The organism is Aliivibrio kagoshimensis, assembly GCF_050337105.1.
GTDB lineage: Bacteria > Pseudomonadota > Gammaproteobacteria > Enterobacterales > Vibrionaceae > Aliivibrio_A > Aliivibrio_A kagoshimensis.
On record NZ_JAKJSQ010000028.1, the window covers coordinates 1 to 50,692 of the forward strand.

A 50,692-nucleotide genomic window follows, 5' to 3' on the forward strand; every position below is an offset into this window, starting at 1 on the left:
GAGTTGGTTCCAGAGTTGGTTCCATTATAATGACAGCTTGGACTCACCTCTTTATCAAAAAATATAATAAATGCATCACCATTAGTAGTCATAATTTTTGTTATTTGCATTGGCTCACTTGTAACATCAGCTGAGAATGATGGAGCCGAAAACATAGATAACACTAAGAATAGTATTGATAACAACTTCATGCTTAATCCTTCGATTTATTTCACTAAACGGATGTAGTCGCCTGCGTTTCCGTGGAATATAGCGCCAGATGTAACTCCGCATTTATTATGAACAGCATGCCACGCTTCAGTTGCCCTTATCTCAACCATCAGATTTTGTGAATAAGCCATCATCAGAACAGAGGAAGATATACTGTTGTCAAGATCGGAATTACTAGTTCCGTAATTATCAGCCCAAGTAGAAAACCACTTTCCATCTATTTTAAACTGTAAAGTACGAATCCATTGATTTCCACTTTGAGAACCTGTACCACATATTTGCATCTCTTCAATGGTTCCTTTTGCATCAACTGCTGAAGAAAGTGGTGAAAAGAATACGGTGAATAGAAAGGAGGTTGTTATTAATAGTTTTTTCATTTTAAGTCCTTTTAAGTAAACGAAATATAAATGCGTTTTTTATTCCCTAGATAGCTGGATGTAGTCGCCACCTCGGCCGTGAAAAGTAATTCCATTAGCTTGACCACATTTAGTAAAATATTTATCCCAACCCCCGTTCGCGTTTATTTCAACAACTTTAGCTTGAGAAAAAGCCATGAAGAGCATTGAGGTAGTTTGGTTATTATCATAACTAGTACCACCAGCACCATAGTGATGATCAGCATAAGTTCCAAACCATTTACCATTTATCTGAAACTGTACAGTTCTAATCCAGCCACTTTCACCTGTACCACACATTCTGATCTTGTCAATTGTGCCTTTCTGGTACTCAGCATTAACGGTAGTGGAAAATAACATTAATAGTAAAAAACCGAACTTTTTCATTTTTATTTCCTTTGAAGTAAAACTGTTTTGAATATAAAAAATTAATTTTTTCATTCTAATAATTTCCAACGTGTGTTATTTAAATTTAGTAACTATTCCATCTGTACGAATCTCACAGCACCATAACCATTCGAATCCAAACAGTAATCAACAGTGACCTTTTTATTCGACGTTTTAGCTGCAAGTAGCATTGAATACGTACGATTTAAACTTTCAGTATTACCTTGGCGTGTACAGCCGGCACTAACATTTGTAGTAGACACAGCAAAAAACCATTTTGTGACGCCTGAAGGCATTGAATCCAATTTAAAGTAAATTGAACCTGTTTCGTAACTAGGAGATCTAAGAATAGAAATCGTTCCTTTGGTGATAACTGCCGAAGAAGAAAAAGAAGTAATCAACAATATAATTAAAAGTGACAGCTTATTCATGATATATACCTTGGTTATTTGTTACCGGGAAATATTAAAGGGATAAATATTAAAGGAATATTAAAGGGACATACACTCTAAGCACTGCTCTCGCACTTTTAACTTCACTGGTTTCATCTATTTCAAATTCAACACTGACTCACTCGCAGGGTCTTTCATTCCTGTATCTCTACATGAGAAAACCTGCTTACACTGTCATCATGTTCAATTTGTAGTGAGATATATTTCCAGTGACCGTACCAAGAAGTCAGCTTATCTGCTCAGAGGCGACGCCCTATTATCACATTGTCTCTCGATGTGTGAGACGCAGTTATTTGTGTGGTGTAGATAGTGTTACTCAGCAGAGCTTTGAGCACCGTCGCGGTTGGATTGAAGATAAACTCAAAGAGCTCAGCGCCATGTTTTGTATTGATATCTGTGCCTATGCCATCATGAATAATCACTACCATTTGGTGCTCAGTATTGATTGTGATGGCGTTAAAAAACTGTCTGAGCAAGAAGTAGTAGACCGTTGGTGTTCATTGCATGAAATGCCAGTATTGATTCACCGCTATTTAACGAAACAAGACACTCATAGCTCAACCAAAGCCGTGTGCCAACAAATCATCTCCGAGTGGCGCGAACGGTTATCAAGCATCAGTTGGTTCATGAAAATCATCAATCAAACCATTGCAAGGCTGGCGAACAAAGAGGATGACTGCACTGGACACTTCTGGGAAGGCCGTTTTAAAAGCCAGGCGCTGCTGGATGAGAAAGCGCTGCTAACCGCGATGGCTTATGTCGATTTAAATCCGATTCGAGCCAGCATGGCAGACTCACTTGAAACCTCTGATTTCACCTCAGTAAAAGAGCGGCTCGCAGCCCTTAAATCGAAGAAGTTAACTCCCCCTTGCCTGCATCCCTTCATTGGTAACCCAACCAACGAGATGATTAAAGGCATTCCGTTTAGATTGGATGACTACCTAGAGCTTGTTGATTGGAGCGGTAAACAGATAAAGCCGAATAAACGCGGTGCGATTGATGCCTCTACCCCTCCCGTTTTACAACAGTTGAACGTTGAACAGAAAGAGTGGCTAAAACTCTGCACCACTCTTGAACAAAACCGCGCCAGTATTGTGGGAGAAGTGAAATCATACTCCCACGCTATCCATAAATTGAACCGGAAACGAACCACCGGACTTAAAATCACCACTGCCGCGTAAAACCCCTTCCCCAACACACACTCAACACGTCCGAAGTTCGATAACTAATGGCTTTTATCGTTGAATTCACTCTATTTCGATGATTTTAGCCACCAACCTTCACTGAGAACACAAAAAATGAAGATGCCGTTGTTGGTGGGATTTGTGTTTGGTTAGGGCGTGTGTCCTTGTTATTTATGTATTTATGTGCTTGTTATTTAGAAAATCGATAACTAATGGCTTTTATCGTTGAACTCACTCTATTTCGATGATTTTAGACACCAACCTTCACTGAGAACACAAAACATAAAGATGCCGTTATCGGTTGGGTTTAGGTTTCGTTAGGGCGTGTGTCCCTGTTATTTTCTATCGTTAAATCCACTCTATTTCGATGATTTTAGACACCAACCTTCACTGAGAACACAAAAAATGAAGATGCCGTTACCGGTTGAGTTTAGGTTTCGTTAGGGCGTGTGTCCTTGTTATTTTTTGTCCTTGTTATTTTTTTGTTGAACTCACTCTATTTCAATGATTTTAGTCACCAACCTTCACTGAGAACACAAACCATGAAGATGCCGTTATCGGTTGGGTTTAGGTTTCGTTAGGGCGTGTGTCCTTGTTATTTCCCAAGGTGATTTTTTAGTTATTCTTCACTTGTTGGTTTTCAAAATCTTTAAATTGCTTTAACAGCATAAAATATGAAAAAACACCTCCAATTAATGGAAATATTAATGACATTAAAATAATAATAACCTTCCCATCAATCCATTTATTTAAAATGACAATTAATGTTGGGATAACTAGCAACAAAACGCTACTAACAAGCATTACAGATAAAAATAAATAACCAAAAAAATCCTCATTCCAAAAGCTATCTGGAAACATTGATCTAATAATACCTATGCAAAAAACAATAAAAACACTCAATATTGAAAAGTGCAAAAATTTCATTAAAAACATACATCTAATCATTTTATTATCACCACTTAATTTCAATGTCAACCATTATACCATGCCCAATTGAAAGACCAAGTGATTCACCATCAGTAGATAGTCCTTCACCGTTCCCAAACAGCGTATTTTCAAATTTTGCAACTTGGTTTGTTTGTGTATTGTTATTTGGGTTTGATGGATGATAATGATCAATTGTCTTACCTAGTGTTCCTTTTATACCCTTTCCATTAAGACTAACCTCTAAGCTTGGTCCTTGTACTTCAACATCAATACCTTGCTTGCTAAGGTCATCAGATAATACTGACTTAATACTTATATTTGCTCCAAATTCAGCATTAAACCCAGAAACTCTATATTTTAATTTAACCCCAGAACCTATTCCAACTTTAACTGTTACATGTTTCTTTACTAAACGCCCACCTGAAATATATACTTTACGAATGTAATTGTCATAAATACCCTCTACATCCGTATTTTCGTATAATCCACAGTTCCCCCCATAACATTCATACATAACTCTCCCTGCAATGGTCTCAATACGCTGAAACTCCTCAATGACTCCTTCAGCAGTACCGTTTACCCATTCACCCTCATTATTCTCATACAACTTTTCAGATGAGATATTATGTTTTGAACCATTATCATCCTTCTTATTACCTTCTGTCCAATCATAGCGGTCGTCGTTATAGTTATTCTCTAAACCGAATGGATTTCCACCAATATTATCAATTTCTTCTTGAGATAGTTCAAACCCAGTCGGATCCACATACTTCAACGGGTTATTCCACACATACGAATAACGGTTAAAACTATTGGTCACAAACGGCGCTTGGATAATAGGATCGGCGCTGATGAATCGGCCTAGCTCTTGGTCATACACTCGCCCATTCATGTGCACCAAGCCGACCTCTTCGATCTGCTCGTGTCCGGTGTAACCTCGGTTGGTGATGGCTGCTAAGGCCAAAGAGGTTGGGCTGCTCTCTTGCCACACCACTTTTCGGGTTTTACCCCACACATCGTAGCTGCGTTTTTCCACGATATTGCCGTAACCATCGGTGATCATATCCACGGAGTTCAGGGCATCGTAGTGCAGGTAGCGCACCTGTTTGTCTTTCAGTGCTTTATTCGCTTCCTGGGTCTGAGTGTTCAGCGCAATCAACTTACCTTCGGCGTAGATGAAGTGTTTATGCTGCACTTCTCCGGTGGCATTGTCGGTGGTGCGTTCATATTTGTTGCTAACGTAGATGGTCTCTTTGCCATCACTGCTGGTTTTTAGGTAACGGCTGTGGTTGGCATCATACTTAAACTCAACGCGATTGTTATTGCGCTCAATCGAGACGGGTTTGTTGTAGTAGTTCCAACCAATGGTGCGCTCGACTGCGCCAGCTTCACCCGTGGCGTGCGTTAAGTTGCCCACCTTATCGTAGTTAAAATCAAGGCCGTTAGCTTGGGTGACCGCATGTGGCCCTGCGTTCACTTTGTTGTAGCTGTAACTGCCAATGCCGGTTTTCGACTTAATGTTGCCTAGGGTGTCGTAACTAAAAGTAAATGGTCCGTTTAAGTCAGGGTTGCCAACGGTATGGCGCGTGGCCGAATCAAGCTCAATGCTGTTTTTGATCACGCGATCTAAGCCGTCGTACTCATAACGGTCTTTGATGCCTAGCTCAAGATCGTATCGCATGGTCACGTTGTTGTGATCATCGTAGCGGTACTCAATCAAGCGTATATTTCGCCCTGAATTGGTCGCCGATTTCAGCTGGCTATTAAACACTTGGCTGCTTTTGTGAGTAGTGATGTACTCTGGGCGACCCGTGTTTTGGTTATGCACATAGGTGTTCACCAAACCATTACCTAAGGTTTCGGCTAAGGTGTGGTCATACGCATCGGTATCACGGCGCTGCCAGTAGTAGATGTATTGTTGCTCACCAGCTTTTGCGTCTTCAGAGTTTTTATGGATCTGCTCTAAGTGGTCGGTTTGACTAACCCCGTCACTTTTCCCACAACCCGCTTTACCCGCAAAATCAACATTGGCGGTGCTGCCCCCTGCCAATTGATTGGCGCTCTCACAGTAGAGACCACTTAAATCAGCAACTTTTTCTACCAGCGATAACAGCTGATCGGCCAACTCAATATAGTATTGGTAACGAGAGGCTGAAATCTCCGACGCTTTCACCAAATCATCTGCGGTGTAGAGCAGCTGCTGTTGAGTTGTGCTGTCCGCTTTGGCGACATAGATATCTTCACTGCTGACCAGATCCAATCCACCATCTTTGTGGTAATCCGTCAGTAGGAAGTCGTGTGCTTTGGTTAGCGGTTGCCCCAAGAACCCTGATTCATTGATTGGATGCAGTACCGTGGTATACGTTCGCTCACCAGGAACGCTGCTAGCAATCTGGCTTTCAATTCGGAAAATCGTACCATCTAAAGTGACATCTAATGGAATAGTCACCTCATCGTGCAACATCACCCAAGTGGCGGGACGCAGGTAACACTCACCTTGTGCATTACACCACTGCTTATAGCGATTCGCCCCCTGTAACAGTGCTGCTGAAGAGGCTTCTAGTTGGTGGACATTGACGGTTTTCGCTTGGTATTCTGCTGCTTTATCGGCATAGAACGTCTTCTGAGTAGCGTATTCTTCTGCTTTGGCTAAATACTGTTTCGCCTGCTCGGTCGCCTCTTTTATTAGAAGTGTTATCTCTTCTCTGAAGCTAGCGCTGGTGAAAACCTCATCAGCATAGGTTTTTGGGCTGCCCACTTTTTCAAGATAACCGAGATCGTTGTAGAAGTAGTCGACGGCCAAACGGTCTTGAGTCAACTTATTAAAATCAAGGTTAATGGCATTGCTAAGATTGGTTTGATCCACCCCATTTGGCCGCACTTCGCGTTCAAGCCGTTCAATCTCATCGTATCTATACAGGGTGCTGAACTTCTCACCGTTGACCACCATGGCCGACTCTTCTAACAGACCTGACTGGTTGTAGTAGTAATCAGTACGGCTACCATTGCCTTCAAAGCTGGATAGCGTGCCTATTGCACCTCGCTCATCGTATCGCCATGTAGAAACTTGACTGCCAGAGGTCTCTGACACTTTACGTCCCAACAGGTCGTAAGTTAAGGTGGTTTTCACCCCGTTGGCGTCTTGTTTGGTGACCAGCTCCCCTAAAATATTGTAGTTATAACGCCACTTACCCATATCGGGATCATCAAGATGGGTACGGTGACCTAGGTTATCGTAGCGAATCGAGGTGACATTACCTTGCGAGTCGGTGGTGGTTTTCAGTTTGCCATCTGGGTAGTAGGTGTAATCTTGATAGGCACCGTGTGGCTCCACTTTTTTGCTAATGTGGCCAAGCACGTTCTGATGCGTTGAGTGTAAAAATCCTCGCGCATCTTCCAGAGTGGTCTCAAGCCCAGAATACCGAGTGGTAAATACCGCATCCCCACCCTCTGCAGCTGGTTCGGTTTTGGTACGTACTCGGCTCAATGCATCGTAGGTGAAGGTGACTGTAGCTTGGGTGCTTTTCAGTTTCTTTAAAAAGCTAGGGCGGGTGGAGGCCACTTTACGACCACTGCGATCCCAACTGGTATCGCGTACCACCCACTCACCGTTAAACGCTTGGTGCAAATTGCGGATCTCTCGTCCTGCGTAGTCATAATGCACTACGGTTTGGCCACGCTGTGTTGCTGATGTGATCGAACAGTAGGCGGTTTGTGTGGTGGCATTGGCACAGTGCTGCCCCAGTTTATAACTCACACTGGTTATATTGTTGATGCCCGGTGCGGTTTGCTGCGCTAGTCGGCCAAACTCATCGTAGTTCCAACTGGTTTTTCTCCCTTTGGTGGCACTGATGGATTCAGCTATCTGCCCGGTTTTACCGTCATGGGTAAACTGCGTTTTGTGCCCCAGTGCATTGGTTTCACTGATTGGAAACAGTCCGTTGCTAAGATCATATTGAGTGGTCGATTGACGCTCTGCTAGATCAGTGCCACTGACTGCGGTTGAGATAACATTGCCATACTGATCGTAGCGATACCGATTGATGACGCTTTTGTCGACGCGACCATAAGCGCTGTCACCCGCTTCATACTGACTGCTCTGGGTATCGCTTTGTGTTAACTGCCCTTTGGTATCATAACTAAAGGTATTACTCACAGAACGGATAAGGTTGTTACTCAGATCGGTGATGGTTTCGGTGCTGAATTTGGGTGCCGATATTTTCCAGAAATTATCGCCTGTTTCGGTGGCTAACTCTGATTGTGTGCTTGGCGCTGAGCTGAACTCTACTTTGCCATCACCATCAAAATCAGAAATTGAGTAGCTTCCACACTCTTTGGTTTCAATGTTGTTAAAGACACTCTCTGTCACGCTTCTCAGCGTACCTCTGTATGAAATAAGTCCATCAAACCCTTCAGTGTAACTCGCCTTATTATATTTGTAGTAGTCGTTGTAACGTTCCGCAATGATGGGCACATCCACTTCACCATGAATCAACACAATCAAATCGGCCGGTTTAAAGTAGATACTCCCGTCGGCGGCACAGTGGCCGATCAGTTTCGTTTTGTAGCTGGCTAAACGTTGTTCAATATCGACAATATTCACCACTGAGTTTAAATGCAAGACTTCATAGTTTTTGTTTAACCAAGAGGCAATATACTCACTAGTTTGTTCAACCTTAAATGCCCCTGCCCCTGCAAAATCACTGCTGATGTTTTTGACGGTTTTAGTGGTATTGCCAAAGCGATCTTTGATGACATCAACCACCTCCTGTTTTTCGACTTTTGCCAGACTATCAGGGTTGATATCAAAAGTTTTACTGGTGATTTTATTGGCATAGACTTGATGATACTTAGCGCCTTGGCCTTGAAACTCCAAATGTTTATAATCGAACTGCTTTTCACTGACCTTGAGACTGTTTTTCGTTACGATGACTGACTTTCTTTTTCCTGCCAGTTCAATGTTTGTCTCACCTTGCAGAAACTCCGTCACGGTTTTGGTTTCTACTTCGGATTTTTGTATCGAGGTGATGGTTTTATACCCTAAAAATCCATGCCCTTTGCGGTGCGATTTCGCCCCTTCATAATGGTAGGTGGTTTCTGTCGGTTGGTAACCTAATGGGGACTTGGTGGTTTTTTCAACCAAATAACGACGCGGGGTACTGCTTACTATCGGCCACGCGTAATGAGGTTGTTGAGTATGTACACCGCTATCTACTGCCGCGGTATAATCAATGCTATACTCAACGCCAAACTCTCTGAATTTGATGATCTTATCTTGAACCGCTGCGGTAGAGCGGCGCAGTTTTGAAGTACCTATACTTCCAGTAGAGCGTCGATTATTAACAGTAAAATCACTCCAGCCATCACCATTAAGATCCCTAAATGAAATACTATTCCAAGTGGTTGCAGAGTCATACGAGAGAAGAACCTCATCAGTAACGGTACCAAAGTTATTTCGGTAGAACTTACCCGCTCGAAACAACTCTGGATAGCCGTCATTGTTCATGTCCACAAACTGGCTATTTCCCGTTACGCCTCCAAAGCGTTGTTGCCTCGCAGTGAAATGATTACCATCGAATAGATAGATATTCCCTGCACCAGAACCATCGTAAAATCTACGATTGACACCGTTTTGCATTAACGTCCCAAACGAACGTGTAAAGATATCTAAATTTCCGTCGTTATTAACATCCGCCAACTGAAATTGATTAGTGTTTCCTTTGGTATTAAAGGCATGCAACGTTTTAAAACTTGAGTGGATACCTGATAGTTTAAATTTAATGTAACGATTATCAGAAGGATAGATATAGATAATGTCATCTAACCCATCACCATTTAGGTCAGTAACTTGGGTACTTTGTTGATTATTTTTTGAAATTAATGTCTCTTTGCCATCACCATTAAAGTCACCAGCGGCTTTATTACCACAATAAGCAACCAGGTTATCCTTGCCTGCAGGCTTGTAACTACCATCCATACATACACTATCAGGCGTTGTATCCCATCTATAATCTCTATCATTCCTATCGTCACTATTTCTAGTTCTGTGCCTTATTATTTTCCATGTTGTAGTCTGGATTCTAGGGTTAGATTCCGAGCCTACTAATGTATATTTTCCTTTACTATCAACAACTGTAGAGCCATCAGGATTACGCAGTGTATATACTTGCTTCGTATCTGACATACGATGATCTTCTTTCTGATATTGATTTAGAATGCCATAAACCTCGGATGTCCCATCACGGTTTCGATCCATAAACCTAGGACTATAAAAAGTGATATTTTGGTTGGCATACTCTGAAGCCGCTCTTGAACTCCAATCAAACTCACTCTTAGTGGTACAGTTCTTATCAACACAGTACTCAATAGACTGAAGCAGCGTGCGCTGAGTGGCTGATGACTGAGCATAACTGAAGTTGTATTGGCCAGTATCGGTGGTGCCATCTGCGGCAAAGGTTGAAATAGCACTGATGCGTTGGCTTCGTTTTAATAAAGCCCCTGAACGGTATTGCGAAGTTTTATCCGGACGATCGGCGTAGTTGAACACCACTTTTCCGCCTACATAGTTAATCTCATTGATGCGATGCGAGCTAGTCGCCAGATCTTCATGATAGGTGAAATCGATGCTGTTTTGATTGGCTTTGGTGGCGATTTTATTAACCGCCCACCTTAATACACTCTCACTCCCAGGCAGCTCGGCACGTGAATCGACAGTGTTACCGTACTCATACAGTGAGCCATCTTTGCGCCACACTTTGAAATATTCAGGGCCACTGCCCGAGGTGCCAAAGGAGACGATTTTTGAGTAACCATTATCTTTTAATCGGTACTCCGTTAAGTTGTCACCATCTTTGCCTGATACTGCAATCAAACGCTGACCATCAAGACAGAAGCGGTCGTTTTCGTTAAAGTTTACGCCTCCCCAAGCGCCATCGGTGGCAATGTTTTTTCCACATCGCCCTATGGAAGATAGACCGCCAATGCTCCATCCCATGCCCATCACACCATTGGGTGAATCACTTCGGTACTCAATACTCAGTTGTGGTTGATGTCCGCCACGACCCGGCGCAACAGAAATAGGCAGCGTATAACCGGCTTGACCACCGGAGACAAAGAAATCCCCAGATAACATAGCCGTTTGGCTAGGTCCGGTAGGTGTTGTTGCAAATGAAGGTAATGAAAACAGGGATAGGGTTAATCCATAACTTAATGCTGCGATCTGACGTTTAATCAGACGACGATTAATGCTAAAAAATCCATTTTGCATATCGGCCTACTTTTATTGGGTATTATGGGGGAGTAAAGGGTGTGGGTGACAATCGGTCTACTGGTTGTTATTAATAACAACCTCAATATTTTCCAGTCTTGATTTCAACTCTACATATTTATTAGGCAGTTCTTTTTTACCGTCTTTACTAGCAACTACTTTTGGTAGCTTATTTGATAATAAAAATTCGTTTTCTTGCTGTTCATGTAACATTGAATGAGTCATCGCTTGCTGCAGTTGCTGGATGGGCGCTGGGTAGTCCGCTTGTTCACTAAGCTCTACGGAAGGAGCAGGTGACACCAAACCAACCATGGAGGTTAACTCACTATTTTTTATGTTCTTTTTTGCATTATCCTGGTTGGATTTATGATTAGAATAAGATAAGGCAATCGCGACAACAGCTACTATTAACAGTAATAAAATTGAGGTATTACGTTTAGTCATAATAATAAACCCCATATTGATAAAGTGAAATTCAACGCTACCGCCCTCTGGTTGTTAGCCCAGATAGTCATATACACAATTAAAATGTTAATCTCGATAAATATGCATGGCTATTATATAACTTGCAATATTAACCATAATTAAAACAATTATTAGTTTCATATTTAAAATGTAAATCTACTAATTACTGTAAACACGGGTGTAATCGATAGTTTTAATTACAATTAGAAATATCAAATAGGCTGTTATATATACACTGTTGTTATTAATTTGTTTCACCCACAAAAAAGCCAGAGCATTTCCTATGCTCTGGCTTAATTGTTTATCACGCGATTTATTAAGAGATCATCGCTATATCTACCACGGAATTATCCCTACTTTAACGCCCAATATATCCTGAGCATCTCCCCAGTGATTACAGCTATTGCTCACCAGTAGATCCACATGTTTCTCTTTTGCGGCGTAAGCTGTCATCACAAGAGTGACCATATCTTGGTAATTAGCAGCGGTACTGCTGATTGCAAAGCGTTCCGTGGTGGCGCACGGGGCCATCTCTCTTATGTCACCATCCACATTAACAAATAGAACGCTAAATTCACCGCTGGAGTATATCCCCGTCCCCACTATCGTTCTGTCTATAAAGTATTCGGCTGACACAATATTGAATGACACAAAAGCCAATAAAAACAGTATTCCTTTACCTTTCATAACTCACCTTAAAATCACTATTAAGAAGCCCCCTTAAAACAAAGATTTGTAAACCACAAAGAGCAATATGAGTTAATATGCATAGCTATAATTTAAGTTTCAACAACAAGTGGAATAAAAAGAGCAATTCATTTCATATTTAAAGTGAAAATCTATAATCAATGAAATTGCGATGTAATTGATTATTTTGTTAACAATTAATGGCACTCACAAAAAAGCCAGAGCATCTCCTATGCTCTGGCTTACTTGTTTTCTATGATGCGTTAATTAACGCCTGTCACTTCCTACATAGTGTAGGTGTATGGTGCTTGGATGCCCAGTGGAATGCCTAAGCCCCAATATGCGAGTAGGAAGATGGTCCAACCGATTAACATGGCAATCGAGTATGGCATCATCATAGACGCTAAGGTTCCGATACCTGAAGACTTCACATAACGCTGGCAGTAAACCACAACCAGTGGGAAGAAGACCATCAGTGGTGAGATGATGTTAGACACAGAGTCACCCACACGGTATGCCGCTTGAGAAAGCTCTGGAGAGATCCCCACCGCCATTAGCATTGGTACTAGTATTGGACCAATCAATGCCCACTTCGCTGATGCTGACCCGACTAGCAAGTTAACAAACGCGGTAAGCAGGATCATTCCAACAATGGTCATTTGACCTGGCATGTCTAGGAACTTCAAGAACTCTGCGCCGTATAACGCCAAGATAGTACCGATGTTCGACTGACTGAATGCAGCAAGGAACTGCGCACAGAAGAACGCCATCACCATGTAGCTGCCCATGGTACCCATGGTGTCAGACATCGCTTTAATCACATCGTTGTTAGACTTAAAGGTGCCAGACACACGGCCGTATACCACGCCTGGAATGATAAACAGCACAAAAATTAACGGTACGATAGATTGCATTAATGGCGCTGAGAACGCAGTGATTTCACCTTCAGGTGAGCGTAGTGGAGAGGTTTCAGGGTAAACGGCGGCAACAAGTGCCACAATACCAGCAACCATAGCCCAACCAGCACGGTTAAAGGCTTTGGATTCAATCTCGCTGAACGATCCTAGATCGGGGGCTTTCTCTGCATCTTCATCGATTTCGATTTTAGATAGACGTGGCTCAATGATTTTCTCAGTCACCCACCAGCCGATTCCGACCACCAGCACAGACGATAAGCCAGTAAAGAAGATATTCGACAGTGGATTAACGATGTAGTTAGGATCGAGTACTTGCGCAGCAGACTGAGTGAAGCCCGCTAGCAAGGGATCAATTCCCGATGGGATAAAGTTGGCCGAGAAACCACCAGATACGCCAGCAAACGCCGCTGCGATACCCACTAATGGATGACGACCCGCTGCGTGGAAGATGATGCCGCCCAGTGGAATAACCAATACGTAACCGGCATCTGCTGCTGTGTGAGACACAATAGCCACCAAGATCAACATTGGGGTTAAGAAGCGTGCTGGCGTAAATTGCAGCATCTTTTTAAGGCCGGTTTGGATAAAACCTGAAGAGTCAGCAACGCCGACACCTAGCATGGCAACTAGTACGATACCTAGTGGCGCAAATCCGGTGAAGGTGGTGACCATTCCAGATAAAAATCCAGCCAGTGATTGACCGGTTAATTGGTTGTTCACTTCTACAGCCGTGCCAGTAATAGGGTGAACCAGTCCGAAAGTCACTTGTGATAAAAGAGCGGACAAGGCCCAAACGAGCATTAAGCCCCAAAAAAACAGCAGTGCAGGATCAGGGATTTTGTTACCAGTCCGTTCGATAAAGTTCAAGAAGCGATCCATGCGACTTGATGTTTCTAGTGGTGTACTTTTTATGGCTTGGTTACTCATACGTAACTCCAGTTAAGTGCAGTAAATCCATTGAGCAGAATATAGAGAAGCTCTTTTGGATGTAAGAAGGAGATAGTGAAATTTTAAGCAGTCCTAAAAATGATGTACATGACATATTTTATGAAACAAGATGCTAAATATTTTATTTTGTAAATGATTATTAACCTGTAACGAGCCATTAACGCAGGTAAAACAACCATTACGACATCTCACCTACAACTACGTTACCAATGCCTATTTTATGCTCTACTCACTTTTTCTAGCACGCTAAGAGACGTATGAACCTTGTTGCTTTTTTGTTATTGATTTTCCAAGTGAAATGATATTCGCTTTTTCAATATTATTCACCTAATCACTTGTTTTATCTCAATTAATAACATGGGCGTATGAAAAAAGAATTCCAGCCCCCTCTTCAAAATTTAACACTCATTGTGAATAATCCTAATTGTTTGAGGTATCATTAGCGAGCAGGTAGTGGTGAGGTCAATGGAATGAAACACGATATATTACTCAAGCTAAGTGAGCACTCTCTCGAAACACTATTAGAGATAGTGAGCGATGGCATTTGGGATTGGAATGGAAATACGGGTTATGTCTATCGAAGTCCTGGCTGGTATAGAATGCTCGGCTATGAAGTTGATGCGTTTGAAAACACCGTTTTTACGTGGGAGAGCGTGATTCATCCCGATGACTTCGATCGAGTGATGTCGCACTTTGATGCCTATATTAATCAACGCTCTGACGCCTATAAAATAAAGTATCGTTGTCGAACTCAATGCGGGGGCTATATCTGGATTGAAGACCGAGCCCGAGTTGTGGAGAGGAATGAGGATGACTCTGTCGCTAGGATGATCGGTGCCCATCGCGACATCAGCAGTGAAAAGTTACTGGAACAGCAAAACCGGTTAGAGAAAGAATCACTACAAAAAGTCATTGATGTTCGGACTAAAGAGCTTAATGAAGCCAATCAACAACTCAATTTGAAAGTAACTGAGATTCAGAGCTTAGCCAATACAGATTCACTGACTCTACTCTCTAATCGCTATCACTTTGAAAAACAGCTCGTGTCTGAAAGCGCACGTGCTAAACGATTTAATGAACCCCTCTCTTTGATCTCTTTTGATCTTGATAACTTCAAACCGGTTAACGACAGGTTTGGTCACTCTTCTGGTGATTTTATTTTAGTTGAAGTCGCTAAGATGCTAAAAGATAATATACGTTCCATCGATACCTCTGCCCGTTGGGGAGGTGATGAGTTTGTGGTATTACTGCCTAATACCTCTCTAGAAAATGCTTTAATCGTTGCCGAAACCCTCAGAGACTATATTGACCAACAGATCATCATTAATGATTTTTCGATAACGGCCAGCTTTGGTGTCTCTCAATTAGAAAAAAACGAAGACCCTTTTAAATTAATGGCTCGCGCAGATAACGCACTGTATGTTTCAAAAGAGGGAGGCAAAAACAGTGTCTCCACCATCTAACATCCCCTCTCCTTTTACCCTGCGTCCATAAAAAAGCCCCTGCTAAACAAGGGCTTTTAGTTCAAAAATTACTTACATTGATTTTAGTGAATTGAATCCAATTTATTCGTTATCGAATCTAGTACTTTTTGCATGCATTTCTCTTTAGGGTGCATCCCATCGTAGAACTCAGTTTCAATGCACCCCGATAATCTAGGATTATATGAACCTACAATACCAACTCCCATTTCCATTGCAATTTTCCTAAATGAGTCTTCGACTGAAAGAAATATATCCTTCTCTAGCCGCATTCTTTTATATAAGCCTGGATGATACGGTGACAATACAAGAAACACTTCAATATCATTTGCCTTAAGCCATTGAATTAATTCACGTAACTGAGTTTCCGCGTTAGAATCATATTCAAATGTTGCCATTGCATAATTCAACAACCCTGTGAAGTCATCTTCCATAGATGATTGTGTTTTAGAAATGTATTCTTCATTATATATGTGATAACCATCATAAGCTTTCTTCCCAACTGCCTCATGACTTCCATCACTGGCTACAACTGTGCCTGAGATATTTACCTTCCTATATAAGGTAGTTGGCCAACTTTGATCTTGAACTCTTCCCATGTCCTCAAGAAAACGTTGAGGCTCAGAATTCAATACTACAACCTTAGAAATAGCCTCAAGCCAAAACTCATATAACTCATCAATCGATTGCCACCTGTCTTGTCCATCATATTTATTTAATATCCATGGATCAGCCCCAATAAAAATACGGCTCGGATTAAGCTTGGCTACAGCCTCACCAATAAATCCGATATCATCTTCAATGGATGCACCGCTTACACCTAGATTAAGAACTTCATCCCCTAAGGAATTTGAGCCTACTTGCATAATTCGGGATGAGCCCATCACTAAAGTATTTATAGGTTTCAACGGTAAAGATAAACGAAATGCATTAAACTTTCGTTCGTCAATGTTAGTAAAATAAATATAGTCCGCACTTCCTAGTTCAAAGGCCATTTTTTGTTCAATATTACCCGTTATGCTTTTAGACAATAAACCGGCACAGGCAATAAGAGAAATCGAAGCTAAACTAAATAAACCTATTTGCTTACTTGATACCTTCTGCCTATTTCTAAATGGTAATTCGACATATTTCCAACTGATWTATGCTAATAAAAAGCACAAGGTTACTAGAGCCAAACCAGAATAAAGTGGTATATTTAACTCTCCATTTACTTTTCTAAAAAATGCAAATAACGGTTGATGTATCAAATAGGCTGAATAACTAACCAAACCAATTTTAACTATCCATTTAATACTGAGTAGACGTGCTACAAACGTTTTTCCTTCAGCAAAAAGGATCAAGAACACAGTTCCGCATACTGGTAATAATGCATAAACACTTGGAAATGGTGTTGTCTCATCATAAAAATAAATTGAAGATAAAATAGCAACTAAACCGAGTGTAGATAAACTACCATTAGCTTTAACCCCGTGTTTTTGTACGATAAAGGCAGATAGTGAACCAGCCAATAATTCCCAAGCTCTAGTTGGAGATAAATAGAAATTTGCTGCTGCTTTGTTTCTCCATCCCCACTCACTAAGTAACAAACTAACAACTGCTAATATCGTAATTGTCCAAAAAACTCGACTTCTCCCAAAACGCCATGCAAACAGAAGAAATATAGGGAAAATAACGTAGTATTGTTCTTCTACTGCTAAACTCCAAGTGTGTAGTAAAGGATTTAATTCTGCTGATTCGTCAAAGTAACCTTGCTGCCTCCAAAAAACCACATTTGAAGTGAAGGTCGCCACTCCGAGTAATGCACCTCCAAAGTTTTTAAGTTCTGTTTGGTTTAATAGAACCCACCCCATTATAGATGTTATTAATATTACTACAGTGAGTGCAGGTAAGATGCGTCGAGCACGCCGTTCGTAGAAGTTGATTATACTGAAACGATTTCTTTCGATATCTTCAATTAATATCGTTGTGATCAGATATCCACTAATGACAAAGAAGATATCCACACCAATAAAACCACCACTAAAAAATTCAAATCCAGCATGAAACAAAATTACTGGAACAACTGCGAGTGCACGTAAGCCATCTATTTCGGCACGATATTTCAAAACAAAAATCCTTACTTAAAATTTACAATAGAGACACTTACTTGATATCCATCAAATCAATGAATAAATTCGATTTAAATTAAAGGTTAACAAGACATCATTTATGCGTAGCTCCATTTTAGTGATATTGTCGCCAGTAAGTCTATCACCAATTTACTTATGAAGAACATACAGAAGCATTCTTTGTAAGGATACAAAAAAGTATATACATTTGATTATGTCTCTAAGACACTACATTTCCATCACATAGGTTGTCAATTGAGCTACTACATTCAATTTGTGGGCATCACTTTAAGTACTTCATTAATATTTGTTATGGTTCCTTGAAAGTATTCACAACGAAACAAAAAAGCCTTGACGCTAACCACAAAGTCGTGGAAGCAAATCAAGGCTTATCTTTTAGTTACAATGGGTTAGGATTAGAGTTACCCTAATTTTATTCCCACTCAATAGTTGCAGGTGGCTTACCTGAAATATCGTAAACCACTCGAGAGATACCATCGATTTCGTTAATAATACGATTCGATACTTTACCCAAGAAGTCATAAGGTAGATGCGCCCAATGCGCGGTCATGAAATCGATCGTCTCTACAGCACGCAGTGAAACGACCCAATCATATTTACGGCCATCGCCCATAACACCCACAGAGCGTACTGGCAAGAACACGGTAAATGCCTGAGACACTTTATGGTAGAGATCCGCGTTATGCAGCTCTTCAATGAAGATAGCATCCGCACGACGCAGTAGATCACAATACTCTTTTTTCACTTCGCCCAGAACACGAACACCAAGACCCGGTCCAGGGAAAGGGTGACGGTAAAGCATGTTGTAAGGCAAACCAAGCTCTAAACCAATTTTACGTACTTCATCTTTAAACAGCTCACGCAATGGTTCAACTAAACCCATCTCCATATCATCAGGCAGGCCGCCGACGTTATGGTGAGATTTAATCACATGCGCTTTACCGGTTTTTGAAGCCGCTGATTCAATCACATCTGGGTAGATAGTGCCTTGAGCTAACCACTTAGCGTTGTCTAATTTTTTCGACTCTTCATCAAAAATATCAACAAAAACATGACCGATGATCTTACGCTTCGCTTCTGGATCCGCTTCACCTTTCATTGCGTCTAGGAAACGGTTTTCAGCGTTAACATGAACGATATTTAGGCCAAACTTATTGCCAAACATCTCCATCACTTGATCCGCTTCATTCAATCGAAGCAATCCATTATCCACAAACACACAGGTCAGCTTGTCACCAATTGCACGGTGCAACAACATAGCCACTACTGAAGAGTCTACGCCGCCTGACAGACCAAGGATAACTTCATCGTCACCCACTTGTTCTTTCATGCGAGCAATCGCGTCTTCAATGATCGACTCTGAGGTCCATAGCTTTTCACACTGACAAATATCAAGCACAAAGTGCTCTAACATGCGCATGCCCTGTTTAGAGTGCGTCACTTCAGGGTGGAATTGTACGCCGTAATATTTTTTCTCTTCGTTGGCCATCGCAGCATATGGACAGGTCTCTGTCTGCGCGATTTTTACAAAGTTATCTGGAATCTCAGTCACTTTGTCGCCGTGGCTCATCCACACATCAAGCAGTGGTGCACCATCATCAGTCAGTGCATCTTGAATGTTTTTAAACAGCGCAGATTCCGTCACCACTTCAACTTGCGCATAACCAAATTCACGCTCAGTGGAACCTGACACTTTACCGCCAAGCTGCTCTGCCATCGTCTGCATGCCATAACATACGCCGAATACAGGTACCCCTGAATCAAACACATATTGTGGCGCGCGAGGAGAATTTGCTTCTGTCACACTCTCTGGGCCGCCAGAAAGGATGATGCCATTTGGATTGAAATCACGAATATCAGACTCTTCAACGTCCCAGCTCCAAAGCTCACAGTAGACACCGATCTCACGGATACGACGAGCAATAAGTTGGGTGTATTGAGAACCGAAATCTAAAATTAGGATACGTTGATCATGGATGTTCTTTGTCATTACTAAATCTTCTTAATTAAACACTGGGAGACAACTCTCCCAGTAGAAATTCAATCCAAATTAACCGATGCGGTAGTTTGGCGCTTCTTTGCTGATCTGAACGTCGTGTACGTGAGACTCTTTCATACCCGCACCTGAAATGCGAACAAATTCCGCTTTAGTACGCAGCTCTTCAATGGTTGCAGAACCCGTCAGTCCCATGCTTGAACGTAAACCACCCATCTGCTGATGGACGATCTCTTTTAGACGCCCTTTATAAGCGATGCGACCTTCGATGCCTTCTGGTACCAATTTATCCGCTGCATTATCAGATTGGAAGTAACGATCCGATGAGCCTTGAGACATCGCGCCCAGTGAACCCATGCCACGGTAAGATTTGTAAGAACGACCTTGATACAGAATCACTTCACCCGGTGCTTCTTCAGTACCGGCGAACATAGAGCCAACCATAACGCACGAAGCACCGGCAGCAATGGCTTTACACACATCACCTGAGAAGCGAATTCCGCCATCAGCAATCACAGGAATGCCGTGAGCGCTTGCTACTTCCGCCGCGTCAGAGATAGCGGTAATTTGAGGAACACCAACACCAGTAACAATACGAGTGGTACAGATTGAACCTGGGCCGATACCCACTTTCACAGCACTTACCCCTGCGTCGATTAACGCTTTAGCACCAGCACCTGTCGCGACGTTGCCACCAATGATCTGTAGATCAGGGTGTGCAGCTCGAGTTTCACGAATGCGTTGTAGTACGCCTTCAGAGTGGCCGTGAGAAGAGTCAATTAATAGGACATCAACACCCGCTTCTACTAATGCAGCAACACGCTCTTCGTTACCTGCACCAGCACCAACCGCAGCACCAACACGTAAACGACCGCGTTCATCTTTACATGCATTTGGTTTACGCTCTGCTTTATGGAAGTCTTTTGCTGTGATCATACCCGTTAGCTGGAATGTATCATTTACTACAAGAATCTTTTCAACGCGATACTCTTGCATCAAGCGTTGAACTTCTTCGCGCGATGTTCCCTCTTTAACCGTCGCTAAACGATCTTTAGGTGTCATCATCACTTCCACTTTTTGTGTCAAATCCGTTACGAAACGAACATCACGTCCGGTAATGATACCAACCAGCTCATTGCTCGTTGTAACTACAGGGTAACCCGCAAAACCGTTTTTCTCGGTTAATGCTTTAATGTCAGCGATGGTATCGGTTGGTTTAACCGATACCGGTGCAGTAACCACACCCGCTTCGAAGATCTTAACTAAACGAACTTCTTCCGCTTGCTGAGGAATTGACATGTTTTTGTGAATAAACCCAATGCCGCCCTCTTGTGCTAATGCGATAGCAAGGCGAGCTTCAGTCACTGTATCCATTGATGCTGAGATCATTGGAATATTCAGTGAAATAGTCTGAGTTAATTGGGTGCGCAAATCGGCAGTATTAGGGAGTACAGTTGAATGTGCAGGGACGAGCAGAACGTCGTCAAATGTTAGGGCTTCTTTCGCGATTCTTAGCATTGCAATATCTCACACCGTGGGGTTGAATATAAAATTAATTATTAAATATTGCAGACGGATTATACGCACGACGCAATCGATTGACTACACATTTTTTAATTTTTTATTTGCAATTACCCTATTGATATGTATTATATTTCCGCTAATTCCTCGAGCTACGTCTAAGGCATTCCTTTGTCTAACCTCACCAATGATCGAATCTTTACTGTCTCTCGTCTTAATGCAGAAGTTCGCTTACTGCTTGAAAATGAAATGGGAATTGTGTGGTTGGTGGGAGAGTTGTCTAATTTCTCATCGCCTGTCTCTGGCCATTGGTATTTCACCCTTAAAGACTCTCGAGCTCAAGTAAAATGCGCCATGTTTCGTGGCAACAACCGCCGTGTCACCTTTAAACCCGCTAATGGCAATCAGGTACTGGTTAAAGCCAGACTCTCATTGTATGAACCTCGCGGTGATTATCAGCTCATTATCGAAAGTATGCAGCCTGAAGGTGATGGAAGGTTACAGCAACAGTTTGATCAACTGAAAATGTCTCTTGCAGCAGAAGGTTTGTTTGCTCAAAGTGGTAAGCAACCTCTTCCTGAAAACCCAAAGCGTGTCGGTATTATCACCTCGAAAACCGGTGCCGCTCTGTATGATATTTTGGATGTACTAAAACGACGTGATCCCAACTTGCCAGTGGTTATCTACCCGACCATGGTGCAAGGTAACGGAGCAGCGATTCAGATCGCGCAAGCAATCGGACGTGCTAACAGTCGTAATGAGTGTGATATTTTAATTGTTGGTCGTGGTGGCGGTTCGTTAGAAGATCTCTGGTGTTTTAATGAAGAGATCGTGGCAAGAACCATCGCAGCCAGTGCCATTCCCATCGTCAGTGCTGTGGGTCATGAAGTGGATGTCACTATTGCAGACTTTGTGGCTGATGTTAGAGCCCCAACCCCCTCTGCAGCGGCCGAACTAGTCAGCCGCGACACGTCTGCTCAAAGTCAAAAAGTGGATCAACGAAAACATAAACTTCGTAGTGGGATCCGCCACTATCTGTCAACACAGAATTCACGCCTGCATCAATTACAATTTCGGTTAGAGAAACAGCATCCTCAACTTCAACTCAATCAACAGAGCCAGCGTTTGGATGAGTTAACAGCTCGACTGCATCAATCCATGACTCAACATTTGTCGGCTCAGCGTCAACATATCAATAAGCAACAGTATAAGTTGGGTTTACACTCTCCTGAGAAAGCACTGCAGCTTAAGAGTAATCAACTGACTCAGTTACGCGCTCGCCTGCTTGATGCGATGGATAGGACGTTATTACAATCTAACCATCAACTCTCCCTGGCCGCCGAGAAATTAGATACGGTAAGCCCCCTTGCCACTTTACAGCGGGGTTACTCGATCACTCGCGGTGTGGACAATCAATTACTCACCTCTGTAAAACAAGTCAAAAGTGGCGAGCAGATTCAAACTACCTTGGCAGACGGTTCGATCAATTCAACGGTTATTTGATCCAATGATCTTACTGCTTAATAAAGTGTGTCTGGGTTCTCGACTTAGATTTTAGCTCATTACAGCGATTACAAAAGTAACTAACAGAACCACACGCTTGCAGCTTCTCCATCTCTACACTGCAATCAGGACAAGGTGCCAGTTTCTTATAACCTTGTTGGCACGCCTCACAATAGTAACCACTATTTTGCCAGTTCAGTGTTTCCTCACAGTTAGGGCAACAATTTTCTGTCATGCTATACCTCGATCAATTCTATTTCTGTGGATCTTTATATTAATGGCAAGTGATCAGCGATCACCCCTAAAAAGAACATTTATATAACCACCACCCGAAAGCATAAGTTACATATCCTGTTTTTGAATTTAAGATAGTTTATTTAACTGCAATGCACCCGAATAAACGGGGGATCCGGAGTATAATATAAATCGTGATATTTCTAGAAATCCATCACCTTGTCATACAGCTTGTTGTTACCATCTGCAGCTGCTGAGCATCGACGAGCGTCAATACCACGGTAATTGAACGGTATTCAGCTAAGCTATTAACATGGGTACCACCACAAGGTATCACTGCTTTACCGCTCTCGCCGAGATGACAGTGCCAGTAGCGCGAATCCGTTAACCGCTCCCCGTCACACACCACCTCTATATCGCTATTTAATGCTAACCAAGCGGCTAATTGAGCATTAATCGCTGATTCGATGGCTGGCAAGTTCTCCACCATCTCTGCACTGTTTAAACCTCGCTTACGTAAGGTTTTACCTAATCGATAGGTATCGGTACAACAATCTTCCGTAACAAAACTGGTCTCTAGCGCATAACTGTTGAAATCATAATGTCCAAGTTCATCCTTACGATCGGCATCTTTGCGCCAGTAGTGGCCATTTAATATTTTATTTAATGCTAAATACGCTAAGTGGCCAGCAGAATGTCCTCTGCTTAGCCGCTGTTGATACGCTTGGTTCACTTCAAGCAGCACGCTATCACCAACGTTAAGCAGTAAGTCTGAGTTCACTCGATGAACAACAACAAATGCCCATCCACTGGTATCGCGCTTTACCGGAATGGCTTCTGCAACAAACAACTCGCCGGTGGCTAACTCTACCGCACCCGTTAAACAGTCTACAACAGCTTCGCGTTTTTCATTAACCACCAACATGCCACGATCTGCTGGATGATCGGGCCAAATATGGCTGACAGGGTGAAATGGCGTCTCTGCCGTTACGATATAGTGTCCTTGCTGCTGATCGCTTTGCACTAATTGAATCGTGGTGGTTAACTGCCATGTTTGATGATTGAACTTAACGATAGTTGGGCTGATGTCGTTCATTGTGATTCTCTTTTTATTCTCTTTTTATTGGTAAGCAAACCGTGGGCGAAAAAAAAGAGCACCTAAATTAGATGCTCCGCTTTCTGCTATTTTCTGCGATTTTTAACTGCACCAAATAGGCGTTTACGTTTGCGCTCTTGGTTCAAACTTTGACGTTTGGCCGTCTGCTCATACGGGTTTCCACTATCTTGGAACTGTATGCGAATCGGCGTACCGGTGATCTCTAACGCTTTACGGTAGTAGTTCATCAAATACCGCTTGTAAGAGTCAGGAAGTGAACGAACTAAGTTACCGTGCACCACAATCAACGGTGGGTTGTAACCACCCGCATGCGCATATTTCAATTTAACACGATTACCGCGCACCAATGGTGGCTGGTGATCATCTTGTGCCATCTGCATGATACGCGTTAGTACAGAGGTGCTAGTACGTTTAGTCGCAGAGTAATACGCTTCAACAACGGATTCGTACAGGTGACCAACACCTGTGCCGTGTAGCGCTGAAATAAAGTGAATTTTGGCAAAATCAACAAAACCTAAACGGCGATCCAGCTGTTTCTTCACTTCATCTTTCACTTCCGTGTCTAGGCCGTCCCATTTATTAACGGCAATCACTAGAGAGCGACCCGCATTCAGGGTGAAACCTAACAAGCTCAGATCTTGATCTGAAATGTTTTCACGTGCATCAATAACCAATAAAACCACATTGGCATCTTCAATCGCTTTCAACGTTTTAATTACTGAGAACTTTTCAACCGTCTCATTGATCTTACGACGACGACGAACACCCGCGGTATCAATCAAGACATACTCTTGTCCATCACGTTCCATTGGGATGTAGATCGAATCACGAGTTGTGCCCGCTTCATCATAAACCACCACACGCTCTTCACCCAAAATACGATTGGTTAGCGTCGATTTACCGACATTTGGTCGACCAATGATGGCCAGTTTAATCGGTTGTTCTTGCAGACGCTTGTACTGCTCTTCCGCAGTCTCTTCTGTCGCTTCAACGTCTTCGAATTCATCTTCAAATTCAGTGAGGTCTTCTAACTCGCCATCTTCACCTAACTCTGCACGAGCTTCAGCTGCCAGTTTCTCAGCAAATGGATTTAACGCACGTTCAATCAAAATGCCAACACCACGACCATGCGCCGCAGCAATTTGGTACATGCTCTCCATACCAAGTTCCCAGAATGTGGCACCTGCCGCGTCTGGGTCAATACCGTCCACCTTATTCACCACTAAGAAGGTTGGCTTTTGACGTGAACGTAGATGTTTCGCAATCGCTTCATCAGAAACCGTCAGTCCAGCACGGCCATCAACCATAAATAACACCACATCGGCTTCTTCAATCGCCATTAGCGACTGTTCGGCCATTTTGGTCTCTACGCCATCTTCCGTCCCATCAATACCACCAGTATCGATTAAGATGAACTCTTGCTCGTCAAACTTGGCTCTGCCATATTTACGATCACGAGTTAACCCAGGAAAATCGGCGACTAGCGCATCTCGGGTACGAGTTAAACGGTTAAATAATGTCGACTTACCTACATTGGGACGCCCTACTAGAGCAACAACGGGTATCATATCTGACTCTCTCACAACACTTTCTCTTTATATTTCTGCGGTTATAGCTATAGAAAATTCAACTACTTAAAGAAAAATCATCGATAACTACAACTCATGAATTCTAAACTACAAAGGCTCCTGGCTGATAAACACCCAGGAGCCGATAGAAACTATGAAACAATTATAACACGAGAAGTTAGTTGATCTTCATTTTCTTTAACTTGCCATCTCGTGACGTTACTACAAAACTACCATCAACTAAAATAGGTGCTACGGTTAGACCACTGTCGTTAATCTGCTGCTGTGCAACAAAGCTACCATCTTCACGTGATAACCAGTGCAGATAACCTTCACTGTCACCAACAACGAGATGACCCTCTATCAACACGGGTGCCGTTAAGAGTCGATTCTCTAACTGTTCGTTTTGCCAAAGTTCGGTACCACTACGCGCATCAACCGCCACAACGTGATCATTTTCAGTGACGACGAAAATACGTCCACCGTCTGTCGCTAAATCTGTCACCGAAGAGTAGTTACGTTTCCACGCTGCTTTTCCGGTTCTAAGCTCTAACGCGACCAGCTGTCCATTAAAACCTATGGTATACAGTCGTCCGCCTAAAACTAACGGGGTTGAATCTACATCAACGATACGATCAATCTCTGTTGATCCTTTTGGCATACCAATCGGTTGTTGCCACAACAACTGACCTTTTGAAATCAACGCTGCTGCTAAACGTCCGTTGGACATTCCCCAGAAGACACCACCAGAGATACTAACCGGACTGCTATCCCCGCGAAGGGTAAGGCTTGGCACCTCACTGCTGATCTGCCATTTTTTATTGCCACTGTCCGCATCGAAAGCGTATAAAACGCCTTGGCTACTGTGAACCATCACTAAGCCTTCATCAGCCAGTGGAGTGGATAACACTTCACCATCTAATGTTTCACGCCACAGCTCTTCACCGCTCTCTTGATCTAAAGCGATGATTTCACCATTTTCAGTTCCGATGAATACTTTGCCATAAGAGAGGGTTAAGCCCCCCGATAGACGAGCAATCGTGTCACTCTCAAGCGATTGACTCCACACTCTTTTTCCATTTTCAGGATCTAAAGCACTGACAACACCGTCACGACTCGCCACAAACACTTTGTCATAGCCATAAGCAGGTTTCAGTTTTGAGTAGTAGTGTTCTACGCCATTACCGATACGGCTCGTCCACTCAGTATCAAGAGAGAGTTGATCGTCAACAACAGGAACAGGCGCCATAATGACGGTATCTTCTTCCCCTGCACAGCCAGCAAGCAGTGCAATTGAAAAACCACCAATCAGCGCTTTCCTTAACAGCTTCATCATACTACTGAGCCTTATTTAGCTAGATCGTCTAACTTCATCTGCAGCAGTGGGCTATCACCTAACTGTTGCGCTTCAATATAAGAGAAGCGTGCAGCCTCAGCATCACCACTTTGTAGTTGAATATCACCGCGAAGTTCAGCAGTGCGTGCTTTCCAACCTTCAGCCGTTACGCTATCTAATGCAGAAAGAGCTTCAGTAAACTTACCTTGCTCACTCAACGCTCTCGCTTTACGCGTGATGGTTAAAGGAAGTATCGCTTCATCTTTAGTGTTCGAGATAACCCAGTTTAATTGAGTCAGAGCATCATCCATTTGATTGGCTTCAATCTGAATCTTAGCTAACTGTAACGCGACTAGGACTGAGTATTGGCTATCTTTGTGCTCACTAATAAAGGCTTCTGCATTAGCCAGTGCATCGCTGCTGTTTTGCTGCAGCTTAATCACCACTTGATTGTAAGACTCAGAAGCAACCTCTTTAGCTAGGATCTGCTCAGATTGGTAAAAATTCCAACCCCATAAACCGCCTAAACCTATCACTGCACCTAGAACAACCGCTTTACCGTTCTCTTTTATCCAGCTCTTAATTGCATCAACTTGTTGTTCTTCAGTTTCGTAGACTTCCACTTTCAGTTTTCTCCTAAATCAAATCAGCTAGTAAAGAGGTTATGTCTGCTTGTGCGACTGTTTTTTGCTCTCCACCGCGTAAATCTTTCAATGTAACCGTTTGTTCTAACACTTCCGTTTCGCCTAAAATCAGTGCCACAGCTGCGCCCGACTTATCAGCACGTTTGAACTGCTTCTTGAAGTTACCACCACCAAAGTGAGTCATCACTCTTAAGTTTGGAAGTTGATCGCGAAGTGCCTCAGCCAGTGTCATACCTGCGGCGAGTGTTCCTTCACCAGCAGTGACCATGTAAACATCCACTGCAGCACGAACATCGGTCTGTTCTAGAGTTTCCATCATAAGAACTAAACGTTCAACACCCATTGCAAATCCAACCGCTGGAGTTGGTTTTCCGCCAAGTTGTTCAACCAGTCCGTCATAGCGTCCGCCGCCACAAACCGTGCCTTGAGCACCTAAGCTCTCAGTAATCCACTCAAATACGGTGCGATTATAGTAATCCAATCCACGAACTAAACGCTCATTTACTTGGTATTGGATGCCGGCAGCGTCTAAGAGTTCACATAAACCAGAAAAATGTTGTTTCGATTCATCGTCTAAGTATTCAGATAACTTAGGAGCATCCACTAAAATAGCTTGTACTGCCGCATTTTTTGAGTCAAGTACACGCATTGGGTTAGTGTGCATACGACGCTTACAGTCATCATCTAACACATCAAGGTGCTGCTCTAAAAATGCAATCAATGCCACTCGGTAATTAGCACGCGCTTCCAGTGAACCGATAGAGTTAAGCTCTAGTCGAATATGCTCAGCAATGCCTAATTCACGCCACAAACGAGCGGTCATCATAATCAATTCGGCATCGACATCAGGGCCATCTAAGCCAAAGACTTCTGCACCTACTTGGTGAAACTGACGGTAACGACCTTTTTGCGGACGTTCATGGCGGAACATAGGTCCCATGTACCACAGACGTTGCTCTTGGTTATACAGCAAACCATTTTCGATACCTGCACGCACACAACTTGCGGTGCCTTCAGGGCGCAAGGTTAAACTGTCGCCATTACGGTCTTCAAAGGTATACATCTCTTTTTCAACCACATCGGTCACTTCACCGATGGCACGCTTAAACAGATGAGTCATTTCAACGATTGGCATGCGAATTTCGCTGTAACCGTATCCACTAACTACACGTTTAATACTCTCTTCTACTTTTTGCCACAGAGGGGAATCTGTCGGGAGACAATCGTTCATCCCTCTTATTGCTTGAATTGCTTTAGCCACGTTATACTTCCAACTATCTTAATCTATTTGCTCAACATCGATTTTATTCAGCATCGATGCTTTAGCGCGAATTTTTGCTTCCAGAGTATCAATCATATTCTCATTGTCTAAACGTTCTTTAAGACGTTTACCATCTTCATACAATGCACTCTTCTTATTACTTCCAGCGACCCCCATATGAGAGACTTCTGCTTCACCGGGTCCATTAACGACACAGCCAATTAGTGAGACATCCATTGGCGTAATTAAATCTTCTAAGCGTTGTTCTAACTCATTAACCGTCGCAATGACATCGAACTCTTGACGAGAACAAGTTGGACAGGCAATAAAGTTAATACCGCGAGAACGGATTCTCAATGATTTTAGAATATCAAAGCCAACCTTAATCTCTTCAACAGGATCCGCTGCCAATGAGATGCGCAGTGTATCGCCAATGCCTTCAGAGAGTAGCATTCCCAAACCCACTGCCGATTTTACAGATCCGGCTCTGGCGCCACCCGCTTCGGTAATTCCTAAATGCAGTGGCTGCTTAATCTGTTTGGCCAGTAAACGATATGACTCAACCGCTAAAAAGACATCAGAGGCTTTAACGCTGACTTTAAACTGATCAAAGTTCAGGCGATCTAAAATATCCACATGACGCATTGCCGACTCAAGCAGTGCTTCAGCGGTTGGTTCGCCATATTTCAGTTGAATGTCTTTTTCTAAGGAACCGCCGTTCACACCGATACGAATGGGAATGTTGTTATCACGAGCACAATCAACCACAGAGCGAATTCGGGCTTCATTGCCGATATTACCCGGGTTAATACGTAGACAATCGACACCATATTCAGCCACTTTAAGGGCAATGCGGTAGTCAAAATGTATGTCTGCGACTAACGGGACCGCAACTTGTTGTTTAATCTGTTTGAATGCTTCAGCGGCATCCATTGTTGGGACAGAAACACGAACAATATCTGCTCCAACTTTTTCTAACGAGCGTATTTGAGCGACCGTTGCTTCAACATCGGTGGTGCGAGTATTGGTCATTGACTGAACAGCAATAGGAGCGCCATCACCGATAGGGACATCGCCGACGTAAATACGGGTCGACTCGCGGCGTTTAATTGGGGATTCGTTATGCATTTTTTACCATACTCATTATTGTTGAAGCGTTAATCTTGCCACTTTACCTACTGGGAATTTGGTGAGATCAACCGGTTTACCTTGATAAGAAAGCTCTACAGCACTAGGGGCACCAATAACCACTTTAAATGGCTCAACACCTTGAAGTGTTAAACTGCTACCTGCTTTTTTGACACCAGTAGACAGGTTTTTCCCTGTGGCATCTTTCACATCAATCCAGCAGTCATCGGAAAATCTCATGCTGATGCTCTGCGCTTCAGCGATAGTGACCGCAGGTTTACTCTCTTCAACTTTTGGTGTTTCAGACTCTAGTTTCTCTGGGACGACAGTTGCAGGCTCTTCAATTTGAACGTCGGCAACCGCTTCAGCAGCAACCGCGGTTTCATCCACAGGTGCTTGAACAGGATTTGGAGAATCAATAACTGGTTCAATGGCGCTTTGTTGATCCTGAATACTCTCTTCTGACGACGCGGTGTCCTCTTCTATCGTATTTTGAACCGGTGCGACAAGCTCAGTTGATGCTAAGGCTTGTTGATTTTCAGCCGTTTCTATTTGTGGGACATAACTCTCTTCTTGAGCTTGATTTTGCCACCACCACATCATCGTAATACCGATAAACAGGGCCAAAATCACCCAGGTTAGTTTCATGATATTACTGTCGTGTTTTGCTCGTTTGGTTTGGCGAGAAAAGCTCTGCATCTCATGCTCTTCTACTTGCGCTTCACCAATTTTATCTAACGCAGCAAGTACGTTACGCTCTTCAACGCCAACGACTTTGGCATAAGATCGCAAATAGCCACGGGTAAAGGTGGCTGATTTCCCAAGCTCAAATTCGTTATCTTCAATTTTCTGAATAATAGCACTACGTAATCGTAATCGGTCTGCTATTTCACTGATAGAGAACCCCATCTTCTCTCTTGCTTCCTTTAAAATATCACCAGGAAGCAGTTCATTAGAAGATGATGTCACCTCGTCATTTGTTGTTTCTATCTCTTCTTTTGTCATGATCTATTCTTTTAATTGAGTGCTGGTTTTGAAAATTGACTCGCCAACACTTCTCCATAATGAACGACTTGTTGAGTATTACCTGCTTTATTTTCAAGTTCAATGAATAACTTAAGGCTGACAGGATCATATCCATAACGTTGTTTATATCTTAACAATAATACTCTCGCCTTCGACAGCTGATCTACTTCAATCTTCAATTTCGATAACTGAAGCAGTGAACGATATCGGTTGGGATCATGGGCTAATGATCGCTCAAAATAGCGTTCAGCTGTCTGTTTATCGCCACCTTTTAATAAACAAAAAGCCGCGTTTTCATAACTGACTGAAACCAAGTAATAATCTTTTTGCGTAAATGCTTTGGCAAAATACAATTCAGCTTCTTTATAACGTTCATATTTGCACAACAAGACAGCAAAATCATTTAAAACATCACCATTATTAGGTAAAGATCGTAATGCTTGCTGATAAAATTGTATCGACGTCTTAATATCGCCAATTATTTGGTAATAATAGGCTAGCGCTCTGTGAGCTCGAAAGTAGTCTGGTGCATATTTTAACGCGAGATCTAAGTTTTCTTTCGCTCTGCTTCTCTCACCAACCTCAATATAACCCAAACCCAGAGTTATTCTTGCGTCTGCCGCAGCCATATTATCAAAGTTTGGGCTGACTTGCTCATGGGAAACAGAACCACACCCGAATAAAATGGTAACGAAAAGTAGAGTAGTTAGTTTGAGTAAAGCTTCAATTTGGATTTCCATTGCACTCTCTTATTGTGATCCCAGATCATAACAAAAGAGGCAATGACGCTAATCTCTGTGATTAAAGCTCTTTGACTGGAATGGTTTGACCTTGCAGCTTAGATTGAGTGCGTTTGGTGCGATCAATCACATCGCCGACCAACTGCCCACAAGCAGCATCAATATCATCACCACGCGTTTTACGTATCGTGACCGTAAAATCATATTCCATCAGTGTCTTTTGGAATCGATCGATACGCGAATTGCTTGGCTTCTTATACGGTGAGCCCGGGTAAGGGTTGAATGGAATGAGATTTATTTTTGATGGTGTATCTTTTAACAATTCTGCGAGCTGCCTTGCATGTTCCATATCATCATTAACATGATCAAGAAGAATATATTCGACGGTTACACGTCCACGATTAGCTTTTGACTCAGCTAGGTAACGACGAACTGACTCTAAAAAGGCCTCTATATTCCAGCGGTCATTGATTGGCATGATTTCGCTTCGCAGTGCATCCGTTGGTGCATGAAGTGAAATGGCCAATGCCACATCAACTTTACCAATCATCTGCTCAAGCCCCGATACCACCCCTGAAGTGGATACCGTCACTCGACGTTTTGACAGCGCAAAACCAAAATCATCTAACATGATGTCCAGTGATGGAAAAAGATTTTTCATGTTTAATAGTGGCTCTCCCATCCCCATCATTACCACATTGGTAATTGGGCGACGACCGGTCTCTTTCTCTAAACCGATCTCACGGGCAGCACGCCATAACTGGCCAATAATTTCTGAGACTTTTAGGTTACGGTTAAACCCCTGCTGACCCGTTGAGCAGAAGGTACACTCTAGCGCACAACCTACCTGCGAAGAGATACACAATGTCGCTCTATCGCCATCAGGAATATAGACCGTTTCTACATCTTGATCGCCAACACGCATGGCCCATTTGATCGTACCATCGGTAGAGAATTGTGCGTCTGAGACTTCTGGCGCTTTGATCTCAGCCAGACGCTTAAGCTTTTCACGCAACTTTTTGTTGATGTTATTCATCTGATCAAAATCATCACAACCAAAGTGATACATCCACTTCATTAGTTGATCTGCACGGAACGCTTTTTCGCCAAGTTCATCGGTAAAAAATGCGCGAAGACTTTTACGGTCTAAATCCAGCAGATTAATTTTTGGTGTTGTCATGTTGCCTCTCAGATATAGTGCATTGTAGCAAATTCAAGGCGCGGAATTGTACAGGCTTTAACCGCTCTTTACTACTAATTATAGATAACTCTCTCATCAATTTATGGCAATAAAAAAGGAGACTCGCGTCTCCTTAAAAAGTTTGAATCGTAAGATACAACTTACATAATGTTTATTCGTAAGTTACCGCACTGTTGCGTGGACAAAGTTCATCGTCAGCAAAGAAGTACGCAATTTCACGTGCTGCTGACTCTGGGCTATCTGAACCATGTACTGAGTTGTAACGCATGCTAATCGCATAATCACCACGTAGCGTTCCACATGCCGCTTCCTCTGGGTTTGTTTTGCCCATTAGTTCACGGTAACGGGTAATGGAGTCTTCGCCTTCTAATACTTGAACCATAATGGGTCCAGACGTCATGAACTCAACAAGCGCTTCATAAAACGGTTTGCCTTCATGTTCAGCATAAAAGCCACCAGCTTGTTCTGCGGTTAATTGCACCATTTTTGACGCAACAATGGTCATGCCAGTTTTTTCTATACGACGATAGATAGCGCCAATTAAATTTCTTTTTACTGCGTCAGGTTTAACAATAGAAAAAGTACGTTCAACTGTCATCATAATTCCTTTTTGATACTGATTAAAACACGCCCCCAATAGCACTCTCTACTGAAGCCGTTGTGAATGATTTTATGGCTATTTTGCTTCTTCAGTCAACAAACGAGCAAGGGTACAGACCCCCATACCTGTTGCTCCTGCCGACCATTTGTCTGAAGCACTAACTCTGTTGGTACCAGAACAATCAAAGTGCAACCACCCTTTCTTATAATCTTCAACGAAGTAAGATAAGAAGGCTGCCGCAGTGCTTGCTCCTGGTGAAGCTGGTGTCGTACCAATATTGGCTAAATCAGCAAAGTTTGAAGAGATCATAGCGCGGTGGAAATCCATCACTGGTAACGGCCATAAACCTTCACGCTCTTGCTCTGCCGCTTTTAACGCGCGTTGACTCAACGCACTATCAAAACTTAAAAGTGAATGGAAATCATTGCCTACCGCATTTTTTGCCGCTCCCGTTAAGGTAGCGCAATCAATCAACAGTTCGGGTTTATGTTTACTGGCATATTGTAAACCATCTGCAAGTACTAAACGCCCTTCTGCATCGGTATTTAAAATCTCAACCGTTTTACCATTCTTATAGGTGATGATATCACCCATCTTTAATGCTCTACCCGAGATCATGTTCTCTGCACAGCATAGAATTAATTTCACTCGCTTGTTCAGACCACGTAAAATCGCTAAGGCAAAACCGCCAGTAATTGTTGCCGAACCGCCCATATCCGCTTTCATGGTTGCCATTGAGCCCGATGGTTTAAGACTGTAACCACCAGAATCGAACGTAATCCCTTTACCGACTAAACAAGCAAACACCGGTGCATTTTCATCACCAGTAGGGTTAAAGTCTAGTTGAAGCATTGCAGAGGTACGTTCAGAGCCACGTCCAACGGCATAAATCCCATTCCAACCTTCAGAAAGGAGATCTTTATCTTTGATAATCTTATAGGTGACGTGCTCAGGTTTGACGGCGACCGACTTTATATACTCAGCAGCCATTGTCGCTAGCTGGCGCGGTGCCACTTCTTCAGCGGTTTTATTGATTATGTTTCTGACCCAGTTGGTTGATGAAATGCGGTTATTCAGCTCTTCTTGTTGATCTTTTTTCAACTCTTTCCAAACCACTAAATTACTGCCTTTTGAACCTCGGTAACCTTGTACAAAAGCCCAGATGCTATCCAGATCCCACTCTTTCCCTTCTAAAGCTACTGAAGATAGGCCTTGGGAATCAAGCTTTCTTCCTGCTCTTTGAACCGCATCTAATTTATGCTCTTCAGGAAGATGAACCGTTGCTCCCTCAGCATTGAATGAGAGTAAGGCATTTTCACCCCATTGAGCTGCCGCTGCTTGTGCAGTTAAGAATACAGGCATCTGTTCAGACATTTATATCTCCTTGATGAATACATACTGTTAATCGTTTATTCATTTTATGTTGTTAATTAAATGATTATTAACTATTTAATGTAAAAAAAACGGACTATTAAGCCCGTTTTACAATATTTCTCACCATCAATCACTACATTTTCATCCATTTTGTTATCAAGGGATGAAATAGGCATAAAAATGGGTTTAATCCATCTCATCCATCCAGCATAAGATGATTGCTTCTAAAATCTTTTCATTCGAACGGTTTGGGTCATCTTGAAAGTCTTCAAGTGCCATGATCCATTGATGAAGATCAGTAAATCGGACCGTTTTGGGATCCGTCTCTGGGTATTTTTCTAACAACTCTAGAGCAATCTCGAGTGAATCTGTCCATGTTAAACTCATAGGATGATCTCCGTTCAGCTTATTAGTGATTTTCAGAGGCTAAGTTTAGCGTGTACTTCGGAATTTCAACCACTAGGTCTTCGTCTTCAACGAACGCCTGGCACCCTAAACGTGACTCTGGCTCGAGCCCCCACGCTTTATCCAACATATCATCTTCCAGCTCTCCACTCTCGGTTAGAGAGTCGAAACCTTCACGAATAATGACATGGCAAGTGGTACACGCACAGGATTTTTCACATGCATGCTCTACACCGATACCGTTTTGAAGTGCAACGTCAAGAACACTGTCACCCTTTTCAGCTTCAATCACTGCGCCCTCGGGACATAACTCTTCATTAGGTAAAAATATAATCTTTGGCATTCTAGACCTCATCAATCGACTGGCCAGCTAACGCAGCACGGATTGATACATCCATTCTACGAGCGGCAAATTCTTCACTTATTTTATCGGTACGTTTAATACCCGCTTCAATGGCTTTGGGATCATCGCCTTGTCGCAATACAATTAACTCTTCTACCGCAGATTGTATCTCTTGGTACTCATGCTCTGATAACAGAGCTTCACCATTTTGAGATAATGCCACCACTAAACCTTCTATTACTCTATCCGCTTCAACTTGCTGTTCAGCGAGTGTACGAGCATCCATATCCTCTTGCGCATAGGTCATCGAATCTTTTAGCATGTTAGCGATCTCATTGTCGCTTAAGCCGTAAGAAGGTTTTACTTGAATATCTGCCTGTACTTGGGTGCTTTTTTCCATCGCGGTAACAGATAACAAACCATCGGCATCCACTTGGTATGTCACTCGAATATGTGCAGCACCTGCCGCCATTGGAGGAATACCACGCAGGGTAAATTGTGCCAATGAACGGCAATCATCAACCAACTCACGCTCCCCTTGAGTAACATGAACAAGCATTGCGGTTTGACCATCTTTGAAAGTGGTAAACTCTTGTGCTTTAGCAACAGGAATAGTGGTGTTGCGAGGGATGATCTTTTCCACCAATCCCCCCATGGTTTCAATACCTAAAGAGAGCGGAATAACATCCAGAAGCAGCATATCTGAATCTGGTTTATTTCCCACCAAGATATCCGCTTGAATCGCGGCACCAATGGCAACAACTTGATCCGGGTCTATGCTAGTCAGTGGCGTTTTACCAAAAAACTCACCAACCATGTCACGAACTAATGGGGTTCGAGTAGAACCGCCCACCATGACGGTTTCTAACACCTCATCGATGGTAATATCTGCATCTTTTAGGGCACGTCGACATGACATCAGCGTCTTTTTTACTAATTTCTTAATCAGCGCATCAAACTGCTCTTTTGTGATAGTGCCACTCCAGTCAAAAAGCGACAGTGGCACTTCAGTGCGATCAGACAGTGCTATCTTAGCTGTGGTTGCCGCGTTAAGAAGTTCACGGTGTTGCGAAGCCGTTAAATTTCCTTCAAAACCTGTCTGTTCTAAAATCCACTCTGCAACTAAGGCATCAAAGTCATCACCACCAAGTGCCGAATCGCCACCGGTTGCTAATACTTCAAATACGCCTTTTGATAAACGTAAGATGGAAATATCAAAAGTTCCGCCACCCAGGTCATAAATAGCAATCACACCTTCTTGACCCGAGTCCAACCCATAAGCAATTGCTGCTGCAGTAGGTTCATTAAGCAGTCTCAGTACATTAAGGCCGGCTAACGTGGCAGCGTCTTTCGTACCAGCGCGCTGAGCATCGTCAAAATAGGCTGGAACCGTAATCACCACTCCTTCTAATTCACCACCTAGACTTTCGATGGCTCTTTTAGAGAGTGCGTTGAGAATTTCTGCCGACACTTGAATCGGGTTCACTTGTCCCAGTGCCGTTTCGATAATAGGTAAACCATTATCGCTGGCAATAAACTGATACGGTAAATTTGGATAACGAGCGTTGAGATCAGAAAGAGAACGCCCCATTAAACGTTTGGCTGAGATAATGGTATTTTCCGGATCCGTTGTGGCCAAAGATACCGCTGTTTTCCCAACAAATACGCCACTCTCTGAATAGTGAACCACAGAAGGGAGAATGCTCTCTCCTTGTTCATCTTTTAAGGTGGATGGCGTTCCGCTTCTTACCGAAGCAACGAGCGAATTAGTGGTCCCTAAATCGATACCAACAGCAAGTTTTTGCTGATGAGGGGCAACACTTAAACCGGGTTCAGAAATCTGTAAAAATGCCATTTTAAAATCTATCCTTTCTTAATTCACACGATCTTATTCGAATAGAGTCTCTTCTATCTGCTCTATTTCATACTGAAGTTTAACTACGAACCTTAACTTTCGAACGCTATCGGCAGCGGCTTCGAACTCATTCTGTTTTAACTCAGAGGTCAATTGCAAAAGCTGCTCTTTATACATCGCCATGATCGCACTTTCAAACTCAGCTAATTCCGTTTCCGGATCATCAGAAGATGGGATCGCTTCTAATATCTCTCGTAACTCCATTTGCTGCATCAAAAAAGTCATATCTTGCAGAGTCTTCTGCTCACCTCTGATATCTAAACCTGATTCAGACAGTATATATTCTGCTCGAGAGATTGGATTTTTTAAGGTTTGATAGGCGTCATTGATTTGCGCTGCTTTTTGAATGGCCAACAGCCTATCGCGTTCAGAAGCAGTCGCAAATTTATCAGGATGAAAGCGGCGCTGAAGTTCTCTGAATTGTTCAGAAAGAAGGCTACCTTCCAGTTCAAACTGGTTAGATAGCCCAAATAATTCGAAATGATTCATAAATTTAGTATGTACTACTCTTATGCGTTGAAAGAACTATACGTTGAAGCTTTCACCACAGCCACATTCGCTTTTTGCATTAGGGTTATTAAATTGAAAGCCTTCATTTAACCCCTCTTTAGCAAAATCAAGCTCGGTTCCATCTAGATAGACCAAGCTTTTGGTATCAATAATAATAGTGACGCCATGCTCTTTAAACGTGTGATCTTCATCGTTAAGTTGATCAACAAATTCAAGGATATAAGCCATACCCGAGCAACCAGTAGTTTTCACACCTAATCGTAAACCGATGCCTTTGCCTCGGTTTTCCAAAAATGTTCTTACGCGGCTAGCCGCGGCTTCCGTGACGGTTATGGCCATCTTACAACCCTTGGTTAATTAATACTTATGCACGTTTCTTTTTATAATCAGAGACTGCTGCTTTAATTGCATCTTCAGCAAGAATAGAGCAGTGAACTTTTACTGGTGGTAGCGCAAGCTCTTCTGCAATTTCTGAATTTTTTAGTGCTGCTGCTTCGTCTAACGTTTTGCCTTTCACCCACTCAGTAACCAGTGAGCTTGAAGCTATCGCAGAGCCGCAGCCGTACGTTTTAAATTTTGCGTCTTCAATAATACCCTCTTCAGAGACTTTAATCTGAAGTTTCATTACATCACCACAGGCTGGCGCACCAACCATACCGCTGCCAATCGAAGGGTCTTCTTTATCAAATGATCCAACGTTGCGTGGATTTTCGTAGTGGTCTAGTACTTTTTCGCTATAAGCCATGATCTTTTCCTCTAAATTTGGTTCGTCCGTGAATAAGTGTATGAGAAACGATTAGTGGTGTGCCCACTCAACCGTACTTAAATCAACACCCTCTTTATACATATCCCATAAAGGAGACATATCACGCAGTTTTTCGACTGCTTCACGAATTTTCACAATCGCGTAATCAACTTCTTCTTCCGTGGTAAAACGTCCGAAAGAGAAACGTACTGAGCTGTGGGCTAATTCATCATTAAGACCAAGTGCACGTAGTACATAAGAAGGCTCTAGGCTTGCTGATGTACAAGCAGAACCAGAAGATACCGCAAGATCTTTTAGAGCCATGAGCAGGGATTCACCCTCTACAAACTCAAAGCTAATATTGATATTGCTTGCTACACGCTGATCTAAATCGCCATTAATGTGTACCGCTTCCATATCCATCAAACCACCCAGTAGGCGGGTTCTTAATGCTAGGTTATGAGCCGTATCTTTTTCCATGTCTTCTTTTGCAATACGACACGCTTCACCCATTCCGACAATTTGGTGGGTCGCTAATGTACCAGAACGCATACCACGCTCATGACCACCACCGTGCATCTGTGCTTCTAAACGAATACGAGGCTTACGACGAACATAAAGTGCACCGATACCTTTTGGTCCATAAAACTTATGAGCAGAAATTGAGATTAAATCTACTTTTAACTCTTTAACATCAATCGGCAGTTTTCCTGCAGACTGTGCGGCATCGACGTGGAAAATCACTTTACGAGAACGGCATAATTCACCGATTTTCGCAATATCTTGAATCACACCAATCTCATTATTAACATGCATGATTGACACCAATACCGTATCGTCACGGAAGGCGGCTTCTAACTTTTGCAAATCAATAAGACCACTTGGTTCAGGCTCAAGGTAAGTGACTTCATACCCTTCGCGCTCAAGCTGACGACACGTATCCAGCACCGCTTTATGTTCAGTTTTAGAGGTAATAATATGCTTACCTTGTTTTTTATAAAAGTGCGCGGCACCTTTAATAGCAAGGTTATCTGACTCTGTTGCGCCGGAAGTGAATACGATCTCACGAGGATCAGCATTCAGCATATCTGCTATTTGATCACGCGCATTATCGACCGCTTCTTCAGCTTGCCAACCATAACGGTGCGAACGCGAAGCAGGATTTCCGAAACATCCATCCATAGTCATGTGCTGAACCATTTTCTCAGCAACACGCGGATCGACAGGACAAGTAGCAGAGTAATCAAAGTAAATTGGCAGTTTCATTTTATCTCCGATAATACAGACGTTGTAGCGTCAGGAGCTGACATTAACACCCACGATATTATTTTATTATTTTAAAAACTATTATTAACCGCAAGCTTCAAATCTTGTCGGCCTGAAATTTGTTGGATCTCATTGTCTGTCATTAACTCACCAAGAGTAATTCCATCTAAAAAACCACTGATCCTATTGCTCAAATCTTTCCAGAGCGTATGCGTTAAGCATCGAGTTCCGCCTTGGCAACCATTTTTACCATGGCACTTCGTTGCATCAACAGATTCATCGACAGCAGCGATAACCATACCCACAGCAATATCATTAGGCTCTTTTCCTAATAGATAACCACCACCTGGTCCTCGAACACTTGATACTAGTTCTGCTTTTCGTAAACGAGAAAATAGCTGCTCAAGATAAGATAACGAGATGCCCTGACGTTCCGAAATATCAGCCAACGGAACAGGACCTTTTTGCGCATGCAGTGCGACATCTAACATTGCTGTCACTGCATAACGTCCTTTAGAAGTAAGCTTCATATCACACCATATCCACATATAAGTTATGGATAAGTTTGCCATACCCGACTAAATTGGTCAAGTATATAACCAACTATTTTACTCAAGTATTATTCGTGTCCAATTAAGACGGCTTTTTATCGGTAAGATTCTTGTCAATTGCTGAGAGTACACCACGTAAAATACTCAACTCTTGCGCCTCTGGTCGAGCACGATTAAATAGGCGACGAAGCTTATTAACCACTTGTCCAGGATGCGCTTTATTAATAAAGCCAGTATCAGTCATGACATTTTCAAGGTGGGCATAAAACAGCTCCAATTCACTGTTTAACGGGTATTCTGACTCTTTAACGTCACCTTTATATGCCTGCGAATCTAACCAAGCCACACGTGTTTCGTAACTGATTGTCTGTACGGCCATTGCTAAATTCAGTGAACTGTAATTTGGGTTAGCAGGGATACAGACGTGATAATGACACTTTTGCAGTTCTTCATTGAGTAAACCGACTCTTTCACGACCAAAGACTAACGCTACAGGATGACTGTTTGCCTCTTCGATCGCTTTTACACCGCACTCTCTAGGCTCTAGCATAGGCCACTCTAAGGTTCGAGAGCGGGCACTGGAACCAATCACTAAACTGCAATCAGCGATCGCCTCATCTAATGTGCTTACTATTCTGGCATTATTCGCAATATCACTGGCGCCAGCCGCCAAGGCAATCGCTTGTCCATCCACTTCACACTCAGGAGCAACCAGAATCATTTGGGTTAACCCCATCACTTTCATCGCTCTTGCAGCTGAGCCAATATTTCCAGAATGCGTGGTTCCAACAAGAACAATACGAACATTTTCAAGCATGATGTAATCTTACCTAAAGCTAACAAAAAACCGACGTATATTAACACAATTCATAGTAGTCGAATACTGTCATTGTAAGCATTCTCTCCCTTTGATAACTGCGTTAACGTTTTCACCCAACATTGCACAAAAAATAACCGCTTTCCTTTTCAAATTTATTTGGTATACTCTCCGCCGCTTTTCGTTCTTTAACATCTGTTGGGAAATATCTATGCATCCAATGCTAAACATTGCTATCCGTGCTGCGCGCAAGGCTGGCGACCATGTTGCTAAATCTTTCGAGAATCCAAGTAAAACGGAAGTCTCTCAAAAAGGTTCTAACGACCTAGTTACAAATATCAATCATGAAGCTGAAGAGCTAATCATTGAAATTATCAAAAAAGCTTACCCAGACCACTGCATTTTGGCTGAAGAGTCTGGCTCTAAAGATGGCCGAGACAAAGAGTGTCAATGGATTATAGACCCAATAGATGGAACATCTAATTTTGTAAACGGTCTCCCTCACTTCTCTATCTCTATTGCTCTACGCATGCGTGGCCGCACTGAGGTCGCTTGTGTTTACGATCCTATGCGTAACGAACTATTTACCGGTACTCGTGGTGGTGGCGCTCAGCTAAACAACCAACGTATTCGTGTGAGTGAGTCTCGTGAACTTGCTGGAACGACACTAGCAACGGCTTTCCCATCTAAGCAAAAGCAACACTCAGAAAGCTACCTGAAGATCTTAGCGTCGATGTTTATCGACTGTTCTGATGTTCGTCAACAAGGCACTCCTTCTCTTGATTTATGTTACCTGGCCGCTGGCCGTGTTGATGGTTACTTCGAGTTAGGACTAAAACCTTGGGATCTTGCTGCTGGTGAGCTAATTGCTCGTGAAGCAGGCGTTATCTGTACTGATTTTTCTGGTGGCACTAATCACCTAATCTCTGGCAACATTGTTGCTGGTAGTGCTCGAATCATCAAACCAATGCTGAAGAAAATCCGTGAGAACGGCAACGAAGCAATGATGAAATAATTACTGCTAGAGATATTCTCTCTACATAAAAAAAGCCAGAATTATTTAATTCTGGCTTTTTTATTATAGAAAAAAGACCCCTTATGGCATCTCTTCGATCTCTTCGCCTTCTTTATCTATTTGTGGCGGCATTAAGTGCTCTCGGGTAATCCCAAGTTTTAGCGCTAATGCTGATGCAACATAAATAGAAGAGTATGTACCAACGGTAATACCTAACAGCAGTGCTAACGCGAATCCGTGAATCATTGCCCCGCCTTGAGTAAACAACGCAATAACTACGAATAGAGTCGTTCCTGAAGTAATTAATGTTCGGCTTAAGGTCTGTGTGACCGAGCTGTTCATCACTTCAATTGAATCCCCTTTACGCATCTTACGGAAGTTTTCACGAATACGGTCAAACACCACAATGGTATCGTTCAACGAGTACCCGACAACCGTTAGCAGCGCTGCCACAATGGTTAAGTCCACTTCAATGTTTAAGATGGAGAAGATACCCAGCGTGATGATGACATCGTGCGCCAATGCCAATACCGCACCCGCAGCAAGACGCCATTGAAAACGCATGGACACGTAAAGCAAAATACAGATCAGTGAGACTAAAATAGCAAGACCACCCGCCTCAGCTAACTCATCACCGACGTTAGGCCCTACAAATTCAATTCGGCGCATCTCAACACTGTCACCAGTACCTTGTTGCAACGCATCAAGCACTTGATTACCCAGTGCCGCGCCTTTGGCATCATCACGTGGACGTAAACGAACAATCACGTCTCTTGCGGTACCAAAGCTCTGTACTGTTGCATCACCAAACCCAGTCGCTTCAAGTGACGATCGGATTTTTTCTAAATCTGCTGGATGCTCAAACCCTACTTCAATTAAGGTTCCACCGGTGAAGTCTAATCCCCAGTTCAACCAGTTTGTTGATAGGGTGGCAATGGAAGCCGCTATCATCAACAGTGAGAAGAAAAAGGCACCTTTTGACCAACGCATGAAGTCGATCACTTTGTCTGTTTTCAATAATTGAAACATCTCAATACTTCCTTAGATCGACAATTTCTTAATACGCTTACCGCCGTACGCCAGGTTCACGATGGCACGTGTTCCGACAATAGCAGTAAACATAGAGGTTAAAATACCAATTGACAGTGTTACGGCAAAACCTTTAATTGCGCCAGTACCGACAGCAAACAGGATAATCGCAGTAATCAATGTCGTAATATTGGCATCGGCAATGGTACTAAATGCATTAGCGTAACCTTGGTGAATCGCCTGCTGAGGGTTTTTCCCTTCACGAAGCTCTTCACGAATACGCTCAAAGATCAGTACGTTTGCATCAACGGCCATACCAACAGTTAATACAATACCGGCAATACCTGGTAGGGTCATTGTCGCCCCTGGAATCATCGACATAATACCGATGATAAGCACTAAGTTTGTCACCAAAGCAATATTGGCAATCAAACCAAACTTACGGTAATAAAGCAGAGTAAACAGCATTACTGCGACCATACCCCAAATACACGCTTGAATACCCATATCGATATTCTGCTGCCCCATTGATGGTCCAATCGTACGCTCTTCTACGATAGAGATCGGTGCAATAAGAGCACCTGCACGTAGAAGCAACGCTAAATTGTGTGCTTCTGCTTGTGAGTCGATACCGGTAATTCGGAAGTTACGACCTAGTGCAGTTTGAATCGTCGCTTGGTTAATGACCTCTTCATGCTTAGTTAAAATAACTTTGCCTGCTGGAGTGCGTTTACCACTATCTTTATACTCGGTAAATACCGTTGCCATCAGCTTGCCTACGCTCTTCTTAGAGAAGGCTGACATTTTGCTTCCACCTTCGCTATCGAGCGAGATGTTAACCTGTGGGCGACCGTACTCATCAGCACTTGAGCTTGCATCAGTAATACTTGAACCGCCTAAAATGACACGCTTTTTAAGTACCGCTGGACGGCCGTTACGGTCAAACTTGACTTCACTGCCAGGAGGCACTCGGCCACTCGCCGCAGCGGTTAAGTCCGCTTTGTCATCCACTTCTCGAAATTCAAGTGTCGCTGTCGCACCTAAAATCTCTTTAGCGCGGGCTGTGTCTTGAACACCAGGTAGTTCGACAACAATTCGGCTTGCACCTTGACGCTGTACTAAAGGCTCAGCAACACCTAACTCATTAACACGATTACGTAGAATTGTTATATTTTGTTCTACTGCATAGTTACGAATCTCTTGAAGGCGAGCCTCTGTGAATCGGGCAACGAGTGCGTAGCTAGTAGAAGGTGAATCGAGAATAGTCATATCTGGATGAAGAGAAGAGAGCTCTTTTTTGGCTTGCTCTAACTGTTCATCATTACGCAGAACCACTTCCACTCCATCGTTACCCAATTTACGGATAGCGCGGTAACGGATTTTCTCTTCTCTCAGCTCAGTACGAAAGGTATCTTCTTGCTGGCCAATCAGTTTTTCCATCGCGGAATCCATGTCCACTTCCATCAAGAAGTGCACACCACCACGTAGATCAAGACCCAGCTTCATTGGCGCTGCACCAATTGATTCAAGCCAATCTGGCGTTGAAGCAGCAAGGTTTAAGGCAACGATAAACTCTTTGCCTAAAGATTCATTGATAATGTCGCGCGCACTGATTTGGGTATCAGTATCATTAAAGCGAACGAGTATTGAATTATTTTCGTAAGCGACATTTTTAAAAGAGAGACCGTTGTCTTCTAATTGGTTAGCGACAGTATCCAGCATAGTCGTTTCTACTTGAGCACCACGTACTCCAGTAATTTGAATTGCTGGATCTTCACCATATATATTGGGAAGAGCGTAGAGTGCACCTATGATTAGCGTAAACACTATCATTATGTACTTCCACAAAGGGTAACGGTTTAGCACAGCGAGGATCCTTAAAACGTTTATGCCCCGAAATTTCTAAAAGAAAAATAGTGGGGCATTTTCATATAAATTGTGTTCTCAGCGATAGCTTATAGAGATTTAAGCGTACCTTTTGGAAGAACTGCACTAACAAAATCTTTTTTGATAGTGACTTCATTGCTGTCATTAAGTGCAATCACAATGTAATCGCTCTCTTCTGAAGTTTTCGTAATTTTACCAACTAAACCACCAGCTGTTAGTACTTCGTCACCTTTACCCATAGAGGCCATTAGGTTTTTATGCTCTTTGGTACGCTTAGCTTGTGGGCGATAGATCATAAAGTAGAAGATAACTGCAAACATGCCAAGCATGATGAACATTTGAAAACCACCACCTTGCGGGGCTGCTTCACCGGCTGCGTGAGCTGAAGAGATGAAAAAACTCATTGAATAACGTCCTCGTTAATTATTTATTATTTAAAGTTGGAACTTCACGGTCTCGACGTGCGTAGAACTCTTCTACAAACACGTCAAAACGGTCTTCTTCTAATGCCAAACGAATACTGGCCATTAAACGCTGATAGTAGCGTAAGTTATGGATAGTATTCAGGCGAGCACCTAGAATTTCGTTACAGCGATCTAGATGATGCAAATAGGATTTACTGTAATTTTTGCAAGTGTAACAGTCACAATGCGGATCTAAAGGCGTTGTGTCAGTTTTATGTTTCGCATTACGGATCTTGATCACACCACCAGTCACAAATAAGTGACCATTTCGTGCATTTCTTGTTGGCATCACACAATCGAACATATCGATGCCACGACGCACACCTTCAACCAGATCTTCAGGTTTACCCACTCCCATTAAGTAGCGAGGTTTATCTTCAGGCAGTTTTGGACAAGTATGCTCAAGTATACGGTGCATATCTTCTTTAGGTTCACCAACGGCTAATCCACCAACCGCATAACCATCAAAACCGATATCCGTTAACTCTGCGACAGAAACATCACGAAGATCTTCATATACGCCGCCTTGGACAATTCCAAACAGCGCATTAGGGTTCTCTTGTTTATCAAATTGATTACGGCTACGTTGTGCCCAACGTACCGAACGCTCCATTGAGATTCTCGCTTCATCATGAGTTGCCGGGTAAGGCGTACACTCATCAAAGATCATCACAATATCAGAACCAAGGTCATATTGAATTTCCATCGACTTTTCAGCGTCCATGAAAATCTTGTCACCATTAACAGGGTTACGGAAATGTACGCCCTCTTCAGTGATTTTACGCATTTTTCCAAGACTAAAGACTTGGAAGCCACCGGAATCGGTCAGAATCGGACCGTTCCAGTTCATGAAGTCATGCAGGTCACCATGAAGTTTCATGACATCTTGACCTGGACGCAACCATAAATGGAAGGTATTCCCTAATAGGATTTCAGCGCCAGTCTCTTTCACTTCTTCTGGTGTCATCCCTTTTACAGTACCGTAAGTACCAACAGGCATGAATGCAGGGGTTTCTACTGTGCCACGTTCGAATGCTAAACGGCCACGACGAGCACGGCCACCTTTGTCTTTTTTAAGTAGTTCGTATTTCACGAATCCTCCACTAGCCAGAGAAACAATCTGACTTAGCTTATTTTACTCTCGGAATGGCCGAGCCCAGACACCAATGAGTGAGCAAGAACTCCTCACTGATATATGGCTAACCTTAGAATCAAGTGTCTATGTTTTTGAATGTCAGCTTAGCCGATTAACTGTATTTATTGGTGTTTCAATTATGCGTTATTTTTCGATTTTCATGTCTCGTTTAGAGACAAACATCGCATCACCATAACTGAAGAAGCGATATTGATTGTTTACCGCAGAGTCATACGCTTTCATCACATTATCATAACCAGCAAAAGCACTGACTAGCATAATGAGCGTAGACTCTGGAAGGTGAAAGTTGGTAATCAGGCCATCAATTAACTGATATTCATACCCAGGAAAAATAAATATATCGGTATCGCCAAAGAAGGTTCCAAACTCACGCCCCTCTTTTAAAGCAAATTGAGCCGCACTTTCTAGAGAGCGTACAGAAGTCGTCCCTACTGCAATGACTCGACCACCACGTGCTTTCGTCGCAGCGATAGCATCCACCACCTCTTGAGGAACTTCGACATATTCAGCATGCATGTGATGTTCATGAATATTATCCACTTTAACCGGTTGGAAAGTTCCTGCGCCGACATGAAGCGTGACATAAGCAAATTCTACACCTTTGTCTGTCATCTTCGACATCAATTCATTATCGAAATGTAGACCTGCTGTTGGCGCGGCAACCGCCCCAGGTTTTTCATTATAAACGGTTTGGTAACGTTCTTTATCTGCGTCTTCATCTGGACGGTCGATATAGGGTGGAAGCGGCATGTGCCCTATCTCTTCCAAAATATCCAGTACGGGTTTTTCAGAGATGAATTTTATTTCAAAAAGCGCATCATGGCGTACAACCATCTCCGCTTCATACTGTGCCTCTTCACCAAGGAACAGTCGCGAGCCTGGTTTTGGTGACTTAGAACAGCGAACATGAGCAAGTATTGAGTGTTCATCAAGCATACGCTCTACCAATACTTCCAGTTTTCCACCTGACGCTTTCGTGCCAAACATTCTTGCCGGAATTACGCGGGTATTATTAAACACCAGCAAATCACCAGGATCGACAATATCAAGCATATCTTTAAAGTGACGGTGAGAGAGTTGACCCGAGTTACCATCTAATTGCAGAAGCCTGCTGGCTGTACGTTCTGCCTGGGGATAACGAGCGATCTGCTCATCGGGAAGGTCAAAGTGAAAATCTGATACTTGCATGTTTGTTGCCCTAAATTTCAGCTGGCCGACAGTATACCCAAAGTGATTAATGATTCACAGTTGCTAAAGAACGCAATTTGTAACAATTAACGGCTTTTTGTTGGTAATAAAGCCGCCAAAAATTGACTTAAGACAGAAAAAGGCTCGAAAGCTTGATGAACAGAGCCAAAAACCATTCCGCTCGCAAAACTTACGACGAATTCCCTCTATATTTATAAAAGCAATCACACTTCAGTCAATCACTTATAGCAGGTACCCATTATGTTTAAAGTATCCGATATGATGACCCCAAACCCGCATACCCTGCTTCGCTCAAACTCCATTGACGATGCACGCAACATGATGACGGAACATGATATTCACCACGTTCCTATTGTTGATGATGAGGGTTTGCTTCTCGGACTGGTCACTCAAAAAGATCTACTGTCTGCTCAAGAGTCCTCACTGCAAAGACAGTCAGAAGAGTTAGACACTAACCATTTAGCACAACTTTCTGAGCTAATGCATAAGAGTGTCATGACCGTTAGCCCACATGGTGGACTAAAAGAGGCCGCAAAATTCATGCAAAAGCATAAGATTGGCTGTTTGCCGATTTTAGAAAATGGGAAATTGGTTGGCATCATTACCGATACCGATTTTGTAGGAATTGCGATCAACTTACTCGAACTGCAAGAAGAGGTTGAACCCATAGAAATATTTGAATAAACAGGATCGAATAAACGCTCTTATGCATGCTAAAGAATCGACTTTACCAACTTAGCGAGTTGCTCGAAGGTGTCTAAACGCGATGAACTCGATCGCCATACTAAGCCAATTTCACGATAGGCTTCTTTGCCAGGTGGTTCAACCACTACTAAATTTTGATTTTTTAGCAAACCGTGCTTGATCGCCATCTCTGGAATAAATGTGGTGCCTAATCCGTTGGCCACCATTTGAACCAAAGTGTGAAGGCTAGTGGCACTAAAGGGGTTTATCTTCTCTCTTTTTGTGAGTTGACAAGCTGAGACCGCATGCTCTGTTAGACAGTGCTCTTTTTCCAACAGAAATACCGATTGATCGGGCAGTTCGTCATAGTGAATTGGCTGGGAAATAGAATCTATGCTCTCTTTACTGATCACCATCTTAAACGCATCTCTCCCCACCACTTTGCTCTCCATGGTTCCAATATCAACAGGCAGGGCCAAAATCAACACATCAAGTTGCCCCTGTTTAAGTGCCGCTAAAAGATTGGTGGTGGTGTCCTCTTTCAACAGAAGATCGAGTTGAGGAAAATTTCGATTGACCTCTTGCACTAGGTCACTTAATAAAAAAGGAGCGATGGTTGGTATGCAGCCCACTTTCAACTGGCCCTGCATGCAATCGGTTTTACATTGCGCCAGCTCCATCAAATCTTGTCCACCAGCAAGAAGCGCTCTTCCACGCTTAACCACATCCATTCCTACCGAGGTAAAAACAAAGGTTTTGCTCTCCCTCTCAATCAATTGGCATCCCACTAGCTCTTCAAGGTTTTGAATACCTTTACTTAATGTCGACTGGCTTACAAAGCAACGTTCCGCCGCTTCACCAAAGTGGCGCGTTTCAAAAAGGGTAATTAAATAATGTAACTGTTTTAAAGAGGGCCATTTTGTCATCGTTTTTCTCGATTGTAATAATCTATTAATTTCTCTTTTTTCAATCTAACATTTTGTCTATAGTATGTCTCGTTCAAACAATAATCCAAACAATGAGGTTTGGATGTATGCAATTTTTTAGGAGCAAATAATGGTACTAGTAGGTCGTCAAGCCCCAGATTTTACTGCTGCAGCTGTTCTTGGTAACGGCGAAATCGTTGATTCATTCAACTTTGCAGAGTACACAAAAGGTAAAAAAGCGGTTGTTTTCTTTTACCCTCTAGATTTCACATTTGTTTGCCCATCTGAGCTAATCGCTTTTGACAAGCGTTTTGCAGATTTCCAAGCAAAAGGTGTTGAAGTGATCGGTGTTTCTATCGATTCACAGTTCTCTCACAACGCATGGCGTAACACTGCTATCGAAGATGGCGGCATTGGTCAGGTTCAATACCCACTGATCGCTGATGTTAAGCACGAAATCTGTAAAGCTTACGATGTTGAGCATCCAGAAGCTGGTGTTGCTTTCCGTGGTTCTTTCCTTATCGACGAAGACGGCCTTGTACGTCACCAAGTGGTTAACGACCTTCCATTAGGCCGTAACATCGATGAGATGCTGCGTATGGTTGACGCTTTGAACTTCCACCAGAAAAATGGTGAAGTCTGTCCAGCACAGTGGGAAGAAGGTAAATCAGGTATGGACGCATCTCCAAAAGGCGTTGCAGACTACCTATCTGAGCACACTGCAGACCTAGGTAAGTAATCGTATAGATTCTACCTACAGAGATGTTAAGCCCAGCTTTTAAGTTGGGCTTTTTTGTACCCCATGTCTCGTCCTGAAATGTGTTTACACATTGAGGACTTTAAAATGAACAATCCAACACCCAACCGAGCTCGACGCTCACAAAGAGATTACTCATTAGGCTTTAAATTGGCAGTAGTCAATCAAGTTGAAAAAGGCGATTTCACCTACAAGCAAGCTCAAAAACACTATGGTATCCAAGGACGCAGCACCGTGCTCATGTGGCTAAGAAAGCATGGTAAGCTAGATTGGTCGAAACCAATTTATGTACCCAATATGCCTAAATC

General features: G+C 42.8%; 45 protein-coding genes and 1 pseudogene. 7 read left to right on the top strand and 39 right to left on the bottom strand.

The features are described 5' to 3' along the window. From L4C32_RS10780 to L4C32_RS10795, 4 genes are all read right to left on the bottom strand, one after another. Positions 1 to 191: hypothetical protein (locus L4C32_RS10780; RefSeq protein WP_428196886.1), on the bottom strand; the 191-nt coding region annotated here is incomplete at its 3' end. Positions 192 to 206: 15 nt separating this feature from the next. After that, positions 207 to 587, bottom strand: coding sequence for a hypothetical protein (locus L4C32_RS10785; protein WP_428196887.1), 381 nt, complete (start codon positions 585 to 587; stop codon positions 207 to 209). Positions 588 to 626: 39 nt separating this feature from the next. Continuing rightward, on the bottom strand, positions 627 to 1,046 hold the full coding sequence (locus L4C32_RS10790; protein ID WP_428196888.1) for a hypothetical protein: 420 nt from the start codon (positions 1,044 to 1,046) through the stop codon (positions 627 to 629). Between the two features lie 38 nt (positions 1,047 to 1,084). Then, a complete protein-coding gene (locus L4C32_RS10795) occupies positions 1,085 to 1,423 on the bottom strand; it encodes a hypothetical protein (RefSeq protein WP_428196889.1) in 339 nt (112 codons plus the stop codon). 230 nt (positions 1,424 to 1,653) lie between these two features. Here L4C32_RS10795 and L4C32_RS10800 point away from each other — a divergent pair, with 230 nt between their 5' ends. Further along, positions 1,654 to 2,625: a transposase gene (locus tag L4C32_RS10800; RefSeq protein WP_428196890.1), complete on the top strand. Its 972-nt coding sequence runs from the start codon at positions 1,654 to 1,656 to the stop codon at positions 2,623 to 2,625. A gap of 618 nt (positions 2,626 to 3,243) precedes the next feature. Here L4C32_RS10800 and L4C32_RS10805 read toward each other — a convergent pair. The 5 genes from L4C32_RS10805 to L4C32_RS10825 all read right to left on the bottom strand — a co-directional run bounded on the left by L4C32_RS10805 (position 3,244) and on the right by L4C32_RS10825 (position 13,821). Continuing rightward, complete coding sequence (locus L4C32_RS10805) at positions 3,244 to 3,489, bottom strand: hypothetical protein (protein WP_428196891.1); 246 nt, start codon at positions 3,487 to 3,489, stop codon at positions 3,244 to 3,246. A gap of 94 nt (positions 3,490 to 3,583) precedes the next feature. After that, the gene (locus tag L4C32_RS10810; protein ID WP_428196892.1) at positions 3,584 to 10,825 is read right to left on the bottom strand and encodes an RHS repeat-associated core domain-containing protein; all 7,242 of its coding nucleotides are present in this window, start codon (positions 10,823 to 10,825) and stop codon (positions 3,584 to 3,586) included. A gap of 57 nt (positions 10,826 to 10,882) precedes the next feature. Then, the gene (locus L4C32_RS10815; RefSeq protein WP_428196893.1) at positions 10,883 to 11,269 is read right to left on the bottom strand and encodes a hypothetical protein; all 387 of its coding nucleotides are present in this window, start codon (positions 11,267 to 11,269) and stop codon (positions 10,883 to 10,885) included. 357 nt (positions 11,270 to 11,626) lie between these two features. Next, positions 11,627 to 11,977, bottom strand: coding sequence for a hypothetical protein (locus tag L4C32_RS10820; RefSeq protein WP_428196894.1), 351 nt, complete (start codon positions 11,975 to 11,977; stop codon positions 11,627 to 11,629). Positions 11,978 to 12,261: 284 nt separating this feature from the next. Continuing rightward, on the bottom strand, positions 12,262 to 13,821 hold the full coding sequence (locus tag L4C32_RS10825) for an AbgT family transporter (protein ID WP_428196895.1): 1,560 nt from the start codon (positions 13,819 to 13,821) through the stop codon (positions 12,262 to 12,264). A 491-nt stretch (positions 13,822 to 14,312) separates the two neighbouring features. Here L4C32_RS10825 and L4C32_RS10830 point away from each other — a divergent pair, with 491 nt between their 5' ends. Beyond that, on the top strand, positions 14,313 to 15,305 hold the full coding sequence (locus L4C32_RS10830) for a GGDEF domain-containing protein (RefSeq protein WP_428196896.1): 993 nt from the start codon (positions 14,313 to 14,315) through the stop codon (positions 15,303 to 15,305). Between the two features lie 83 nt (positions 15,306 to 15,388). Here L4C32_RS10830 and L4C32_RS10835 read toward each other — a convergent pair whose 3' ends face one another. The 3 genes from L4C32_RS10835 to guaB all read right to left on the bottom strand — a co-directional run bounded on the left by L4C32_RS10835 (position 15,389) and on the right by guaB (position 20,969). Further along, the gene (locus L4C32_RS10835) at positions 15,389 to 17,431 is read right to left on the bottom strand and encodes an acyltransferase family protein (RefSeq protein WP_428196897.1); all 2,043 of its coding nucleotides are present in this window, start codon (positions 17,429 to 17,431) and stop codon (positions 15,389 to 15,391) included. Between the two features lie 436 nt (positions 17,432 to 17,867). Beyond that, positions 17,868 to 19,445, bottom strand: coding sequence for a glutamine-hydrolyzing GMP synthase (guaA, locus tag L4C32_RS10840; RefSeq protein WP_428196898.1), 1,578 nt, complete (start codon positions 19,443 to 19,445; stop codon positions 17,868 to 17,870). Between the two features lie 60 nt (positions 19,446 to 19,505). After that, positions 19,506 to 20,969 (bottom strand): IMP dehydrogenase, encoded by a 1,464-nt coding sequence (gene guaB, locus L4C32_RS10845; RefSeq protein ID WP_428196899.1) that lies wholly within the window; start codon positions 20,967 to 20,969, stop codon positions 19,506 to 19,508. Positions 20,970 to 21,143: 174 nt separating this feature from the next. Here guaB and xseA point away from each other — a divergent pair, with 174 nt between their 5' ends. Continuing rightward, entirely contained in the window at positions 21,144 to 22,475 is a 1,332-nt protein-coding gene (gene xseA, locus L4C32_RS10850) for an exodeoxyribonuclease VII large subunit (RefSeq protein WP_428196900.1), read from the top strand. 10 nt (positions 22,476 to 22,485) lie between these two features. Here xseA and L4C32_RS10855 read toward each other — a convergent pair whose 3' ends face one another. The 21 genes from L4C32_RS10855 to trmJ all read right to left on the bottom strand — a co-directional run bounded on the left by L4C32_RS10855 (position 22,486) and on the right by trmJ (position 41,257). After that, entirely contained in the window at positions 22,486 to 22,710 is a 225-nt protein-coding gene (locus L4C32_RS10855) for a zinc ribbon domain-containing protein (protein WP_428196901.1), read from the bottom strand. Between the two features lie 213 nt (positions 22,711 to 22,923). Next, positions 22,924 to 23,805, bottom strand: coding sequence for an alanyl-tRNA editing protein (locus L4C32_RS10860; protein ID WP_428196902.1), 882 nt, complete (start codon positions 23,803 to 23,805; stop codon positions 22,924 to 22,926). 86 nt (positions 23,806 to 23,891) lie between these two features. Further along, the gene (der, locus tag L4C32_RS10865; RefSeq protein ID WP_428196929.1) at positions 23,892 to 25,394 is read right to left on the bottom strand and encodes a ribosome biogenesis GTPase Der; all 1,503 of its coding nucleotides are present in this window, start codon (positions 25,392 to 25,394) and stop codon (positions 23,892 to 23,894) included. A 178-nt stretch (positions 25,395 to 25,572) separates the two neighbouring features. Beyond that, positions 25,573 to 26,730, bottom strand: a complete 1,158-nt coding sequence (gene bamB / locus L4C32_RS10870) for an outer membrane protein assembly factor BamB (protein WP_428196903.1) — start codon at positions 26,728 to 26,730, stop codon at positions 25,573 to 25,575. A gap of 11 nt (positions 26,731 to 26,741) precedes the next feature. Continuing rightward, on the bottom strand, positions 26,742 to 27,353 hold the full coding sequence (locus L4C32_RS10875; RefSeq protein WP_428196904.1) for a YfgM family protein: 612 nt from the start codon (positions 27,351 to 27,353) through the stop codon (positions 26,742 to 26,744). Positions 27,354 to 27,366: 13 nt separating this feature from the next. Continuing rightward, positions 27,367 to 28,635 (bottom strand): histidine--tRNA ligase, encoded by a 1,269-nt coding sequence (gene hisS / locus L4C32_RS10880; protein WP_428196905.1) that lies wholly within the window; start codon positions 28,633 to 28,635, stop codon positions 27,367 to 27,369. 18 nt (positions 28,636 to 28,653) lie between these two features. Next, positions 28,654 to 29,763, bottom strand: coding sequence for a flavodoxin-dependent (E)-4-hydroxy-3-methylbut-2-enyl-diphosphate synthase (gene ispG, locus L4C32_RS10885; protein WP_428196906.1), 1,110 nt, complete (start codon positions 29,761 to 29,763; stop codon positions 28,654 to 28,656). Between the two features lie 15 nt (positions 29,764 to 29,778). Next, positions 29,779 to 30,768: a cytoskeleton protein RodZ gene (gene rodZ, locus L4C32_RS10890; protein WP_428196907.1), complete on the bottom strand. Its 990-nt coding sequence runs from the start codon at positions 30,766 to 30,768 to the stop codon at positions 29,779 to 29,781. Between the two features lie 11 nt (positions 30,769 to 30,779). Further along, entirely contained in the window at positions 30,780 to 31,529 is a 750-nt protein-coding gene (pilW, locus tag L4C32_RS10895) for a type IV pilus biogenesis/stability protein PilW (protein WP_428196908.1), read from the bottom strand. Positions 31,530 to 31,590: 61 nt separating this feature from the next. Then, entirely contained in the window at positions 31,591 to 32,709 is a 1,119-nt protein-coding gene (gene rlmN, locus L4C32_RS10900; RefSeq protein ID WP_428196909.1) for a dual-specificity RNA methyltransferase RlmN, read from the bottom strand. A 172-nt stretch (positions 32,710 to 32,881) separates the two neighbouring features. Further along, positions 32,882 to 33,328, bottom strand: coding sequence for a nucleoside-diphosphate kinase (ndk, locus tag L4C32_RS10905; protein ID WP_428196930.1), 447 nt, complete (start codon positions 33,326 to 33,328; stop codon positions 32,882 to 32,884). Between the two features lie 78 nt (positions 33,329 to 33,406). Further along, positions 33,407 to 34,705 carry an aminopeptidase PepB gene (gene pepB / locus L4C32_RS10910; RefSeq protein WP_428196910.1) on the bottom strand — a complete coding sequence of 433 codons (1,299 nt, stop codon included), beginning with the start codon at positions 34,703 to 34,705 and terminating at the stop codon, positions 33,407 to 33,409. A 186-nt stretch (positions 34,706 to 34,891) separates the two neighbouring features. Continuing rightward, the gene (gene iscX / locus L4C32_RS10915) at positions 34,892 to 35,092 is read right to left on the bottom strand and encodes a Fe-S cluster assembly protein IscX (protein ID WP_428196911.1); all 201 of its coding nucleotides are present in this window, start codon (positions 35,090 to 35,092) and stop codon (positions 34,892 to 34,894) included. Between the two features lie 22 nt (positions 35,093 to 35,114). Next, a complete protein-coding gene (gene fdx / locus L4C32_RS10920) occupies positions 35,115 to 35,453 on the bottom strand; it encodes an ISC system 2Fe-2S type ferredoxin (protein WP_428196912.1) in 339 nt (112 codons plus the stop codon). Between the two features lies 1 nt (position 35,454). Next, a complete protein-coding gene (gene hscA / locus L4C32_RS10925) occupies positions 35,455 to 37,308 on the bottom strand; it encodes a Fe-S protein assembly chaperone HscA (RefSeq protein WP_428196913.1) in 1,854 nt (617 codons plus the stop codon). Positions 37,309 to 37,341: 33 nt separating this feature from the next. Beyond that, positions 37,342 to 37,857 (bottom strand): co-chaperone HscB, encoded by a 516-nt coding sequence (gene hscB, locus L4C32_RS10930; protein WP_428196914.1) that lies wholly within the window; start codon positions 37,855 to 37,857, stop codon positions 37,342 to 37,344. Positions 37,858 to 37,893: 36 nt separating this feature from the next. Continuing rightward, positions 37,894 to 38,217, bottom strand: a complete 324-nt coding sequence (gene iscA, locus L4C32_RS10935; RefSeq protein ID WP_428196915.1) for an iron-sulfur cluster assembly protein IscA — start codon at positions 38,215 to 38,217, stop codon at positions 37,894 to 37,896. Between the two features lie 25 nt (positions 38,218 to 38,242). Then, positions 38,243 to 38,623: a Fe-S cluster assembly scaffold IscU gene (iscU, locus tag L4C32_RS10940; protein WP_428196916.1), complete on the bottom strand. Its 381-nt coding sequence runs from the start codon at positions 38,621 to 38,623 to the stop codon at positions 38,243 to 38,245. A gap of 51 nt (positions 38,624 to 38,674) precedes the next feature. Beyond that, the gene (locus tag L4C32_RS10945) at positions 38,675 to 39,889 is read right to left on the bottom strand and encodes an IscS subfamily cysteine desulfurase (RefSeq protein WP_428196917.1); all 1,215 of its coding nucleotides are present in this window, start codon (positions 39,887 to 39,889) and stop codon (positions 38,675 to 38,677) included. A 71-nt stretch (positions 39,890 to 39,960) separates the two neighbouring features. Next, the gene (gene iscR / locus L4C32_RS10950; RefSeq protein WP_428196918.1) at positions 39,961 to 40,419 is read right to left on the bottom strand and encodes a Fe-S cluster assembly transcriptional regulator IscR; all 459 of its coding nucleotides are present in this window, start codon (positions 40,417 to 40,419) and stop codon (positions 39,961 to 39,963) included. A 103-nt stretch (positions 40,420 to 40,522) separates the two neighbouring features. Next, positions 40,523 to 41,257, bottom strand: a complete 735-nt coding sequence (gene trmJ / locus L4C32_RS10955; protein ID WP_428196919.1) for a tRNA (cytosine(32)/uridine(32)-2'-O)-methyltransferase TrmJ — start codon at positions 41,255 to 41,257, stop codon at positions 40,523 to 40,525. Positions 41,258 to 41,468: 211 nt separating this feature from the next. On the opposite strand from trmJ, the gene suhB reads away from it, so the two are divergent. After that, positions 41,469 to 42,272: an inositol-1-monophosphatase gene (gene suhB / locus L4C32_RS10960; RefSeq protein ID WP_428196920.1), complete on the top strand. Its 804-nt coding sequence runs from the start codon at positions 41,469 to 41,471 to the stop codon at positions 42,270 to 42,272. 81 nt (positions 42,273 to 42,353) lie between these two features. On the opposite strand, the gene secF is transcribed toward suhB, so the two are convergent. The 5 genes from secF to queA form a co-directional block, all read right to left on the bottom strand. Then, positions 42,354 to 43,301 carry a protein translocase subunit SecF gene (gene secF, locus L4C32_RS10965; RefSeq protein ID WP_428196921.1) on the bottom strand — a complete coding sequence of 316 codons (948 nt, stop codon included), beginning with the start codon at positions 43,299 to 43,301 and terminating at the stop codon, positions 42,354 to 42,356. A 12-nt stretch (positions 43,302 to 43,313) separates the two neighbouring features. Then, the gene (gene secD, locus L4C32_RS10970; RefSeq protein WP_428196922.1) at positions 43,314 to 45,167 is read right to left on the bottom strand and encodes a protein translocase subunit SecD; all 1,854 of its coding nucleotides are present in this window, start codon (positions 45,165 to 45,167) and stop codon (positions 43,314 to 43,316) included. Between the two features lie 89 nt (positions 45,168 to 45,256). Next, complete coding sequence (gene yajC / locus L4C32_RS10975; protein WP_428196923.1) at positions 45,257 to 45,592, bottom strand: preprotein translocase subunit YajC; 336 nt, start codon at positions 45,590 to 45,592, stop codon at positions 45,257 to 45,259. Positions 45,593 to 45,611: 19 nt separating this feature from the next. Next, entirely contained in the window at positions 45,612 to 46,745 is a 1,134-nt protein-coding gene (gene tgt / locus L4C32_RS10980) for a tRNA guanosine(34) transglycosylase Tgt (RefSeq protein ID WP_428196924.1), read from the bottom strand. Between the two features lie 186 nt (positions 46,746 to 46,931). Beyond that, the gene (gene queA, locus L4C32_RS10985) at positions 46,932 to 47,996 is read right to left on the bottom strand and encodes a tRNA preQ1(34) S-adenosylmethionine ribosyltransferase-isomerase QueA (protein WP_428196925.1); all 1,065 of its coding nucleotides are present in this window, start codon (positions 47,994 to 47,996) and stop codon (positions 46,932 to 46,934) included. A gap of 261 nt (positions 47,997 to 48,257) precedes the next feature. On the opposite strand from queA, the gene L4C32_RS10990 reads away from it, so the two are divergent. After that, positions 48,258 to 48,701, top strand: a complete 444-nt coding sequence (locus L4C32_RS10990) for a CBS domain-containing protein (RefSeq protein ID WP_428196926.1) — start codon at positions 48,258 to 48,260, stop codon at positions 48,699 to 48,701. Positions 48,702 to 48,730: 29 nt separating this feature from the next. Here the strand turns inward: L4C32_RS10990 and L4C32_RS10995 are convergent, their stop codons facing one another. Beyond that, positions 48,731 to 49,627 carry a hydrogen peroxide-inducible genes activator gene (locus L4C32_RS10995; protein WP_428196927.1) on the bottom strand — a complete coding sequence of 299 codons (897 nt, stop codon included), beginning with the start codon at positions 49,625 to 49,627 and terminating at the stop codon, positions 48,731 to 48,733. Positions 49,628 to 49,757: 130 nt separating this feature from the next. Here L4C32_RS10995 and L4C32_RS11000 point away from each other — a divergent pair, with 130 nt between their 5' ends. Continuing rightward, positions 49,758 to 50,366, top strand: a complete 609-nt coding sequence (locus L4C32_RS11000) for a peroxiredoxin C (RefSeq protein ID WP_428196928.1) — start codon at positions 49,758 to 49,760, stop codon at positions 50,364 to 50,366. Positions 50,367 to 50,471: 105 nt separating this feature from the next. Further along, positions 50,472 to 50,692 (top strand): annotated as a pseudogene (locus L4C32_RS11005) (IS3 family transposase); the annotation flags it as partial.

What these genes read in the sequence shown, in the direction of transcription:
- L4C32_RS10785 (WP_428196887.1), bottom strand. Translation starts at nt 587, where the DNA reads ATGAAAAAACTATTAATAACAACCTCCTTTCTATTCACCGTATTCTTT.
- L4C32_RS10790 (WP_428196888.1), bottom strand. Translation starts at nt 1,046, where the DNA reads ATGAAAAAATTAATTTTTTATATTCAAAACAGTTTTACTTCAAAGGAA.
- L4C32_RS10795 (WP_428196889.1), bottom strand. Translation starts at nt 1,423, where the DNA reads ATGAATAAGCTGTCACTTTTAATTATATTGTTGATTACTTCTTTTTCT.
- L4C32_RS10805 (WP_428196891.1), bottom strand. Translation starts at nt 3,489, where the DNA reads ATGTTTCCAGATAGCTTTTGGAATGAGGATTTTTTTGGTTATTTATTT.
- L4C32_RS10810 (WP_428196892.1), bottom strand. Translation starts at nt 10,825, where the DNA reads ATGCAAAATGGATTTTTTAGCATTAATCGTCGTCTGATTAAACGTCAG.
- L4C32_RS10815 (WP_428196893.1), bottom strand. Translation starts at nt 11,269, where the DNA reads ATGACTAAACGTAATACCTCAATTTTATTACTGTTAATAGTAGCTGTT.
- L4C32_RS10820 (WP_428196894.1), bottom strand. Translation starts at nt 11,977, where the DNA reads ATGAAAGGTAAAGGAATACTGTTTTTATTGGCTTTTGTGTCATTCAAT.
- L4C32_RS10825 (WP_428196895.1), bottom strand. Translation starts at nt 13,821, where the DNA reads ATGAGTAACCAAGCCATAAAAAGTACACCACTAGAAACATCAAGTCGC.
- L4C32_RS10830 (WP_428196896.1), top strand. Translation starts at nt 14,313, where the DNA reads ATGAAACACGATATATTACTCAAGCTAAGTGAGCACTCTCTCGAAACA.
- guaA (WP_428196898.1), bottom strand. Translation starts at nt 19,445, where the DNA reads ATGACAAAGAACATCCATGATCAACGTATCCTAATTTTAGATTTCGGT.
- guaB (WP_428196899.1), bottom strand. Translation starts at nt 20,969, where the DNA reads ATGCTAAGAATCGCGAAAGAAGCCCTAACATTTGACGACGTTCTGCTC.
- L4C32_RS10855 (WP_428196901.1), bottom strand. Translation starts at nt 22,710, where the DNA reads ATGACAGAAAATTGTTGCCCTAACTGTGAGGAAACACTGAACTGGCAA.
- L4C32_RS10860 (WP_428196902.1), bottom strand. Translation starts at nt 23,805, where the DNA reads ATGAACGACATCAGCCCAACTATCGTTAAGTTCAATCATCAAACATGG.
- der (WP_428196929.1), bottom strand. Translation starts at nt 25,394, where the DNA reads ATGATACCCGTTGTTGCTCTAGTAGGGCGTCCCAATGTAGGTAAGTCG.
- bamB (WP_428196903.1), bottom strand. Translation starts at nt 26,730, where the DNA reads ATGATGAAGCTGTTAAGGAAAGCGCTGATTGGTGGTTTTTCAATTGCA.
- ispG (WP_428196906.1), bottom strand. Translation starts at nt 29,763, where the DNA reads ATGCATAACGAATCCCCAATTAAACGCCGCGAGTCGACCCGTATTTAC.
- rodZ (WP_428196907.1), bottom strand. Translation starts at nt 30,768, where the DNA reads ATGACAAAAGAAGAGATAGAAACAACAAATGACGAGGTGACATCATCT.
- pilW (WP_428196908.1), bottom strand. Translation starts at nt 31,529, where the DNA reads ATGGAAATCCAAATTGAAGCTTTACTCAAACTAACTACTCTACTTTTC.
- rlmN (WP_428196909.1), bottom strand. Translation starts at nt 32,709, where the DNA reads ATGACAACACCAAAAATTAATCTGCTGGATTTAGACCGTAAAAGTCTT.
- ndk (WP_428196930.1), bottom strand. Translation starts at nt 33,328, where the DNA reads ATGACAGTTGAACGTACTTTTTCTATTGTTAAACCTGACGCAGTAAAA.
- pepB (WP_428196910.1), bottom strand. Translation starts at nt 34,705, where the DNA reads ATGTCTGAACAGATGCCTGTATTCTTAACTGCACAAGCAGCGGCAGCT.
- iscX (WP_428196911.1), bottom strand. Translation starts at nt 35,092, where the DNA reads ATGAGTTTAACATGGACAGATTCACTCGAGATTGCTCTAGAGTTGTTA.
- fdx (WP_428196912.1), bottom strand. Translation starts at nt 35,453, where the DNA reads ATGCCAAAGATTATATTTTTACCTAATGAAGAGTTATGTCCCGAGGGC.
- hscA (WP_428196913.1), bottom strand. Translation starts at nt 37,308, where the DNA reads ATGGCATTTTTACAGATTTCTGAACCCGGTTTAAGTGTTGCCCCTCAT.
- hscB (WP_428196914.1), bottom strand. Translation starts at nt 37,857, where the DNA reads ATGAATCATTTCGAATTATTTGGGCTATCTAACCAGTTTGAACTGGAA.
- iscA (WP_428196915.1), bottom strand. Translation starts at nt 38,217, where the DNA reads ATGGCCATAACCGTCACGGAAGCCGCGGCTAGCCGCGTAAGAACATTT.
- iscU (WP_428196916.1), bottom strand. Translation starts at nt 38,623, where the DNA reads ATGGCTTATAGCGAAAAAGTACTAGACCACTACGAAAATCCACGCAAC.
- L4C32_RS10945 (WP_428196917.1), bottom strand. Translation starts at nt 39,889, where the DNA reads ATGAAACTGCCAATTTACTTTGATTACTCTGCTACTTGTCCTGTCGAT.
- iscR (WP_428196918.1), bottom strand. Translation starts at nt 40,419, where the DNA reads ATGAAGCTTACTTCTAAAGGACGTTATGCAGTGACAGCAATGTTAGAT.
- trmJ (WP_428196919.1), bottom strand. Translation starts at nt 41,257, where the DNA reads ATGCTTGAAAATGTTCGTATTGTTCTTGTTGGAACCACGCATTCTGGA.
- suhB (WP_428196920.1), top strand. Translation starts at nt 41,469, where the DNA reads ATGCATCCAATGCTAAACATTGCTATCCGTGCTGCGCGCAAGGCTGGC.
- secF (WP_428196921.1), bottom strand. Translation starts at nt 43,301, where the DNA reads ATGTTTCAATTATTGAAAACAGACAAAGTGATCGACTTCATGCGTTGG.
- yajC (WP_428196923.1), bottom strand. Translation starts at nt 45,592, where the DNA reads ATGAGTTTTTTCATCTCTTCAGCTCACGCAGCCGGTGAAGCAGCCCCG.
- queA (WP_428196925.1), bottom strand. Translation starts at nt 47,996, where the DNA reads ATGCAAGTATCAGATTTTCACTTTGACCTTCCCGATGAGCAGATCGCT.
- L4C32_RS10990 (WP_428196926.1), top strand. Translation starts at nt 48,258, where the DNA reads ATGTTTAAAGTATCCGATATGATGACCCCAAACCCGCATACCCTGCTT.
- L4C32_RS10995 (WP_428196927.1), bottom strand. Translation starts at nt 49,627, where the DNA reads ATGACAAAATGGCCCTCTTTAAAACAGTTACATTATTTAATTACCCTT.
- L4C32_RS11000 (WP_428196928.1), top strand. Translation starts at nt 49,758, where the DNA reads ATGGTACTAGTAGGTCGTCAAGCCCCAGATTTTACTGCTGCAGCTGTT.